Source organism: Ruegeria sp. CDSA021, from assembly GCF_059612325.1.
Genome location: NZ_JBXWQJ010000009.1, coordinates 115,344 through 173,014 on the forward strand (window position 1 = coordinate 115,344; position 57,671 = coordinate 173,014).

Consider the following 57,671-nt stretch of genomic DNA (forward strand, 5'->3'; position numbering starts at 1 on the left):
CGCATCGGTTCAGCCAAGGCCGGCAGCAGCAGACCTGCGACCAGACCACTGATCAGTACATACGGACCTTGACGCGCCGCCAGATGAAGCGGGTTCAAAGCTTATCTACCCTCCAGGGGTTTGTCGCAGGTTCTCGGGCAACCAAGTCGCGAGATCGGGGAACCAGATCAGGATAAAGACCATCAGAACCATGATCAGGAACATCGGAATGGCCGCCCGTGCGATGTAGCTCATCTCGTGGTTGGTCATGCCTTGCATGACGAACAGATTGAACCCGATCGGGGGCGTGATCTGTGCCATCTCAACAACGACAACGATGAAGATACCGAACCAGATCAGGTCGATCCCGGCGTCACGGATCATGGGTTCGACCACGGCCATGGTCAGCACGACCGAAGAAATGCCGTCCAGAAAACAGCCCAGAATGATGTAGAAGACCAGCAGCACCATGAGCAGTTCAAACCGGGTCAACTCCCATCCGGCAATCAGATCGGCCAGGCCACGCGGCAGGCCGGTAAAGCCCATGGACAGCGACAGGAAGGCTGCGCCCGCCAGAATGAGGGCAATCATCGCGCTGGTGCGCGTGGCTCCCATCAGGCTTTCAGTAAAGGTTTTCCAAGTCAGCGATCCCTGACCCGCCGCCAATAGCAGCCCGCCGATGACCCCAAATGCTGCGGCCTCGGTCGCGGTGGCGTACCCCAGATACATTGACCCAATGACCACCATGATCAGCAGTATTACAGGCAGCAGAAAACGCGAATTTTTGATTTTCTCGGAAAAGCTCAGTTTGGTTTCGGTATCGGGGCTCCAATCCTTACCGAGCTTGGAATAGATAGCTACGTAGCCCATGAACATCGACGCCAGTACCAGGCCCGGTAGAATTCCGGCGAAGAACAGCTTGGTTATGGATTCATTGATCGTCACGCCGTATACGATCAGGGTCAGTGAGGGCGGGATCATCAGCCCAAGTGTGGCGGCCCCGGTCAATGTCCCGATGATCATCCGCTCGGGATAATTGCGCTTACGCAGCTCAGGGATCGACATCTTTCCAACCGTTGTCAGCGTGGCCGCTGAGGAGCCCGAGACGGCCGCGAAAACCGTACATCCAACGATATTGGTGTGTACCAGCCCGCCAGGCAAAGGGGCCATCCATGGGGATAAGCCCTTGAACATGTCTTCGGATAATCGCGTTCGGTACAGGATTTCGCCCATCCAGATGAACATGGGCAGTGCGGTCAGGGTCCATGACGACGATGCCGACCAGATGGTGGTGATCATAACATCCCCGACGGGGCGGGTCGTGAACAGCTCCATCCCGACCCAGGCAACACCCATCAGGGCCAAACCAACCCAGACGCCGGTGCCCAGCAAGGTGAAGAGAACAAACAGAAAGAGGATAATGACAGAGAGGTTTTCCATAGGCTTACTCTCCGTGGCTCTGGTCGGCCAGATCGCGGGTGATGCGGTGGTCGCCCTTGAACAGCACGTGGATCAGGTGGTCGGTCAGGGCGATGGCAAGGATGATAGCACCGATCAACATTGCAGATTGCGGGATCCAAAGGGCAGTTTTGTCCTGTCCCTGGCTGATGTCGTTGAACTTCCAGCTCCAATAGACAAAGCGGTAAGCGTACCAGCAAAAATACCACATGACGGCTGAGGCGATTGCAAAACACCAGACTTCCAATATGCGACGGACACTGTCGGGCACCGCGTTCAGAAGGATTGAAACGCGAATGTGGCTGCCTCGGTTCAGCGCATTGGCAAAGGCCAGAAAGGACGCGGCGGCCATGGCATAACCTGCATAGTCGGGCGCTCCGGGGAACACCTCACCGGTCCAGCGGGCGAGCATCTGCACGACGATCAACAGCAGGATTGCAATGAGGCTGAGAGCCGCAAGTACCCCCGCCGCCTGATAGATAAAGTCCAGTACGGACCGAAGCCCTCGCAATACCGCCATGCTGTCCCCGCTGTGTTTTGATTGGATGCGAAAAAGGCGGCAGGATGAACCGCCGCCCAATTCGAAAGGTTACTGAGACGCGTTGAACGTTTCGACGATGGCCTTGCCTTCGTCACCGGCTGCTTCCAGCCATTCATTGGTCATGGTCACGCCGATCTCTTTTAATTCCTGCACCATTTGGTCAGATGCCGGACCAACTGTCATACCGCCATCCCGCAAACCCTGCAGAGTGAAACCAGTATATTCCTTGGCGCGCCAGTTCCCCGCATACTCGGCTAACTCGGCACACCCCTTTATGACGTTTTTGTTGGCGTCTGAAGCGCCCGACCAGACGTCCGAGTTCACCATCACGTAGTTGCGCGGAAGCCAGGCATCGACCTCATAGAAGTACTTCAGGCTTTCCCAGACCTTGCGGTCGTAGCCGGTCGAACCCGAAGAAATCATCGAATCCGCAACACCGGTGGCAAAAGCCTGACTGATTTCCGCAGCCTCGATGGTCACGGGCAGCATCCCGGTCAATTCAGCCAACCGCGATGTGGCGTTGTTATACGAGCGGAACTTGATGCCCTTCATATCGGCGACAGAAGTCACTTCGTCCTTGAAATACAGGCCCTGAGGCGGCCACGGCACCGCATACAGCAACGTCAGGTTCTGTTCGGCCAGCACTTTTTCGATAGATGGCTTGGCAGCTTCCCAAAGTTTGGCGCTGTCGTCGAACGACGTTGCCAGGAACGGGATGGAGTCAAACCCGAACAGAGCATTTTCGTTCTGGTGACCGGATAACAGGCGCTCACCAATCGGGGCCTGCCCGGTCTGGATTGCGCGTTTGATATCAGCACCTTTGAACAACGAGCCGGAAGGGTGCGTAACGATTTCGATCTCGCCACCTGTACCGGTGGTCACGCATTTTGCGAACTCAGCGCCTGTTGCCGAATGGAAGTTCGACGCCGAATAGGCCATTGGCATGTCCCATTTTTCGGCCATGGCCGGTGCTGCTGCAGCTGTGGTCAAAGCTGTCGCTGCCAGAAGATTTGTCAGTTTTTTCATCGTTTTCTCCCTATTGAGTTTCAAAATACCGATGTTTTTCATCAGCTTGTTCTTATGTCGTGTAGCGCGACGGCGCGTAAACGCTCACATCCGCGTTCGGGGTTCTGCCTGCGATCATCTGCGCCAGAAGACGTCCGGTTTTTGGCCCGCCTGTCAGGCCAATGTGATGGTGTCCGAAGCCCATGTAAGCACCTTGGATACCGGGCACGTCGCCAATGATCGGGATCGAGTCAGCCGGGGCGGGCCTGTGCCCCATCCATTCCACTTCCTCCTTCCATGTTATGCCCGGAAAAGCCGCCCGGGCATTTTTGCGCATCAATTCAAACGGTGCGCGTGAGGGCGGTGCATCCAACCCTCCGAACTCTACAATTCCCGCCAAGCGTATGCGCCCATCCATGGGTGTGGCAACAAACTTACCTGAGGCGACCATGACCGGGCTGCGTGGCATTGCGGAAGGTTCCACCAATTCAAGATGATACCCACGTTCGCTTTCAAGAGGAACAGAAACCCCCAATCGTTTTGCCAATGGTCCCGACCAAACGCCAGCCGTTACAATGGCTGTGTCGCACGCAATGGTCTCACCTTCCGCGCGCACGCCTGTGACGCTGCCATTTTCGCGCGTGACATCCTCGACATTGGCACGGATGATCCGACCTCCCTGATCTTCAACATGCGCAGCTAGATCTTTCACATACCGCCCCGGATCGGTGATATGGCCATGGTCTGATAGCTTGGCCGCAAATCCGATGTCCGGGCTGAATACGGGGTCGTAATCGTGGAACGCCTTGCCTTCCAATTCTTCCCACGCAAAACCTTGCTTGCGCCGAATGCTCCAACCAAAGGCATCGCTTTCGAAATGGGCGCGGTTTTCATAAAGGAACAGATAGTCGCTGGGGACGATCCATTTCTCGGCGCCGGTTCCTGCAGTCAAAGCCTTGTGGTCGTTCAGGCTGTCGCCCACGATGGGCGTCAGGGCCGCAGCGATCCGTTCAACATCTGCGGCATTTGCGTGGCTCAAGTATTGTCTGAGCCACGGCAGCAGCTTTGGCAGGTATCCCCACTTCAGGAACAGTGGCTGAGAAGGGCTTAAAAGCATCTTGGGTGCTTTGCCGAGCAACCCCGGAACCGTCACGGGTATGATAGAGCAAGACGCCAAAACTCCGCCATTGCCGTGCGAAGTTCCTTCGCCCGGCCCGGCCTTATCGATCAGAATCACGTTATGGCCATCGCGCTGTAGCCAGACTGCAGCGGATACACCGACAATTCCGGCCCCGATGATGGCTATGGTCTTCTTCTCGCTCACGCGGCCACCGCCTTGGATACTGCGTAGTGGTCCAGTTTGCTCAAGTCGGGCTTGCCGCCAAGCCCGGGGCCGTCGGGAACGCAGACCTGTCCATTGCTGACCTGGAACGGTTCTTCCAAAATGTCTTCTTTCAGAAAATACGACGCCTGATAGAACTCGCAGCCCAGAGTGATTTCCGGTGTCGCGGCAATCATGTGCGTGCCCGCCAAATGGGCAAGCCCAGCCTCGAACATATCGCCGCCATAGGCGGTCAGACCGTGTGCAGCCGCAATGCGCGCTACGGTCTGACCGCGCGTCAGGCTTCCGGACTTCATGATCTTGACGGAAACACCGTCGCAAATCCCCTCGCGTGCCGCGCGCTCCATGTCTTCAGGGCCAAACACGCTCTCGTCTGCCAATAGCGGAACATCTGTCATTTGCCTCAGCTTGGACATCATGCCGTAGTGGTGGGCGCGCACGGGCTGCTCGATGAAATCGGGATCGAACCGGGCGACGTCTCGGACCTGTGCCGGGGCATCTTCGATGTTAAGTCCCTGATTATAATCCACGCGCACCGAAAACTCGGGGCAGTTCTGAGCGAGGTATTCCAGCCGCATGATGTCAAAGGCGTGATCCTTGAACCCGGTTTTGAGTTTCAAGATCCGGACACCATCGTCGTGCAACCTTGCCAACAGGTCGATATCCTGCGCGAAGTCCGGGTTGGCGATGGAGCAACTGAGCGGGATTGCATCCCGGAACTTGCCGCCCAGCAAAGACCAGACTGGAACCTTACTGATCCGGCCCGCAAGATCCAACAGCGCGGATTCCAGCGCCGCTTTGGCTTCTGTACAATGCGCCACGGCGTAAGCCGCGCGCGCCATGATCGCGGACCTGTCACCGACACGCGCATTCAAAACAATTGGGCGCAGATATCGATCCAATGCGGCAAAGGTCGCCTCTGGGGTGCCGGTGAACACCGACCACGGTGATGCTTCGCCAAATCCTTGCGTGCCGTCCTCGGATGTCAGCCGCAAGATGACAACCTCACAAACGCCTTCCACAGATCCAATACCGTGATCCCGCCGGGAGGTTACCGGCAGCTTTAGGTGCCATAGGTCATAGCCCGTGATTTTCTGTGACAGATCGCTCATTCGGTCCCCTGTAGATAAGCGGAAGCCTGCCTTGACCAGCATATCATTTCAAATACTATATCTTCGACAGTTCATCATAAGAAATGATACATTGCCGATGTCATTGCGTTTTCGCCAGCTTCAAGCCTTTCACGCCATCATGGAAACCGGAACCGTGACGGGGGCGGCGTCGGTTCTTGGTATCTCGCAACCCGGCATCAGCAACCTTTTGGCACAGTTGGAACGAGAGGCGCGATTGCCTCTGTTTGAGCGCAACAAAGGCCGTTTGCTGCCCACCCCGGAAGCCGAACTGTTGTACCATGAGGTCGACACCGTAGTGCGTGGGTTGGATCACGTTGCCCAAGCGGTGACGGATTTACAGAACAAGCATCCCGGTCAGTTACAGGTTGCTGCCCCGCACCTGTTGTCTTTTGGTTTCATGCCTCGAGAGATCGCGCGGTTTGCCGAAAGCCGCCCGAACCTGTCCGTCAGCTTTCAGTCGCAATATTCGTCAAAGATTCAGGAGTGGGTGACGTCTGGCCTATTTGAGATCGGCATCGTTGAGATGCCGATCCTGCACGACACGCTGAACTACCAGGTGTTTCAGTTCGAAACGCTGGCGACCTTCCCTGAAAACAGCCCGTTGGCGGCGTATGACGTTCTGACGCCGGAAACTATGGAAAACGAGCCTTTTATCGTCATGGGGCCGGAGCATCAGACGCACCGAAAAACCCGAGACATTTTCCAGCGTGCCGGGCGCGTATGGCGTACGCAGATTCACACGCACTTGTCTGAAAACCTGCTTAGCTTCGTGAAGCAAGGCATGGGGGTCGCCATGATCGACCCCTTTACCGTTACCTTCGATGAAGAGAGCGGATATCAGACCCGCCCTTTCAAACCAGCGGTCATGCTGGAGCTTGCAATCATCACGGCCAAAAGTCGCCCCCTGTCCAGGATCGCTCAGGAGTTTCTGGACCAACTGACCCCGTCAATAGCCTCTTACGCAACCCACTCGGAAACGGGCGCGGCCGCGTCGTGAAGCTGTTGCGAATGGATGTCGACCAAGGTGGGACCGTCATGTTCGATGGCCTGCTTCAAGACTTTTGGCAGGTCTTCGGGGTCTTTGACCGTCCATGATTTCACACCAAAGGCAGACGCTACGGCGGCATGGTCTGTGCGGTTGAAGTCAACGTTGTAGAATCTTTGGCCAAAGCCCGCATCCTGACCCGCCTTGATCCAGCCGAAGACCGAGTTCGAAAAGACGATCGAGGTGATCGGCATCTTGTGCCGCACCATCGTTTCGAACTCACCGCAGGTGAAACCAAACGAACCGTCACCCATGACAGCGAGGGTCTTGACCGACGGGCGCCCGACATGCGCACCCATCGCCGCACCTAACGAATAGCCAAGCGCGCCGTGGGCTCGATTGGTGATGAAATGCCGCCCCGGTTTCTGCCAACGGTAGTGTGCACTGAAATAGGGGCAGGGGGTGCCGGGATCAGCAACAACTATCGCGTCGTCATCCAGAATATCCATTAACGCAGCCATGACAGTTTCGGGCCGGATCGGCATTTCGCGGCTTGCGGCCAAGGGCGCAAAGGCCGCCAGTTTGGCATCCCACGCGGCGCGGGCCTTTTCCACCCCACCTTGAAGGTTCAGGTCCGGCCGACCTTCCAGTGCACGGGCCAGAGCTTCCAGCGCCAGACGGGCGTCTGCACAGATTGCCACTTCGGTCTGGTAGTTTGCACCAATCACCATGGGATCGCTGTCGATGTGAATGATCGTTGCGTCGCGCCCGGGGCTTCTCCACCGTTCGGTTGTGACCGAACCGGCGCGGCATCCAATGAACAGGACAACATCTGCTTGATCGACAACGGCGCGTGTCGCGGGGACGCCGCCGTTCGACCCGACAACGCCCAAAGACAGCGGGTCGATTTCAGCGACAGAACCCTGACCGGATACGGTTGTGGCAATGGGCATATCCAACAGACCGGCGACTTGCCTCAAGGCGTCAAAAGCTCCGGACAGGACCGGCCCGCCACCGCAGACCGCAACAGCGGATTTGGCCCGTGCCAGAATGTCCGCCGCCGCTTCGATCGCATCCATGTCCGGTGCAGCGCGCTCGGCAGGATAACTGCGATGCCTTTCATCCGCCCAGATTTCAGCCTCGTCTACCGGTGCTTTCTGCGTATCGAAGGGCAAAGCCAGATGCGTGGCGCCCGGCGTGCCTGTTGTCATTGCCCGGAAGGCGGCCCGCACCATGGCCGGAAGCCGCGCGGCGTCGTCCAGAGAGGCGTTCCACTTGGCCAAAGGTTTGAACAGGGCGGGCTGGTCCAACTCGGTCAAAGGGTATTTGCCCCGGCTGGTTGTCGCGACGTCCGAGGTAATCGCCAGTATCGGAACCGAGCTTTCGTTGGCTTCAACAACGCCAGGCAGGATGTAAGTCGCGCCACCGCCCGAGGGGCCCTCGCAGACACCAGGCTTTCCTGTCACGCGCGCATAGCCATCCGCCATATAGGCTGCGTGCCGTTCGTCCCGGGTCAGAAAGTGCTGAATACCGTGATCCATGCGCGCCAGAGCGTCATAGAACGGCAATGTTGTGTCGCCGCACAGACCGAACATGTGTTTCACGCCATGTGCTTCGAGCATACGCACCATTGCCTCTGCTCCGGTCAGATAATTCGTCCCTGTCATGATCCGCGAGTCCCTTGATTCCAATCTGTACGCAGCTCTGTATACAGTTTTGTATATTGATTTCAAGTTCTGCGTGTGGCACCTGTGACTCGTAAGAGGAAAGGCAGGGTTTATGGCGGGTCCACGCGTCGATGACATTTATGATCAGGTTAAGGCGATGGCGGTCTCGTTCCGGCTGCGGCCCGGGGATCGTCTGAACGAAGTTGCCCTGTCCAAGGATCTGGGCGTCAGCCGGACCCCATTGCGCGAGGCGTTGAACCGCCTCGTCGCCGAACGGCTGTTTGATTTCCGCCCGGGACAGGGATTTTTTTGCCGTCCGTTGGATGCACAAATCGTGTTTGACCTGTTCGAACTGCGCCAGATTATCGAAACTGCTGCCGCTCGTGCGGCCTGCGCCAAAGCGTCGGATGAAGACCTGCAGATGCTGAAGGATGAGCTCTATTCAACGGGCATCGACATCAGCGGCCTGACCGTCGAGGAAGCCGTCAGCCGGGACGAGGCGTTTCACCTTGGGATTGCAAATCTGTCGGGCAACATGGAGCTCTTGCAGACCCTGACGCGGATCAACGAGCGGATCCGCTATATCCGTTGGATTTCAATGAGTATGGACCGGGTGCACCGTTCAAAGGATGAACATAAGCGCGTTATGCAGGCGTTGATCGAACGGAACGCGGATGAGGCCGCGCGAGTTCTGGGTGTTCATATCGCCAAGCGCATGGATCAGGTGCAGGACGCCGTGCGTCATGGGATCACCAGCATCTATATGGAAGGGTCCGAAGACGTCTCGGCGCGAATAATCGAGGAGGTCAAGGCATGATCACGCAGGGCGGAAAATCCATCTATGGCGCATCCGTCGGTATTTTGATGCTGGATGCCCGGTTCCCGAGAATCCCCGGCGATATGGGCAATGCGCTGACCTGGCCGTTTCCGGTTCTCTATCGCATTGTCCGTGATGCTTCGCCGGATCGAGTGGTTCGGCACCGGGCCGAGGGAATGCTTGATGCCTTTATTGATGCGGCGCGGGATCTGGTGCGGGATGGTGTGGACGGAATAACCACCAATTGCGGCTTTCTGTCCTTGTTCCAGAAAGAACTGGCCGAAGCCGTCCCGGTTCCGGTGGCCACGTCGTCCTTGATGCAGGTCGAGATGGTGAACCGCATTCTGCCTGCGGGAAAGCGCGCCGGTGTTTTGACCATTTCCGCCTCTACCCTGACCAAAGACCATCTGCTGGCTGCTAACGTGCCATTGGATACACCTATTGGAACAACCGAAGGCGGGCAGGAGTTCACTCGCGTGATCCTTGGAAACGAGCTAAGCTTGGATGTTGGGAAAGCGCGCGAAGACAATGTTCAGGCTGCGTTGGCGTTGGTTGCGGACAATCCTGACTTGGGTGCGATCGTGCTGGAATGCACGAATATGTGTCCTTATGCGTCCGATATTCAGCAGGCGACCGGGTTGCCGGTGTTCTCGATCGTTTCATTCATCAAGTGGTTTCAGGCGGGTCTGAACCCACCGCCTTACTGAGCACGAAACACCTGGCGCAGTGAGTATACTGCAGGTTAAGCGCCAATTGAAAACGCCCGGTCTTTTGGACCGAACGTTGAATTGCAAGTGGTGTCTGAAACCTGTCAGAGGCCCCATTTCTCGCGGTTCGCTTCAAAGAAACCCTGCGCTTCTTTCACTTCGATCCAGTTGTTCACGTAATTGATCCAGACCTGATCGCCCTGCGGCAGGATCATTGCAATAGGCGACGGCGACCGAGGACCGGCATTCTTGACACGGACCACTGGGAATTTCACCTCTAGGGTCGATCCTTCGATATTCGACGTGATGAACACATCTGCGCGTCCGGCGATCACCTCTTGAAAACCGCGGGCCGGGGCTTCGACCACTTTGATCTCGGCATTTGGAAACCATTCACGAACGCGCTTTTCAAACGTGGTGCCCAACGTGGTGGCAACTGTGACGCCCGGTTGGTTGATGGAGTCGTAGCCGTCGAATTTGTCCGCTTTGTCTTTGGTCGTATAGGGGAACAGTTCCACCGCGATGTAGCTGTCTGAGAAACCGGCAACCTTCATGCGCGGCGGAGAGATCGAGGCCGAACCGGTCAGGTGGTACTTGCCAGCCACCACGCCATTGACCAGCGTTTTCCAGTCGGTGGGTACATATTCGACCTCAACCCCCAGATCGGTGGCCAGTTCGTTCATGATGTCGATGTCATAGCCTTTATAGCTGTTGGTGGCGGGGTCGCGCAGCGACATGGGGTTCCAGTCACCGGTGGTGCCCACCTTGAGCACGCCGGAATCCAGAATCTCGTTGAGCGCGGATTGCGCATGTGCGGCACTCGACAGTACCAGCCCAAGCGCAGCTGCAGCCGCTGCTTTCAAAAAAGTGTTCATTGGTTTCTCCTGTTGGTGGTGTTTCTGTCTTGTCGCCGTGTTCATCATTGATTTAACCCGAAAGAGAAAGATAACCTCAAGAAAATATTACAACTTGACCAAAACAGGGACAGACCAGCTTATGCCAGACGCCGCAATCGAACTTGTGGGTGTGAACAAGTGGTTCGACACGTTTCACGTACTCAAGGATATAAACCTGACGGTCAACAGCGGCGAAAAGGTGGTGATCTGTGGCCCTTCGGGGTCAGGTAAGTCCACTGTTGTTCGGTGTATCAACCAGTTGGAAAAACACCAGAAAGGCACCATCCGCGTAGACGGGGTCGAGCTGACGAATGACGCAAAATCTGCCGCGACCATACGGTCCGAAGTTGGAATGGTGTTTCAACAATTCAACCTGTTCCCGCATTTGACCGTGCTGGAAAATCTGACGTTGGGCCCGATCAAGGCGCGGGGTCTGAGCCGTAAAGAGGCCGAGGAAAAAGCACGTCATTATCTGGAACGCGTGCATATTCCCGATCAGGCAGACAAAAAGCCCGTTCAGCTGTCTGGCGGCCAACAACAACGCGTTGCCATTGCGCGATCCCTGTGCATGGAGCCGCGTGTTCTGTTGTTCGACGAGCCGACCTCGGCACTGGACCCCGAGATGATCTCGGAAGTGTTGGACGTGATGGTCGCGCTGGCCAATGAGGGCATGACCATGGTGGTCGTCACGCATGAGATGGGTTTTGCCCGAAAGGTAGCTGATAAGATGATTTTCATGGACGCCGGTGAGATCGTCGAAGAGGGCAAGCCCGAACATTTCTTCACCAACCCGCAATCCGAGCGGTGTCGCAAATTCCTGTCGCAGATTCTGCAGCACTGAGAGGGGCCGATGAAAAAACTTCTTCTGATATCGCCCCTACTTTTGCTGGCGGGTTGTTCGTCTTCCCAGACTTGGGGCTGGTATGTGATCGATCCGACCACGGCATCGGGCTGGATCAATGTGAAATTCCTGATCTCGGGCATGTGGGCGACGATTCAGATCTCGCTGATTGCGGCGGTTCTGTCGATTGTCGTGGGGTTGATGGTGGCATTGCCGGGGCTGTCCGAGAAACGCGGCTGGAGGCTGGTCAACCGGGTTTATGTGGAATTTGTCCGGGCCATTCCACTGCTACCTATGCTGTTCTGGGTCTTTTACGGTTTGCCCATCGTGTTCCAGTCTATGGGAATGAGTGTCCCGATTGACCCATTCTGGGGCGCAATCATCACGCTGGCGATTTCGGACAGTGCGTTCACCGCCGAGATATACCGGGCAGGCATTCAATCCATCGCACGCGGTCAGCGCGAAGCGGCGCAGACCATCGGGCTGAACTATGTGCAGACCATGCGCTATGTGATCCTGCCACAGGCGATCCGGCGTATTCTGCCGCCCTTGGCAAACCAGTTCATTTACATCGTCAAGATGAGCGCCTTTGCCAGCGTCATCGGGATGCAGGAACTGACTCGCCGTGCAAACGAATTGGTGGTGACGGAATACCGCCCGCTGGAAATATACACCTTGCTGATTTTCGAATATCTGATCCTGGTTTTGATCATCAGCGCTGGGGTGCGCTGGCTTGAGCGACGCATGGGCGCGGACGAACGCGGATAAGGAGCAGACAAATGGACTGGAAAGATTTCATGGCCGAGACTGAGGCCAATATCGGAACATTCTCGAAGGAAGTACCGGAAACCGTTCGCGGTTTTGGCGTCATGGGCAAGGCCGCTAAAACGGATGGTGTGTTGAGCGAAAAGACCAAGGAATTTATGGCCCTGGGCATAGCCATTGCCACCCAATGCGACAGCTGCATCGGGTTTCACGTGCGCTCTCTGGTTCGGCTGGGCGCCACACGAGAAGAAATGTGCGAGGCGCTGGCCATGGCGACGTACATGGGCGGCGGCCCGTCTTATGCCTACAGCGCCAAAGCGCTTAAGGCTTTTGACGTGTTTTCCGAGTGAGAGTGAATTGTAATGATCCGGCAACGCCAGCTGCATTGGGTGTGATCGCGGTTCAATAGACTGCCGTCTGATCGCCGTGCCCCGCGTTCAGATTGTTCTCTTCCGCGGTTTTACGGATGATCGCGCCGATCTTGAGTAAGTTTTCACTCAGCGGGTTGGTCTTTCGCCAGATCAGGCCAATCGTTCGTGTCGGCGGGGTGTCCTGAAAGCGGGCGATTGTGACGTCGGCGGATCGGGTTTCCAATCCGACCGCCATCTCGGGGATCAGTGTGACGCCAATCCCGGCCCCAACCATCTGCACGAGGGTAGAGAGCGAGCTGCCCTCCATAATATGCTGCGGTTCGATATTGCGGATCGAACAGAAAGACAGGGCCTGATCCCGGAAACAGTGGCCTTCTTCCAGCAACAACAACCGCATTGTTCTGAGTTGCGACGAACTTGGCATCGGCAGGCCGGCATCCCGCGCTGGTCGTACCAGCAAGAAGTCTTCGTTAAACAGCGAAAACTCCCGAAGACTGGGTTCCGAGACGGGCAGAGCGACGACACCGACATCCAGCCGTGCCTCAAGGATTTCTCGGATCACGGATTCGGTGATGGTCTCTTTGGGTTCTATTGTCAGCTGCGGAAACCGCTGGGTCATCGCCTTGATAATCGAGGGCAGTAGATAAGGTGCTACTGTGGGAATCACACCGATCCTTAAGCGGCCTGACAAGGGCCCGGAGGGGGACTGCACCAGATTTCCCAGATCCTCGACCCGCGTCAGGATTTCGCGGCTGTGTTTCAACACATCTTCGCCAAGGGCGGTCAGGCGTGTTTCACGTGCCGCGCGTTCGACCAGTGGGCCGCCCATGATGGCTTCCAGCTCTTTGATTTGAATGGAAAGTGCCGGTTGCGAAATTGCGCTTGCCGCTGCGGCCTTACCAAAGTGACCATGGGTGGCAAGGGCTTCGAAGTAACGCAAGTGTCTTAGGGTCAGTGCTTTCATATGAAAAACTAATCGCAATGATAGTAATTACAAATTTCCATTTATCGATTGGGTCGGGTACGAGTCAAGGCATCTGAACCCCTAGGTAAATACTCAGGAGATTTACAATGGACGGTAACCCCCACAATCATCAATCCGGCGGCTGCCCTGTCATGCATGGTGGCAATACAGGAACGGGCAATTCTGTCACCAAATGGTGGCCCGATGCGCTGAACCTGGACATTCTGAGCCAACACGACACACGCACCAACCCGATGGATGCGGATTACAAACATCGTGAAGCGGTCAAGGGACTGGATTTCAAAGCCGTCCGCGCCGATGTCGAAGCACTGTTGACCGACAGCCAGGACTGGTGGCCAGCTGACTGGGGTCACTATGGTGGCCTGATGATCCGTCTGGCGTGGCACTCGGCCGGGTCTTACCGCTTGGGCGATGGTCGTGGTGGCGCAGGTTCGGGCAATATCCGGTTTGCTCCGCTTAACTCCTGGCCAGACAATGCCAGCCTGGATAAAGCCCGCCGTCTGTTGTGGCCGGTGAAAAAGAAATATGGCAACGCGCTGTCCTGGGCGGACCTGATCGTTCTGTCAGGGACTGTTGCCTATGAGTCCATGGGTCTGAAAACCTTTGGCTTCGGCTTTGGTCGCGAAGATATCTGGGGGCCGGAGAAAGACGTTTACTGGGGTTCGGAAAACCAGTGGCTGGCCCCGTCCGAAAACCGGTATGGCGATCTGGAAACTCCGGGTACGCTGGAAAACCCGCTGGGTGCGGTGCATATGGGTCTGATCTATGTGAACCCCGAAGGTGTGAACGGCAACCCAGATCCGGCAAGGACCGCGCTGCATATACGCGAAACATTTGCCCGCATGGCGATGAACGACGAAGAGACTGCGGCACTGACCTGCGGTGGTCACACGGTCGGCAAAGCACATGGTGCGATGGCAGGCGACCATATCGGCGCTGAGCCCGAAGCCTGCCCGGTGACCGGTCAAGGTCTGGGATGGGACAACCCCGACCAAGACGGCAAAGCGACCAATGCCTTTACTTCTGGTATCGAAGGCGCTTGGACGAAGCACCCGACCAAGTTCGATATGGGCTTCTTCGACTATCTCTTCGGTTATGAATGGGAGTTGGGCAAGTCACCCGCGGGTGCCAATCAGTGGCAACCTGTCGATATGCCGGGAGATGAAAAGCCGGTCGATCCGACTGATCCTTCGGTTCGTCGTATGCCGCTCATGACAGATGCGGACATGGCAATGAAGATCGATCCGACATACAACGCGATCTGTCAGAAGTTCATGGCTGACCCAGACTATTTCGCCGATACCTTTGCCCGCGCATGGTTCAAGCTTACCCACCGCGACATGGGTCCGCGCGTCAACTACTATGGCCCGGATGTTCCTGCGGAAGAGTTGGTCTGGCAGGATCCGATCCCGGCAGGTTCAACTGGCTATAAGGTCGAGGCCGTCAAAGCAAAGATCGCAGAGAGCGGCCTTACCGCCGTCGAGATGATCAACACCGCTTGGGACAGTGCCCGCACTTTCCGTGGTTCGGACAAACGCGGTGGCGCAAATGGCGGGCGCATCCGTCTGGCACCTCAGAAGGACTGGGCGGGGAATGAACCCGAGCGTCTGGCAAAAGTACTGGGCGTGCTGGAGCCGATTGCAGCAGAAACCGGTGCCTCTGTTGCCGACGTGATTGTTTTGGCGGGTAACGTTGGACTGGAGCAGTCGATCAAAGCCGCAGGTTATGACGTGGCGATTCCGTTCTCGGCCGGTCGTGGTGATGCGACTGACGAGCAGACCGACGTCGACAGCTTCTCGGTCCTTGAGCCGCTGGCCGATGGGTTCCGCAACTGGCAGCTGAAGGAATACGCCGTATCGCCGGAAGCGATGATGCTGGACCGCGCGCAACTGCTGGGGCTGACCGCCTCTGAGATGACCGTTCTGGTCGGTGGCCTGCGTGTGCTGGGTGCCAACCACGGCGGATCGGCACATGGTGTCTTCACTGACCGCGTGGGTCATCTGACCACCGACTTCTTCGTCAATCTGACGGATATGTCGCTGAGCTGGCATCCGGTTGACGGCGGCACTTACGAGCTGCGTGACCGCGCCTCGGGTGAGGTCAAGTTCACCGCGACCAGCGCTGATCTGGTCTTCGGCTCGAACTCGATCCTGCGTGGTTACGCTGAGGTATACGCACAGGATGACAATGCCGAAAAGTTTGTGCGCGACTTTGTGGCGGCCTGGACCAAGATCATGAACAACGACCGGTTCGATCTGGCTGCCTGAGGCAAAAAAGATACCAGGCGAGGGTGCCCTCGCCTGGTTTCGCAGTTCTGGGTTCGGGGCGTGAGCCGACACGCGTTCCAACACATTTCAATTTGCTGAAACCGACACCGGTCAAGTCAGGTCATTGGTTTTCCTTTTCGCGCAAATCCTGATGTTGGGCGAATACCTGTCAGATCTGACAAACAGTTCTCAGAACATGACCACCAAAAGGCTTGTTTGGTTCCGTTTTCCGATTTCGGAGCAACCAACCATTGTCATCAGGCATCAGGCATCAGGCATCAGGAAAAGATCGAGTGCTTTTGCCGCGATGCAAGTCCATCCAAATATGTACAGACCACCACAGTGCTGGCCCGCAGGCAGGGCAATCCGACCCAATCACTATTGTCGGATAAATTGCCAAAGGTTCGGGTACTGCATACTTGGTCAAACAGAGTAAGCCAGCGAATTGAAGTCGCGGTTATCCCGCGACTTCAGATGTAGGAGCGTGGTGCTTGAACTGTTGATCGAACAGGGCGCGGAAGCTTCCGCTTTTCTTCATCAACTCGTCCAGATTACCCTGTTCCACGATTGCGCCATCCTGAACCACGATAATCTTGTCGGCCTCCAATACCGTCGACAAACGGTGAGCAATGACGATGACGGTTACGTTCTGAGTCAAGGCATCCAGAGCTTTTTTGACGAGCGATTCCGATTCCGCATCCAGCGCGCTTGTCGCTTCGTCCAACAGCAGGATCTCAGCATTGCGCAGAATGGCGCGGGCAATTGCAATCCTCTGTTTTTGACCGCCGGACAGGAAGGTACCGTTTTCGCCAACCGGTGTGTCGTAGCCTTTGGGCAAGCCCATTATGAAGTCATGTGCATGAGCCGCTTTGGCCGCGTCAATAATTTCTTCTTCGGTTGCGTCCGGGGCCGAGCATCGCAGGTTGTCTAGGATCGAGGCCGAGAACAGGAATGTGTCCTGACCAACAAACGATATTTTCCGACGAAGTGAAGAAAAACTCACTTCGCGCAGATCTTGACCGTCGATCTCGACGACGCCCTCATCAGGATCGTAGAACCGCATGATCAACCCAAACAAGGTGGACTTGCCGCCGCCGGACTGTCCGACCAGCGCCGTGGTTTTGCCCGCTTCGAACGAGACATTCATGTCTTCGATCACCGGTACGGCACCTTGATATCCAAAGGTAACGTTGCGCAGGGCAATGTGACCCGGTCCGTCAGTCAGGTCACGGGCGTCGGGGGATTCCACCATGGTGTCTTTCTGATCCAGCAGGCTAAACAACATGCCGACACCAACCATATTTGATTCAATCTGGACACGCATTCGCGACAGGCGCTTCGCCGGTTCATAAGCCATCAACAGGGCGGTGATAAAGGACATCAGTTGCCCGGCGGTGGGTTGTTCCGTGCCCGCGATGCCCATCGTGCTGACAATTAGGACGCCAGCAACGGCCAGACCTGCCAGGAATTCCATCAACGGGCTGGCGATAGCCTGAAGTCTGGCGATATCGTTCGAGCGTTGCTCGACCTTTCTGATGGCGGTTTCCATCCGGTCGATCATCCGGTCTTCGAGCGAAAAGACCTTGATGACCTTGATACCGGCCGAGGTTTCCTGCAGCACGCGAATGATCTCGGCCAACGATTTGAACTCGGCCTGCATGATCGAGCGTACACTCTTGAGCAGATATCGCACCCCCAGCAAGGCAATGGGACCGACGATAAAGAACATCACCGACAAAACAGGCTGTTGATAAAGCATGACCGCAACCAGCCCGACCAACGTCAGCGCGTCGCGGACAAAGCCGGTAACCAGAACATCGATCAGGTTGCGGGCTGCTTGCGCGCCGTTGGTTGTGCGCATCAACAGATCGGAAGATTCATTGGCAGAAAAGAAAGAAACACCGTGCCGAAGCAGTTTTCGGTAAACCTTTTCCTGCTGCTGTGCCACGATCCGGTTGCCTGCGCGCGCAAGATAGTTAGCCTGAATGTAAGAAGCAATCGCCTTGGTCAGAAACAGCAGCACAACCGCCAGCGCTATCACATGCGCCCATCCGCGAAGCTCGGGGCTGGTCATGGCATCGACGATGAATTCCATCATATAGGCGGACCCGGCGGTGGTTACGGCCACCATGATCATCGCCAACATCGCAACGGCGTATAAGGGGCCTTGTGCATAAAAGCTTTCGCCCACAAGGCGGCCCATATAGCCAGATCGCCATTTTTTCCAGGCGCGCGTTATCATTGCGTACTCCAAATCGTGAAACGGTGCGCACGTTCAGATACCCTAATTTTTGCCGGGCCTAAAGAGCAGATGCCGGGATGCGGCAGAGCGGCTCATGCCAACGGTCTTACGTGCGACGCCGTAGATAGGGAATGGAATGGGATTGGACAAGTGCAATGCGCGTCAAAGCGCCGAAAAGAAGCTGGTTCAGGCGGCGCGGTTTTACTTTATTGTTGCGAAAGATACGGCAGATAACTCAATCATCAGTGCGCGGTGATCCGCGCGACTGAGATCAAGTGGGAATTCGGAACAGTTTAGCTTGCGTCCTGCAAATACGCGAGCAGGTTCACAATGTCGTCTTCCTTTTTCAACCCCGGGAATTGCATACGATTACCCGGAAGAAACCCTTTGGGGTCGGCCAGAAATGTGGCCAGGTTTTCCTGCGTCCAGACGACGTCTATTTCCTGGAGGGCAGAAGAAAACCTGAACCCTTCGGCCTGACCAGCGGATTTGCCAATAATGGCGTGCAAAGACGGGCCGACACCGTTGCGACCTTGGTCAAGCTTGTGGCAGGCGCTGCATTTTCTGAAAACCTTTTTGCCTGCTTTGGCGTCCCCTTGCACTGCTGCCGCTACGATCTCTGGTGTCGCTGAGGCAGGCGTTGCGGCGGCCTGTTTGCCGTCAGAATGAAAGATCAATCTGGCCGTTATCGGCACTGTCCGGGTAATGCCTGACAGGTCTGCCAGTTCCTTCAGCGTGTCCACGCCCGCATTGACACCGGCGTCTTCCGCATTGAGGAACACCATATCGTTGGTTGAGACCATTACCGCAGTTTCGGACAGGCGCGCAACAAACAGTTCGGCGTCGAAAGCAACATCGGTGCCAGCCAGCGAAAGAACGGATTCTGCATCTATCGTGGTGGTTTCTCCGACTGACAGCCCGGACACCTCGGACATGTCGAAGTCAGCCGTCAGCTTTGCCGAACCTACTTTGCGAAAGACAAACTCGATCATCCGCTCATTTCGGATATCGATATTGGTCTCGACAGAGGACAGGTCGATGTCGATTTCGGCTTTACCGTCAGGGGTCACATGTCCGCTGAGATTGGTGAAACCGTTGACCTCGCCCACAGTGTTTTTCTTGATGGTACCATAGGCCAGATGCGAGCTGTCGCTGTCGCTGTCGCTGTCCAGTGTCCAGTTGTCCGCAAGTGCAGGCGTTGCAACAATTGCCGACGCAATCGTGACAGCTTTCAACAGAAGATTCATTTCAATTCTCCTAAGATTATGACATTCGTGCCCCTGCGGGCCCGGTCCGTGACAGACAAACACACACAGGTCGCGATTTATTCGATGAGAGCCGAAATGACTTCCGAACAGGCCGTGCGCGATGCGGTGCAGACGCATTCGAAACGCGTCTGGCGGTTTGCTCTGGCTTTGTCAGGGGCATCTGATGTGGCTGATGATCTTCTGCAGGCGACATGTCTTCGCGCGCTGGAGCGTCATCATCAGGTCACATCGCATAATCGTTTGGACAGCTGGCTGATGACGATCTGCCGCTCGATCTGGCTGAACGAGGTGCGCTCACGCTCGGTCCGGCGGGCGCAGGCGCTATCGGTGACACCAGAAGCAGACCTGGTGGCACCAGGAGCAGATTCAGAAACGAATATTTTCGCCACTGAGGTGTTTACACAAGTGATGCAGCTGCCAGAAGCGCAGCGGGAAACGGTAATGCTTGTGTTCGTCGAAGGGTACAGCTATCGCGAAGCCGCTGCCATGCTGGAAGTGCCCATCGGTACAATCATGAGCCGGTTATCGAATGCCCGGCAGAAACTGAAAACCGTGATGCAGCTTGATGCGGCAGACACCGCGCGACGGAGTGGTAAATGACGTTTTCCGACGAGACGCTATCAGCGTATCTGGAAGGCTCACTGGATGAAGCTCAGAGCCGCGCCATTGAGGCGGCGGTCGAGCATGATGTCGAGCTTGAACACCGCCTGATGGCGCTGGATCCTCTCGCGCCGGTCATTCAGGACGTTTTTGAGACAATTCCCACCGAGGTGCCGAAATTCGATCTGCCCGAGCCTGATGCGCAACACTCAAGTGGCGGTGTCCTGCACGTTGTCGCTGTGGCAGCAAGCACCGCGATTGCCGCTTTTGCCGTAACGTTCTGGGCAACCCGCCCCGCAGAACTGGGATGGGCGCAGCAGGCGGCGATCTATCAGTCACTTTATGTGCCCGAGACTATCGCCCCGCTGGACGATTCCGAGGCGTCGCTGGATAAGCAGTTTGAAATGGCAGAAGCCGAACTTGGCCGATCCCTGAACCGTGAAACGTTGGAAGCGCTCCCAGGGTTGGAGCTTAAACGGGCTCAGGTTCTGTCCTTCAAAGGCAAGCCTTTGATTCAGATTGTTTTTGCGGATGATCAAGGGCGACCCTTTGCATTCTGTGTCATCCGTCAGGGCCCCGACGCACCTCCTGCTGAGATCAAGCAAGCGGTACTGAGCGGATTGGCGACCGCCACATGGGCGCAGGATGGCTATGGGTATATGCTGTTGGGCAACTCTCCGCAGACCGATTTGAACAGCGAATTGGATGTTTTGACCCAAACCTTTGCGGGCTGACGGAAAACCCCTTGTGAACCGGTACGAATGTCCGAAGAATACCGGGCATGATTGCGAAGAAACCAATACCCGTTTCACAGGACGAGGCTGAAGATCTTGGACCCGCCAGTATTTACGATGGGGACTCTTCGGAAGAAGAGGATTTGTGGTTTCTGCCGCCGGACGAGGTCGTGGAGGAAGATTTCTTTCTACCCGGCCCTCGATCCGATCAGCGCCTATTGTTCGATCCGCGCGACTGGCGTGCGGCTCAGTCCGAACTTTCTGCTGAGCTTGCCGATCTTGCCTTGACCTTTGGTGCGCTGGACGAACGGTTGCGGGCTGGCCCCAAGGGGTGGACGCATCGTCTGGCCCTGATGGAAACTTCTGATCTGGGCTGGTGGACAGGCGATCGGGTCAGTGTGGACCGTCTGGCCTTGTGGACGGGCCTACGCATCGGCGCGACCCATGATGACGTACAGGCGCTGTTCCGTGCTGGCTGGGCGGTACGCCGCCTGAGTTCGGGCGCGGCCCCTTCCGAGGGGGGCTGGGAAAGCGGTTTGACCGCGTTTCTTGACCGATTGGCACAAGGGTCTGAAGCTGCACCCGAGGCGGTCATTGATCTGGCCGAAGTCATGCAAAATGTCGAAGGTTTGCATCCGGTTACCCAATCAGCAATTGCGTTTCACGCGTGGCGGGCGTTGGCACAGGAAATTGGACAAGACACCGAAGCAGCAGTTATCGCAGCGCGGCACGCGGCATCAATGGGGCGCGGGGGTGCTCTTTTCATGCCTTTGGCCTTGTCGGGGCCTGGGGCACTTCGCGGGGTGGGGACGCCAACTGAAAAGCTGAGCGCCTGGATACATGGGGCGGGGCAGGCGGCCCTTGCCGGGTTGTTGCATCTTGATCGGGTCAACACGTGGGAGAACCAGGCCCGGGACGCCACGCAAGATCTGAGTGGACGCACCCCGCCACGACTGATTGAGGTCTTGGCCTCATGGCCGATGGTCTCTGCCCCTTTGGCGGAAGACCTGACCAAATCGTCGCGTGCAGCGGTACAGCGCAATTTTGATCTGTTTACCCGTCGCGGTCTGGTGCGTGAGGTCACTGGACAGGGGCGTTACCGCGTCTGGACTGCCGCGCTGTAGTCCAGCACCCAATCCCGGAAAGCACGGGCCGCAGGGCGCAGTGTGGTTCTGGAAGGGTAAACCAGATGATACGCCTCTTGTCCCGGACAGGAGCAGTCGGGCAGGCAGGCGACAAGACCCGAGAGATCCATTATCCGGTCAGACGCTGGGGCGCGGGCCAACGCAATACCCGAACCAGCAGCAGAAAGCTCTGCGGCCATCAAGGAATTGTCGGCAAAGAAATAGCGTGCCTGCCCTGTTGGCAGTTGCAGGCTTTCAAACCAATGCGGCCAGCTTGCGCGATGGGTCGAGACCTCAATCAGCGTAAACTGAAACAGGTCCTGCGGGGTTTCGATCTGTGCCGCAATGTCAGGCGGGGCGACGGGATACAGGCTTTCGCGCATCACCTCATCGTTTTCGGTACCGAAAAGGGCGGGATTCCCGAATACGATCTGCAGATCCGTAAATCGGTTGGCGAAATCGGAAACGACATTCCCAGTGGTCAGGGACATGTTGATCTGGGGATGCGCGGTTTGAAACGTGGGAACACCGCTGGCTAAAATGCCGTGTGCAAAAAGCAGTACGGATTGTACATAAAGCCGTTGTGCGCGGGTTTCACCAAACAACCCGGTGGTTGCGGTTTCGAGCATGAGCAACGATTGCTGCACCGAGGGCAGATACGCGCGCCCGGTTTCGGTCAGGGTTACAGCATGGGCGTGGCGATGAAACAAGGGCGTGCCCAATTGGGTCTCAAGCGCTTTAACCTGCTGGCTGACGGCAGCGGGTGTCATGTTGAGCTGACTTGCCGCTCGGGCAAAGCTTTCGGTTCGGGCAGCAGCTTCGAATACACGAAGCCAGTTGAGAGAGGGGACTCGGGTGCTCATCTTCATAGGCTAAGCAAAACTTAGCCTCACCGGCAAGACAATAAGGTCTGAGGTTTCGGCCTCCCGTTTTAGACTTGTGACCAGCGAACAAATAAAAACGAGCCCGATATGTCAGACCCTGCCTTGCCTCCACGCCCCAGGCGCAAGATTTGGAACTTCACACCACAATTGCCGATCCAAACTTCGCCTTATTGGGATTGGCCTATGAAGCCCTTGGCGGCGCTGCGTTACCTGCTGCAAAGCTGGAATCCGCTAGCACTGCGCGCTTTGCTGCTGGTTTTTGCAATCATCACCTGGAATTTCCTGACCCCATCGCTGGCACGGATCGAGACTTTCAGCTGGGATTGGGTAGCCGAGATCTGGTTCCGCAACTTCTGTATTCTGATGGTTGTGGCCGGTGGCCTGCATCTGGCTTTGTGGAAGTTCCGCACGCAACAGGATGAATACCGCTATGACATGCGCCCGATGATGAAGGGTGCGAAGGTCTTTACCTTCAAAAACCAGGTCTGGGACAACATGTTCTGGACCCTCGGGCCGGCGCTGACCTTCTGGACTTTCTGGGAGTGTCTGATCCTGTATTCCTATGCCAACGGCTGGATCACGATGATCACATTTGACAGCAATCCGACCTGGTTCATCGCGGTTGTGATCTTTGTCCCAATCTGGGCAGGCTTTCATTTCTACTGGCTACACCGTTTGCTGCATGTTGGCCCGCTCTATACCAAAGTGCATGCTTGGCATCATCGCAACATCAACACTGGCCCGTGGTCCGGTCTGGCCATGCATCCGGTTGAAAGCTTCTTTCTGATGTTCGACACGATGATCTTTTTCCTCCTGCCTTCGCATCCGATCCATGCTATTTTCCTGCTGTTTCATCACGGTATTGGCGCGCCGACCTCTCATGCTGGGTTCGAACATGTGAAGCTTGGCAACAAAGCCAAGTTTCAGGTCGGGGATTTCTTTCACCAGCTGCATCACAGGTTCTTCGACTGCAATTACGGTACGTGGGAAACCCCGTGGGATGAGTGGTTCAACACCTTCCACGACGGCACAGACGAGGGCAACGAAATGGTCAAGGAACGCCGTCGCAAGATCTGGGCCGCTGAGTAGAGTTTGAAACGTGATGTACCGGGCCTTTTGCGGGCCCGGTTCTCTGAGTCCTGACTGTTTAGAACGCATGCAGCGTAAAGAGTTCAGCGCCCGACGCCAACATAGGTTTCAAACCCCGACTTGAGCGCCGCCGATCTCGAATAAATGTTGCGCAGGTCGACCATGCGGGCCGTGTTCATCGACTTGGCCATTTCAGTCAGGTTCAGCGCCCGAAACTCGTTCCACTCAGTCAACAGCACGACGACATCCGCTTCTTGAGTTGCCGCATAGGGGTCATCACACCACTCGACCCCTGGCAAAAGCGCCTCACCCTCTGATCTGCCCTGAGGGTCGACAACGCGTACCTTTGCGCCTCCGCCGATCAAAGCGGGGACAATGGACAACGAAGGCGCGTCGCGCATATCGTCTGTGTTGGGTTTGAACGTGACGCCTAGAACCGCCACGGTTTTTCCATTGAAACGGTCGTCACAGACCTCGCGGATTTTCTCGATCATACGTTTCTTGATCTCGTCATTCACACGAATGACGGTTTCGGTAATCTGCATCGGATGCGCATGATCCTGACCGATCCGGGCCAGCGCTGCAGTATCTTTAGGAAAGCACGACCCACCATAGCCAGGGCCAGCATGTAGGAACTTGTTGCCGATCCGTCCATCCAGACCGATGCCGCGCGACACTTCTTTGACATCTGCGCCGACCTTTTCGCAAAGGCCCGCAATTTCGTTGATGAAGGTAATCTTGGTCGCAAGAAACGCGTTTGCGGCGTATTTGATCATCTCAGCGCTTTCCAGATCCGTGGAAAGGATCGGAAAATCACGCAGGTAAAGCGGGCGGTAGATCTCGGCCATCACTTCGGCGGCGCGATCGTTTTCCACACCCACCACAACGCGATCCGGGCGCATGAAGTCATCAATCGCCGCACCTTCACGCAGGAATTCAGGGTTCGAAGCGACGTCAAATTCAGCTTTGGGATTAGAGGCCGAGACAACCTCATGCACTCGTCTGTTGGTGCCCACGGGTACAGTCGATTTGGTGACAATGACCGTATAGCCAGTGACAGCCCCCGCAATTTCTTCTGCAGCGGCCATAACGTAGGTCAGATCTGCGTGGCCATCACCCCGCCGCGTTGGGGTGCCGACTGCAATGAAGACAGCATCAGCGCCATCTACGGCAGCGGCCAAATCAGTCGTAAAGCTCAAACGACCGGCAGCCACATTTTTGGCCATCAACACATCAAGGCCTGGCTCGTAAATTGGGACGTCCCCGGCTTTGAGCATGTCGATTTTCTGATCTGCCTTGTCGACGCAAATCACGTCATGACCGAAATCCGAGAAGCACACGCCAGACACAAGGCCCACATATCCGGTGCCGATCATTGCAATACGCATCTGTTAAAATCCTTCTTACTAATACCTGTCGACAACGCGCGAACAATTGAAGAAACCAACACCGAATTCAATGGTTCACAATAGCTGTGGGTTACATCCCATAGATTCTTGCTGTTTTTGAGGCAATAAGAGCGCAGAGAAAAAACTTGCGATGCACGTTAAAGTCCAAACTGCTTTTAATCGCCTGAATACACAGCAGATGCAGACGAGAAAGGCACCTTACGACTACTTAGAGCTATTCGGTTTCAGGGTTCGGCTAGGGGACCCGGTCTATACAAGGGTCTGCGGCGGCGCTCGGTCTTTCGCTTGCGCATGGTGGGGAAGATTCACACGAGGCTGTAACTGTGAAAGCCGGGGCGGCTCTCCAGAAATGAGCTTTGAAGCCGTGTTTGTTAAACCCATGCCTGGATTCTAGAATTGGTCATCTTTGATCTTCGAGAAATTTAGCCGCCCGAGACATACGCCGTCGGACGGCCATTTGAATTAGTACCAGCGCCCGATTGCTGTAACGGTTGGAGGCAGTGTCGAGGAATCCGACAGGGCCGACAGCACTTTGCAATTAACTTGTGTCGTGTTGGGTGTGTCCATTCCAATGAAACGGTCGGTTGCCCCTCCGCTACCACTGACACTTGGTGCCGCAGTAAAGGTTGCGGGAAAGTCCCACACTATTGCAGAGCTTACGAAAAAAGCACCTTCAACATTGGTGCAGTCAACTGCGGATAAAGTAGCGGTGCAGATTCGGGTGCCATCGGCGAACCGCACAAACTCTCCGTTTGCGTTACTTCCGCGCTCGATAACAGCGCCGGTCGGGGTGCCCGAGTTTTCCGAGACAGATCCCAAAAGATTAGCGGGTCCGTAACCGAAATCCGCTCTCATAAGGCGGCCAGGGGTTGTATCGGTTGCATCGCTTTGGACAGCCGCGCCTGTTGCCGTGCCGGTGGCTGGATCAAACCTCAACGCATCGGTCCAGCTGCCGCCATCGAGTGAGACCTTGATGGAAAAACCAGTATTGCCCGACAGGCCCATCTCAGCGTGGCCTGTCCAGTTCGATTGGAACAGCAATGACGCGGTGTCGCCCGCACTGGCTTTGTTGATCTTCAGTTGATGTCCACCACCTTCGTGGGTCAGCAATGTGGCCGGGCTGCGCACAGTCAGGCGGTTCGTCGTGTCTGAGGTGGCCGCCACCCCGACACCATCCAGGTTTTGCGTGTCCACGGGTAGAGGCACCCAGGTTGTTCCGTCCCAGAATTTGAGATCACCAGAGTTTTCGTCCCAAGCGCGCCAACCAACGGCTGGGGCCACGAAATGCCAGGCATTGTCCAGCCAAGCTGCAAGTTCCCCGGCGTGCCCCACCCAATCGCCGGTTGGGGATGTGCCCACCGCATGAACCTCGCCCTGTTGGGGAACAACCGGGGGGGTGCTGGCGTCGATTGAGCGGACTGTCAGCTGCACGATCAAATCAAGCTGACGCAGAGCTTCGTTGTGGGTGACGTGCTTTTGCGCCTGCGAGGGTTGCAAAAAAGGCAAGTTCAGTCGGGGTGAGATTTGTGACACGAAGGTCCTCCTGTAGCTGTCGGTCCGAAACACCGGTTGCGCGCTACACTGCCGCAAAGCGCGTCAATCCTCTGTGATCGGGCCGACCGCCCAAGAAACCTTTTGCTAACTTTTAAACGGAGAAAAAGCCCCACTTTATCCATGCCCTGCGTTCGTGGACCTGATCACATCAGACTTTTCACGGGCATTTGGAAACAGACCACAACATTTTCCTGATGCTCTGCAAGAACACAGGATGAATTGTGTCTACGTCGGGTCTGTTGCTGAATCTCTACCCATCAAAAGTGCGGTTTAACGCGCACGTGAAACATCGACTCTTGGTTACTGGGCCGCTTTTCCCGTCGCTACAATGTCATTGAGATACTGACTCAGGTCGTCCCGCAGATCGTCACGTGCAAGCGCAAAGGCAACGGTGGCTTGCAGGAAGCCCGATTTCGACCCGCAATCAAAGCGTTGTCCGTCGAACTTGTACCCAAACACGGGTACACCTTGCGCGATGTCTTCGGCGATTGCATCCGTCAGCTGAATTTCGCCACCACTCCCGGCTTTCTTTGCGTTCAGGTTGTTCAGGACAGATGGGCGCAGAACATAGCGCCCGATAACCGCAAGATTGGAGGGCGCTTCCGCGGGTTCGGGTTTTTCGACCATGCCACGGGCAGGGATAACAGGACCGATACTGTCGCCTACATCCAGCACACCGTACGAGCTTGTCTTTTCCTGCGGAACTTCCATGGCGGCTACCATGTTGCCACCGGTCTCTTCATAGGCTTCGATCATTTGTTGCAGGCAAGGCTTGCCCGCCGCGATCACATCGTCCGGCAGCATGACGGCAAAGGGCTCATCGCCGATCAGGCGGCGTGCGCACCAAACAGCGTGCCCGAGGCCCAGTGCTTTGTGCTGACGGATGTAGGCAATCGCGCCGCTTTCCATATTGGTCTTGTTCAAGATCTCAAGCAGCTTGACTTTCTTCTTGGCCTTCAACTCTTGTTCCAGCACGAGGTTGTGGTCAAAATAATCTTCCAGCGCAGACTTCCCGCGTGATGTGACAAAGATAAATTCCTTGATCCCGGCGGCGCGAGCTTCGTCGATCGCGTACTGCACCAAAGGGCGGTCTACCAGTGTCATAATTTCTTTTGGAACAGACTTCGTTGCGGGTAAAAAACGCGTTCCCATGCCTGCAACAGGAAAAATCGCTTTGGTGACCTTGCGTGTCATGGTGCCTCTCAAATTCAATAGTCGGTCGGAAGAATGAATAGCGTCCGATGTGTTCTAATAGGCTGCGCGCCCCGATCAATCAACGATGCCCAATAGTCCGGGTGGCAATTGGTCAAATCGTGCCATTTTCTAGGGACGTGGTCAAAAGAATGTGCTGATGTCATGCTATCCGGAACAATACAGAAAAGTGCTGTGGTTCAGGGTATTTCTACTTTTGATCCGTGTCTGATTTATGTTGATTGATCACGTAGTGTTTACCCACGTTCTCAATAGGCCTTTCTCCTTCGCCGATTGAACGGGACCGTTTCGCAGCGTCAGATGAATGCACTTAGGTAGGCTATCTGGCCCATAACACTGTTCTTTTCTGCTGAGTTTCTGGGGGTGATTTCAATCTCACGAGCCGAGGCAGACGTGCAACCGAAAGGCTTTTTCGTTGGTTAGCGCTGAATAACCAAAGACAGGAAGCAAGTAGAGTTGCAGTGTTTCTTCCAACAAAGGGAGGGTAAGATTTGAAGTGAGAAAGCTGTAGCGCTGTTCTGAAATTGGCAACAATGAGGCAAATTTCCCCTCAGTGAACGCAGGGCGGGCCTGGGATTCGAGCACATGGGCGCGACACGGGTCTGTAAGTTGGAGGCAGACCTTTGCCAAATTCGCTGTTTTTCGGAATCACACGACCGTTAAGGAACCAGATCGGCTTTCATCCCGGCATCTGGAAAGCAAGTTGGCGCGAGTCCCAAAGATTGTTGCCATCGACCGATTGAGCGGCGCGTTTTGAACCCAGGCAACCCATCTGCACCACCAACATCATGGCCCAATTCTTCGAGGGCGCGCTGCATTATCGCAACGTCGGATCGATACAGCCCTCCGACCTTTCCCCATTGCCCAGCAAAATCACCGACGCCGTATTGAATGCGGTCGCCGACATGGCCAACGAACAGAGCATAAAGGTCGCTTTTGTTGTATTCCTTGAGGACATAGAAATTTGGTGTGACCAGAAAAGCAGGCCCATGTCGGCCTGCTGGCATCATCAGAAATCCTTCGCCATCACGTTCATGGGCCGGGAATGGCCTGCCCGAGACCCGGCGTATCCCCATCTCTTCCCATTTGTGAAAGGGCCGTCCCTGATCGGGCCCTTCCAGAGAGCAGGATACGTTTGCGGGAACGGACACCTCGAAACCCCAGTCTCGATTGCTGACCCAGCCATGTTGGTCCAGATAATGGCCAATGGATGCAATAGTGTCAGCGGGCGACCCCCAGATGTCAGCCCGCCCATCTCCGTCGCCGTCTTTTGCATAGGTCAAAAAATTGGACGGCATGAATTGTGGCTGACCTAATGCGCCTGCCCAGCTGCTTTTCATGCCCCGAGCAGGCAAATATCCGGATTCAGCAATTTGCAGGGCTGCGATCAGTTCGCCTGTAAAATACTCGGCGCGCGTGCTCATGAACGCTTTGGTTGACAGAACACGAAACGCGTCGTGGCGGATCGGCACTTGTCCGTACCCGCTCTCTCTGCCCCAGATTGCCAGGATTATGCGGCCGGGTACTCCGGTTTCTCGTTCGACCGAGGCAAGTGTCGCTGAGTGCCGTGTCGCCATTTTGCGGCCAACGGCGGTGGCACCCAGAGCGGATCCCGCGTTGAAATACCGCCCGGGTGAACCGAACTCGGCCTGTTTCTGGGCTTTCGGGGTTTTGGGTTTTTGTCCGGGCGGAACCAGATCCGGCAGCTTCCAGTTCAGGGTCACTCCAGCAAACGCTTGTTCCATCGTTTTGCGCGAAACCCCTTTGGCTTGTGCTTTTGGCCAAATTACGTCCTGCAACCACGCCTGAAACTGACGTTCGACCTCGGCATGATCCTGAGCTGATGCGGCGTGCGACAGCAGGTTAAAGCACATGACTGCAAGTATTGTGCGCATCAAAGTAAACATGCGTCCCTGCTCTGGTAAGGTGTCAACGACGGGTGTTTCCCGTTGGTGCCCAAGGTTGAATAAAACAGTACCTCGGCAATCTGCAGTTTGGAAAGGTCTTGAGAAAACTTTTGCATTTGCCGATAGTTGGGTGGAATTTGGATCACGAGAGGGCTGTGCGTTATGGCCAAAGGCAGAATGTCCAACCCGTCCTCGCTCGTGATGGCTGCTTTGGTCTTTCTTGCGGTGACACCATCGATGGCGTTGGCCAGCGACAGTTTCATGGATCCGCAAGGTCCGATTGCCGCCATCCAGAAAACCCACCTGTTGCGGGCGACCGCGCTGATCATGGTGGCGGTTATTCCCGTTCTCGTTCTGGTTCCCTGGATCGCGCTTCGATACCGACGTCGAAAGGGCGGAACCGCTGCCTACAGGCCGGACTGGGATTTTTCAGCTAAACTTGAATTTGTCATGTGGGGCGTGCCTGTATTGATCGTGGCGCTTCTGTCTTTCTATCTTTGGAAGGCGACACACAGGCTCGACCCGTATTCGGCAAGTTTTGGTGAGGAACCGACGGTGCAAGTTCAGGTGGTGGGCCTGGATTGGAAATGGCTGTTTCTCTATCCCGAACTGGGTATTGCCAGCGTGGGTGAGTTTGGAATTCCCACCAAACGGCAGGTCGCCATGACATTGACGACCGATACGGTGATGCAGTCTTTCATGATCCCCGCCCTTGCCGGTCAGATTTACGCGATGCCGGGTATGACAACGCAACTTCACCTGGTTGCAGATACCCCGGAGGTCATGCAGGGCGAAAACACGCAGTATAACGGGCGCGGGTTTACCAAACAAAAGTTCCGCACAGTTGCAATGGACCAAGACGCATTCGAGGCATGGGTGGACAAAGTGCGTGCTGGCGGCATCCCTTTGGATGCGACGACTTATCAGACGCTTGCAAAGCGGTCCGACAGGGATGAGGTTCAAGCCGCCCTGGGCACTGCACAGATGCCGGACGATGCACTGTACTTCACGCTGGAGGAAGACGTGTTCTACAACATTCTGCACCGATATCACAGCGGCAAGGCCCTGCCAGTTGATCAGCAACCCGGCACAGCATCCTTCGGGCGGGAGGCGCAGAAATGACCTCACCCGAAACAGGCTTCTTCGGCCGCCTAAGTTGGGATGCGCTTCCGATTGCCGGCTTGCTTGAAAATCCAAACACGAATGAGATCGTGGCAAATGCAGCCGCTGGTATCGTGATTGTTGGCGTCGTGGTTGTGGTCGGTTTGCTTAGCTGGTTTCGACTGTGGACACCGCTGTGGCGCGATTGGCTGACCAGCGTCGATCACAAGAAGATTGGCATCATGTATGTCGTCTTTGCCATCGTGATGCTTGCACGCGGCGTGTTGGAAGGCGTCGTCATGCGCGCTCAGCAGGCTGCAGGGCCCGGAGATGGGTTTCTGGAAGCTGAACACTTTGCCGAGCTTTTCAGCACCCACGGCACGATCATGATTTTCTTTGTTGCTGTGCCCTTTGTCTTTGGGATCGCCAACTATGTTGTGCCGTTGATGATAGGTGCGCGGGATGTCGCGTTTCCCAGACTGAACCAAATTAGTCTGGGTCTGACGGTGTCCGCTGGCATGATGTTGATGGTGTCGCTGGTGGTGGGGCGTTTCTCGACTGGCGGCTGGACGGCGTATCCTCCATATACGGGTGCTGCGTTTAATCCGGGCGTGGGGCCGGATTACTGGATCTGGGCCATCGTTGTGTCGGGTGTTGGTACCACGCTCACAGGTATCAACTTTGCCGTCACGATCTACAAGATGCGCGCGCCGGGTATGACCTTTATGCGACTGCCGATGTATTGCTGGACGATCATCTGCAGTTCGATCCTGATCATCTTTGCCATGCCGCCCTTGGGCGTTGCCGCGCTGATGCTGGCCGCAGACCGATATCTGGATTTCCACTTCTTCACCAACGATCTCGGCGGCAACATGATGAACTATGCCAACCTGTTCTGGCTGTTCGGCCACCCCGAGGTCTATCTTCTGGTCCTGCCTGCCTACGGTATCTATTCCGAGGTGTTCGCGACGTTCTCGGCCAAGCGGCTGTATGGCTACAACTCACTTGTCATTGCGACGATGTCGATTGCGGTGCTGTCCTTCACGGTCTGGTTGCACCACTTTTTCACCATGGGTCAGAGCGCACTGATCAACGCCGTCTTTGGCATCGCAACCATGCTCATTGCTATTCCAACCGGTGTGAAAGTCTATGACTGGATGGCCACCTTGTGGCGGGGACGTATCCGGTTTTCGGTGCCGATGCTGTATGGTTTGGCGTTTCTGATGCTGTTTGTGATTGGTGGCCTCAGCGGAGTGATCCTGGCCAATCCGACGGTGGACTATCAGGTGCACAACACGCTGTTCCTGGTGGCGCATTTCCACAACGTGCTGTTGCCAGGGGTGCTGTTCGGTTTGTTGGCAGCCTATAACTATTGGTTCCCCAAGGCCTTCGGCTTCCGCCTGAACGAGTTCTGGGGGCGTGTTACGGTGGCTCTTTGGACCGGAGGGTTTTTGTTGACCTTCATGCCGCTCTACTTTGTCGGACTCATGGGGATGCCGCGCCGTTCCTTCAGCTATGACGATCCGTCCTTCCAACCTTTTATGATCGTCGCCATCATCGGGGCGCTGGTGATTACTTGCGCTTTGTTCTCGGTTCTTATCCAATTGTGGGTCAGCATCCGCGACCGCGAAAAAACACACGTTCCAGTGGGGGATCCATGGGATGGCCGCACCTTGGAATGGTCGATCCCGTCGCCACCGCCACCTTACAATTTTGCGATCATCCCAAAGGTTACAGATCGTGATGATTTCGCCGCAGCCAAAGAACGTGGCGTCGCGTATCCTACGCCGGACGCCTATGAAGATATCGAATTGCCGCGCAATACCGGCATCGGTTTTATCCTCTGTGTTTTCAGCGGCATCTGGATGTTTGCTTTGGTTTGGTGGATCTGGTGGTTGGCGGCCCTGATGACGGTGCTGATAATCCTTGCCGTGATCATCTGGACCTTTGATGACAGCACCGAGCTCACCATCGCGGCTGAAGAGGTTCGCAGAGACCATGAAGCCTGGCTATCCCTGGTGCATAACGAAACAGCAGTGGATCGTGATTACGAAACCTCCTCAGAAAACCGCGGCCTCGCCCGCCCTGATCTGGAGGCAGTCACATGAAGCGTGCACCGACCCACAGCTATCCCGGCATCAATCTGGGGGAACGCCACGCCAGTGCGGATAAGGCGGCTGAGGTTGTCACCTTTGGGTTCTGGGTCTTCCTAATGAGCGATCTGGTCTATTTCGGCCTGATGTTCGCGATCTACATCACCATGATTGACGCGCAGGCGGGTGGACCCGGTCCGCATGAGTTGTTCGACCTAAAAAGTGTCTTTGCTCAAACCCTGATCCTGTTGACCAGCAGCCTGACGGTCGGTCTTGCAATGCTGGCATTGAAATACAACCTGCCACGCGGGCGCATCATTCTGTGGTTTGGCGTCACGCTCTTGTTAGGGCTCAGTTTTCTTGTGCTCGAAATTCGCGATTTCATGGCCATGGCGGAAAAAGGCGGTATCCCGCAACGCAGTGGGTTCCTGTCAGCTTTTTTTGGTCTTGTTCCACTGCACGGTTTGCACGTCGCGGCGGGCTGTTTGTGGCTGATCGTTCTGGGCGTCCAACTGCGGGTCAAGGGGATGACAGATGTGATCATCTCACGCGTTGTCCGTTTGGCGCTGTTCTGGCACTTCCTGGACCTAATTTGGATCGGGATTATCACAATCGTCTATTTCGGAGGTCTGACCTATGGATAACCGCTCCGAAATGCACCGGCGCGAGCGACGGCGTTATGTGATTGGATATGGCGGATCACTGATTTTGACCCTCGCCATGTTCGGAGTGGCCTATTTGTTTGGGATCGAAACGGTTGGGGTATATCTGACCATCGGGTTGCTTGGTCTGGCGCAACTTATTCTACAACTCGTTTATTTCCTGCATATCGACCGTCGGCGCAGCAGCCGGGAAGACCTGCATCTGGTCCTGTTTTCCACCATGGTCCTGCTGATCATGATCCTTGGCACCGTTTGGGTCTTGGGCAATTTGGCGATACGGATGCACATGCATACGATGTAAGCAGTCAGGGTGAAGCGACAATGAAATCTCTCAAAACAGCAGCAATTGCTGCAATGTTGGCAGCTATTGGAGTTGGTTTACTGCTGTTCTGGCGACATGAGGAACGGTATCCGTCCACCAAGGATGCCTATATCGGAGCCAATATCATCTATGTGGCGCCTCAAGTGACCGGTCAGGTCGCTGAAGTTCATATCTCGGACAATCTACCTGTTAAAGCTGGCGATCTTCTGTTCACTATTGACGATACGCAGTTCAAAGCGTTGGTCGATGCGGCCAAAGCCGATTTAGACAGTGCGGTTCAACAGGCCAAATCCTATTCCACTCAGATAACCGCTGCTGAAGCAGCCGTCGAAAGCGCGCAATCCGCATATGACACTGCAAACAAAAGCCTCGAAAGAGCAAAGGCGCTGTTTGCAGCCGGGGATGTCGCGCAGGCTTCGCTGGATCAAACCACGTCAGAGTTCGCTCAAGCCTCGGCACGGTTGACGACCAGCCAATCCAGCTTGTTGGCATTGCAAAGCGGGTTGGAAGCAAAACAGGACGACATCCTGTCTTCGCAGGCACAGCTTGAGATCTCGGAAACGAACCTGGCTTGGACCAAGGTCTATGCGGCAGCAGACGGCTGGATCGCCAATCTGACACTGCGCCCCGGTTCTTCGGTCTCTGCTAACGCACCGCAGTTTTCGATTGTCGAGTCATCGGACTGGTGGGTTGACGCCAACTTCAAAGAAACGTCTTTGCCGCGCATCCGCGCCGGTCAGTTGGTCACGGTTCAAGTCGATATGCTGCCGGGGGTGAAACTGACCGGCAAAGTGGCCTCGATCGGGCGCGGATCAGGCGACACGTTTTCCTTGTTGCCATCCGAGAATGCGAGCGGAAACTGGGTCAAGGTCACACGTCGTTTTCCAGTGAGGGTCGAATTGGACCCGACAGATGCGCCTTTGCGTGTCGGCGGCAGCAGTAAAGTCGTTGTGGACACAACAGGCCCGGCGGACGACAAATGACCTCGGCGGCGTCCGGTCATGTAAACCGGGTGATCGTGGTTGCTGTTGTTCTCAGCGCCATACTGGAAGTGTTGGACAGTACAATCGTCAATGTCGCCTTGCCGCATATTCAGGCGGCGTTTGGGGCGACAACTGATCAAGCAACATGGATTTTGACCAGCTATATCGTGTCGGCGGTGGTCATAATGCCACTGACTGGCTTCGTGGCCCGTCGTGTTGGGCGGCGACGGCTGATCCTGACAGCAGTGACCGGTTTCGCCGTTATGTCGGTGATGTGCGGCCTGTCCTGGAGTCTGGAAGTCATTGTGGCCTTTCGGCTGGCCCAAGGCATGTTCGGGGCTTTCCTTATCCCACTATCGCAATCGATCCTGTTCGATGCTTTCCCCCGGGAGGAACGTGGTAAAGCGATGGCGGTCTTTGGCTTGGGGGTCGTGGTGGCACCGGTACTTGGGCCGACGGTTGGCGCGATTCTGACCGAGTATTTCTCGTGGCGGATGGTATTTTTCGTCAATCTGCCTGTGGCTGCCCTTGCCCTGCTCTTGCTGGCCGGGGAATTGCCCGAAGACAAAACCGAAGATGTGCAGATAGATTGGAAAGGTCTGGCTCTGCTTGCGCTGGGTATCGGGTGCCTGCAATTTGTCCTGGATCAGGGCGAAACCATGGACTGGATGTCTTCCCGCGTTATTCAGGTGGCTGTGATTGCGTCGATTCTGGGGGCGCTGGGGTTTGTCGTTCACACCCTGACAGCGCGAAATTCGGTTGTGGATCTGCGACTGTTTGCGGATCGGAACTTTGCCCTGTGCAACCTGATTATTGCTGGCTTCGCTGTCTCACTGTTCGGCGGCATCGCAATTCTACCAACGCTTGTGCAAAGCTTGCTGGATTTTCCTGTCATCGCTTCGGGCCACTTGTTCATTCCGCGAGGGCTGACGGCAGGGTTGTCGATGGTTTTGACGGGCGCGGTGCTGGTCCATCATTTCGACCCACGTATGTTGGCAGGCGTTGGCCTGTTGTTGACCGCGCTTGGAAATTTCATGATGGGGGCTATAAACCTCAACGCCGGATTTTGGGAACTGGCCTGGCCCGGAGCCATCAGTGGGTTAGGCATGGGTTTGGTTTTTGTCCCCATGTCTATTCTCGCGTTTGAGAGCATCACCCAAAACAGGCAAGACGAAGCCTCGGGTCTGTTCAACGTGACACGGCAATTGGGATCATCGGTTGGAATCTCTCTGGTCGGGACATGGATCGTACGAGGGCTACAGACGAACACAGCGGTCCTCAGCCAGAATGTGACACCGTACAATCCTGCGGCCCAAGCTTATCTGAATCCACTCGGTCTTGCGCCTGATAGTGCGCAAGGTGCCGCGATATTGGGGCAGGAAATCATGAGACAAGCCGAAATGATTTCTTATCTGACCGTGTTCAACAATCTGGGCCTGCTGGCATTGGGCGCAATTCCTTTGCTTTTCTTTTGCCGTGCCCCCAAACCGGGCACCCAGACCGCTGCCCATGTGCATTGATTCACTGGTGTCATGTCGAAAACAAAGCTCGGTGGTCGCACGCTACATCAAACAACGCGCCATACTCGCCAACCGTAACAAGGCTGCTGTAATGTCATCCTGAGGGGCTAGCTGGGGTCCGACCTTGGGTTATTCGCCACATGTGTGTTGATCCTGCGAATGCTCCATTCAACGGCATCTCGCATTGCACGCCCCAAGGCTAAATCAAAGGCTTTGACCAAATCCGGGGTCTGGTCGCTAGCGGCCACCACGTTTTCCTGAAACGAACTGGATGCGATGATCTTGTCTTCGTATTCGTCGATCACCTTGATATTCATGCGGACTTCAATGCGGACCTTTTTCCCGGCTTCAGAGTCCGCGACCACAATGCCCTGAAACTCGCGCAGGTCCGGCGCAATCACATAGTCAGCGCGCAGACCAACCGTAGAACGACCAACCGCGGCTACTTTGCCTGAGTTCTCATAGCTTTCCACCAACAGCGTTTGAACGATCAAAGGCGCGCGGTCCACCCAGCGTGCGCGTGGTAGGTATTGCACCTGCAAAGGGGTCGGCTGAATGGCGATCTGATCAGTGTTCACCGCGGCGGTGGCTGTTGGTTCCTCGACAACGATCTGTTTCTGTATTCTGGGCAACGCGGAAGAGAACGTGCTTTTCGGCGTCAGCAGATACAGGTCATTGGGTTTGGCTGCTTGTTTCAACGTACCCAAACCGGCGCACCCACCGATTATGGCAACAGCCAGCAAAGCGAGAGCAGGCTTGATCATTGACGGAACTCCGATGCTTGGGTGCCCAGAAGGAAACGTGCAGGGTCACGTTCGACCTTGTCCACCAGACGATCCAAGCTGATGACAAGGCGTTGGGATTCTTCAATAAAACGAATAAATTGCGGTAGACCTACACGCAGAAAATCGGAAACCTGACGGCGATTGGTCTGAACGATGCCGTCGATGGTGCCCAAAAGCTCGGACGCGGAATTGGACGCGCTGAGAACATCGTCCGAGATCTGGTCGATCTTTTCGGTGATATTCGAGACGGTCTCGGTTACTTGATTGGCAGCCTTGCGAATGTCTGCGGCAACAGGCGCAACCTCGTCCTCCATAACCCGATTGGCAGAGTTGAATGCGGTCTCTGCTGACGACAGCGCCCCTTTGGCGGTGTCCATCGCCGATGTGATCGAGCCCAGCGTCGTATTTGCGTTCAGAACGGTTTCGTTGACAATTTCCAGCGTGACGCTGCCTTCGTCGGACAGTAACGTCAGGCGTTCAGCCAGTTGCGAGCCGCGCTCGATGAAGGGCTGAATGTCCTGCTGCAGGATTCGGTCCGCCGTCTGGATAGTGGTTTTTGCTTCGTCCAACGCGGCTTTTGCGGATTCAGATGCGGTTTTGACCGAGTTGAGCGTATCGGTTCCGGTTTTCAGCGTTGTCTCTGCGGTATCGATCAAAGGGTCCAAACGTTTGGAGAACTCGCCAATATCCTGGGCTGCCTTGCCGATATTGCTGGCGACGGAATCGAAACTTGTCAGGGTTTTGTCCAATCGACCTGTGGCTGATGCAAGATTGTCCAAAATGCTGCTGACGGCGTCGCGGTTCTTGTCGTCAACGACTTTGTTCAGGCTTTCCAAAAGAGTGACGGCTTCATCCAGCACTTTCGGTGCGCCCTCAAAAAGGGATTGTATCGTACTGCGCTTGCTTTTGATCACACTGTCTTGCGGCAAACGCTGGGAGGTTGGTGTGCCGCCGGTCAGCTCGACATAGCCCACACCAGTCACGCCCAACGACTGCAATTGCGCGACTGTTTCTTCCGTGATCGGAATTTCTGCGTCAACTTCTATACGCACCCTGACTTTCGAAGGATCGTTTTCATCCAGATTCAGCGAGATCACCTGACCAACGGGCAAACCGTTGAAGTTCACCCCGCCTGCCGCAGAAAGCCCCGAAACATTGTCGAAAAGAACGTCGTAATATGCGTACTGGCGCGTGACCTCGAACTTGGCAAGCCACAGGAAAAAACCAAACGCGCCCAAAAGCCCCGCAAGGGTAAACGCGCCGATCAGGATATAATTTGCTCGGGTCTCCATTGCCTCTACCTGTCCTGGCCCTTTTGTTGTGCTGCGCGGGCGCGGGGGCCTGTGAAGTATTCCTGCACCCAAGGATGATCAACCTTGGTCATGTCTTCTATCGGACCTTCGACCAGTACGCGCTTTTCTGCAAGTACGGCAATCCGGTCGCAGATGGCATACAAGCTGTCCAGATCATGGGTGACCATGAACACCGTCAACCCAAGTGCCTGCTGCAACTCGCCAATCAGCTCATCATATGCCGCTGCACCAATCGGGTCCAACCCGGCGGTTGGCTCGTCCAGGAACACGATCTCAGGGTCCAAGGCCAACGCCCGGGCCAGCGCTGCGCGTTTGCGCATGCCGCCTGACAGCTCGGATGGAAATTTGCCGCAACTCAACTGCGGCAACCCCACCAGGCTGATTTTCAGTGCGCCCAGCGACTCCATCAGTTTTTCGCTGAGACCCGTATGCTCGCGCAGTGGGGCCATCACGTTTTGCAACACCGTCAGAGAGGAAAACAGCGCACCGTCCTGAAAGGCCACACCCCAATGGCGCTCGATCCTGCGGCGGTCTTGCTCGGGGCCGTTCACAACATCGACGCCCAGAACTTCGATACTGCCGGCAGCGGGTTTGTTCAGCCCGACAATTGTTCTGAGCAAAACGGATTTGCCCGTACCCGATCCGCCGACAACGCCAAGAACCTCACCACGCCAGACGTCAAGATCCAGGTTCTCATGCACGACCTGCGTGCCAAATTGGTTTCTGAGCCCGCGTACGCGGATCACTGCGTCTCGTTGCGTCTTGGTAGAGGCTGGTACGTGCTGCACATCGTCCATCATGTCAGATTCCGATCTCTGAAAAGAAAATCGAAAACAGGGCATCGATTGCGATCACCATGAAGATGGATTGCACAACGGATGCCGTCGTGCGCTGCCCCACACTTTGCGCTGACCCTTTGACTTGCATGGCCTGCCAACAAGAGATCACGCCGATGACCAGAGCAAAGAACGGAGCCTTGATCAGACCTACGGCCAGTTGCCAGACATCTGTGTTCTCTTTCAACCGCGTGAGAAACATCCCCGGGCTCACGCCCAAATCGATCCAACTCATCAAGGCACCGCCAAACAGGCCGGCAATGTCGGCGACAAATCCCAGAATGGGCAGCATGATCAGCAAGGCCAAGACACGGGGAATGACCAGAACTTCAATCGGGTCCAACCCCAGCGTGCGCATGGCGTCGATCTCTTCCTGCACTTTCATCGAACCGATAGAGGCCGTGAAGGCGGAACCCGATCGCCCCGCGACGATGATGGCGGTCAGCAAAATTCCCAACTCACGCAGTACCGAGATCGAGATCAATTCAACCACAAAGATCTCTGCGCCAAACTGCTTGAGCTGCGTGGCCCCCTGAAAGGCCAGCACAACACCGATCAGAAACCCCATCAGCGCCACGATGGGAAGGGCCTTGACCCCGGTTTCCTCCATATGCGTGACCAGGGCCGCCTTGCGCAGCCGCCACGGCATGATGAAAGTGCGAAACAGCCGGTGCAGGGTAAGGCCCAGAAACTCCAATATCGAAAGCGTATCTTTCCACGCCCCGAACGTTCCGCGCCCAACATTGGCGACCCAGTCTATAAAGCTGAGGGGTTCTTCAAGCTTCCCAGGTTTGTCCGGGATATTGTGAGTTACAGTATCGATAAGCGTGGCGTGCGCGGGCTTTGCCCCCTGAATTTCAATCTCTGCACCGTTCGTGGTGAAACGGCGACCAAGATTTGCGATCAGCCACGCCCCGCCGGTATCAAGCGCTTCAACTTTGGACAAATCAAAAACCACCCGATCCGCCGAGGGTTGGATGGCAGCAAAATCCGCTTCAACTGATTGCAACGATTGGGTAAGCAACTTGCCCGAGATACGGACATGTATGCCGTCGGGGTCGTGCTCGGTTGAAATCGCTGGCTGCGTCATACCGACATGTGAAGTAAAACCTTCGGAACCTGCAAGTCTTTGTTCCCAAAGGCCGGGTTTTTACTTTGCAGGATGGCGCTCGCGTCACGCATAAGGCCGATTCTACGCAAATTTGTCTGCTATTGTCAGCCCGCGAAAGAAAGTTACGGAGCGCTTCTTAAATAAGTTGCGTGAGCGCAAGAAGAAAGACACATTTCGCCGCGGAAACTCAGGTTTGGAGTCGGAGAAGCCAGATGCCTCAAGCCAAGAATGTCTTGTTCATCATCATCGATCAGCTTCGGGCGGATTGCCTCAGCGGCGCTTTGGCGGATCACGTGAAGCTTCCAAACCTTCGGACATTCATGGAAGAAGCGGTGACATTCACGCGGCATTATTCTGTCACTAATCCCTGTGGCCCTTCGCGAGCGTCGCTTTTGACCGGACAATATGCGATGAACCACCGGTCGGTTCGAAATGGAACGCCGCTGCGTCACGATACCCCGAACATCGCCACTGAAATGCGTAAAGCGGGATTCATGCCGATGCTTTTCGGCTATACGGACACCTCAGCCGATCCGCGCGTTCATGACGCCAACGATCCGGTGCTCAAATCATATGAACAATCCATGACCGGATTCCTTGAGGTTGTCGAAATGCGCCTTGAAGAGTCATATCCTTGGCAAGGGCACTTGTTGAAGAAAGGGTACGAGTTCGATCAGTACTGGGACGTCTACAAACCTGTCTCTGGGGATGGTCAACCTCCCAAATTGAACGACCCGGCGCTGTATCGGGCGGAAGACAGCGACACTGCGTTCCTGACGGATGCGTTCCTGGATGGGATCGCACCTCATTGTGGCGAGGGGTGGTTTGCCCATCTGACCTATATCCGCCCCCATCCGCCTTTGGTCGCGCCCGCGCCGTATAATGACATGTACAACCCGGCGGACATCCCGCTGCCGCAACGGTTGCACAGCGCAGAAGCTGAGAAAGAACAGCACCCATTTTTCGGGCCAAAGCTGGATGTCTATACAGCCAAAGAGTTTGTTCATGGCTTTGACGAAGTTGAGCCGACGGATGAGAATATTCGTACTTTGCGCGCTGTCTATCTGGGGTTGGCAACAGAGGTCGATCACCACATCGGCCGTGTGGTGAAGTACCTCAAGGACAGTGGGCAATACGACGACACGATGCTTGTGATCACCGCAGACCATGGTGAAATGCTGGGGGATCGTCACAGCTGGGGCAAGATGACGGTCTACGACGCGGCCTATCATACGCCGCTGATCATCCGTCTGCCTGACAACGAGGTCCAAGCGGGCACCCAGATCACCGTACCAACTGAGTCGATAGATGTAACGCCGACAATCCTTGACTGGATCGGGCAAACAGCTCCGAACGCGATGGATGGTCGGTCATTGTTGCCATTGTTGCATGGTGACATTCCCGAAGACTGGCGCAGCTATTCCTTCAGTGAACTGGATTTCTCGGAACCTGAAAACCCAACGTTGTGGCAACAAAGACTTGGAACCGGCAACAGCGACTCGTGCCTAGGCATACTGCGAGATGACCGGTTTACCTTGATCGAGTTCGCAGCCGACCTGCCGCCGATTTTGTTTGACCATCAGGGCCAGGGTGAATTCGAAAATGTAGCTGACAAGCCCGAGTTTGCAGCCGACCTGGTCCGATTGAGTCGTCAGATGCTGCGGCACCGGATGCGAAACATGGACCACACTTTGTCCCTGCACTCGATTACGTCCGAAGGCGCAAAATCCCGCTCACGATACTAGGCTTCCCGTTAGTGACCCGACTCCGTTTGGGAAAACTGTAGACAAATTCGCATCTTACGATATCGTCGCAGAAAAATACGCTTTTGTTTGCGCTCTGACGGCCTGCGGTGCCGGTGATTTGTGTTTCCGGTTTTGAGTGAATTGTCCAGATCGGCTTGTCAGCGATTTTGAAGTTCCAAACACATCCATGTTCACACTGGGTGTTTTCGGGAGGACAGTGATGGGCGATTGGTTTGTGAATGTGCTGCGCAGCTATCCTGAACTGGCGGTTTTTCTGTCGATAGGGATTGGGTTTTGGATCGGTCCCAAAAAACTCTTTGGCTTCAGCCTCGGGACTGTCACGGCAACTTTGCTTGCGGCTGTGATCATCGGGCAAACGCACATCCAAATAGACTCGGCAGTCAAATCGACATTTTTCATCATGTTCATCTTCGCGGTAGGATATGGTGTCGGGCCGCAATTTATTCGTGGCCTCAAGGCAGACGGTGCACGTGAGGTGTTGTTCGCACTCAGTGTATTGGCTTTGTGTCTGATTGTGCCGGTTATTTCTGCCAAGGTCGCAGGATTGGAACTGGGTTTTGCGGCTGGCTTGTATGCCGGGTCACAGACCATTTCTGCCGCGATTGGTGTGGCGACGGATCAGATCAATCAATTGGGTCTGTCGTCAGAACAGGCGCAGACCTACGCCAATCAGATTCCGATCGCATATGCTGTCACCTATATCTATGGCACTATTGGCTCTGCCATTATTTTGGCCAAGATTGGCCCGCGCCTGATCGGTGTGGATCTGGTTGCGGCCTGCAAGGAATACGAAGCCCAGTTGGGGGGCGGAACGGCAATCGAATCCGGCAACGGTATCGTTTCGGCCTACCGAACGATCGAGGCTCGGGCGTTTGAAATCCCTAATGACAGTGACCTGCTGGGCCAGCCGGTCAAAGACCTGTTGCCTGGTGTGCGGGTCTATGCCGAACGGATCAAGCGTGGTGACGCTATTGTCGAGGTTGAAGACAGCACGGAGCTTCAAGCGGGCGACATCGTTATGTTCTCGGGTCGCCGGTCGGAGTTGGTCGGCCTGCTGGAAGGTCGCCTGAAAGAGGCCGACGCGCTTGAACTGCTGAACACGCCAACCGAGAAGCTGGATGTTCTGATCACCAGCAAAGAGGTGCACGGCAAATCTCTGGAAGAGTTGAGCAAGCTCTCGCTGGCCCGTGGCGTCTATGTATCAAAACTTATGCGCAACATGGTTGAACTGCCGCTGCTGCCAGGAACTGTCGTGCACCGTGGCGACATCCTGACTGTTCTAGGCGCAAAGCGTCATGTCGAAGTGGCAATCGCCAAGATTGGATATGCGGACCGTCCGGTGGACACGACAGATCTTGCTTTTGTCGGGTGGGGGATCTTCATCGGTGGTCTCGTCGGAACCCTGGCAATTACCATGGGCGGTTTCCCGATCAGCCTGTCCACAACAGGTGGAGCCCTTTTGTCAGGTCTGTTGCTGGGTTGGTTACGTACCGTGCACCCGACATTCGGGCGCATTCCTGGCCCGTCTTTGTGGTTGATGAACACTCTTGGCCTTAACGTTTTTATCGCGGTGATCGGCATCAGCGCCGGCCCCGGTTTTGTCGCGGGCCTGCAACAGGCCGGTATCGCACTGCTGCTTTGGGGGATCGTCGCCACCTCTCTGCCGATGATCTTTTCAGTCTACGTTGGCCACTATGTGTTCAAGTTCCACCCGGCCATACTGTTTGGGGCCTGCGCCGGTGCGCGAACAACCACAGCGGCGCTTGGGATGATCCAGGAAGCCGCGCAAAGCCGGATACCCGCGCTGGGGTACGGGATGCCTTATGCGATCGGGAATACGTTGCTGACCATCTTTGGCATGGTCGTTGTTTTGATCCTCAGTTGATTTGGAAAGGTATGTGTTATGGACCGTCTGAAACTGCACGATTACGAAGCGCTCAGCCCTTTTCAGATCAAGGATGAGCTGATCAATCTGGCCTCGGATGAAGCGCGAAAATCCAACAGTGCGTTTCTGAATGCGGGGCGAGGAAACCCCAACTGGATCGCGACCCGCCCGCGTGAAGCGTTCTTTGCTCTGGGTCAGTTTGCCATCACCGAAGCCAAACGCGTCATGGATCATCCGGCGGGTTTGGGCGGAATGCCAGCTATCAAGGGGTGCTATGATCGATTGGTAGGCTGGGCTGAGGCCAACGCAGACATGCCCGGCACAGAAACCTTGATGACCGTTGTCAAACACGCCATTCGCGCATTTGATTTCGATGCGGATGCATTTGTTCACGAACTGACTGACTCGATCATTGGCGACAATTACCCGGTGCCGGACCGCATTCTGCACCACAATCAGATCATCGCGCACGAATATCTGATGTGGGCCATGTGTTCCGGTCGACAGCCCGACGCGCGATTTGATCTGTTTGCGGTCGAAGGCGGCACGGCGGCGATGTGCTATATTTTCAAGTCACTCAAGGCCAACCGCCTGTTGAACCCTGGGGATACGATTGCGCTGTGTACCCCGATCTTCACTCCTTATCTGGAAATGCCTGAACTTGAGGATTACAGCCTCGAATCCGTGCATGTGGAAACGGATGAAGAAGATGGATTCCAATTGACCGATGCGGCGGTCGAGACACTGAAAGACCCCAAGGTAAAAGCGTTCTTTCTGGTCAACCCGGGCAACCCTTCGTCAGTTGCCCTGAACAAGGCATCCCTGGAAAAACTAGCGGATGTTGTCGAGAACCACCGTCCCGATCTGATCGTTCTGACAGATGATGTATATGGGACCTTCGTACATGATTTTACTTCGGTCATGGGGTACATGCCGCGCAACACGATCGGCGTGTATTCGTATTCAAAATACTTCGGCTGCACGGGCTGGCGTTTGGGTGTCATCGCAGTGGCGCAAGACAACATCTTTGACCTCAAACTGGCTGGGCACAGTGAAGAGATCAAACAGACCCTGGACAAACGCTATGGCACGCTCAGCCTGACTCCTCGTGAGATCAGGTTTATTGATCGTCTGGTTGCGGACAGCCGGGATGTTGCCCTGAACCACACCGCTGGTCTGTCCCTGCCGCAACAAGTCATGATAAGCCTGTTTTCGCTCGTCGAACTGGCAGACACCAAGAAAGACTATCAAACCGCCTGCATGGAGCTTGTACATCGACGTTTCCAACTGTTGACCGAAGCGATGGGTATCGAGGTTAATGCAGGCGAAAACTACGATGCCTATTACGGGATCATCGATTTCGAATACTGGTTGCGCAAATATGTAGGCGATGATGTTGTTGCATGGATCAAGAAGAATGTGCACCCGCTCGACATCGCGTTCAAACTGGCCGAGGATCACGGGATTGTTTTGTTGAACGGCAGCGGATTCGATGCGCCAGGGTGGTCTGCACGCGTGTCCTTTGCCAACCTGCCAGACGAAGCCTATACCCAGATCGGCCGCGCCGTGCGGTCCGTCGCCAGAGGTTATGTCGAGGCTTATCATGCCGCCAACAAAATGCCGCTGCATGGCGAGTCATAAAGTAGCAATGTCCAAGAATGAAACCCACTATCCGTACCTGAAATCAGGTGCTACGCAGGGGCTGTGGAAAAGGCAAACTTGGACATAACGGAAAAGCGCATCAAGGCGATGACAACCGCCGGACTGAACCTGATTGGTCAGGCGCTTTCCATTTATGACAGCAAGTTGCAGCTGGTGCTCAGCAATCGCCGGTTTCAGGAAATGTTCGACTTGCCGGATGAGCTTGTCCAACGCGGCGCTTTGTTCCGAGACACAATCTACTTTCTTGCCAGCCGAGGAGAATACGGCCACGACGAAAGTGTGGAAGACATGGTCAATCTGCGCATCGAGCAAGCTTTGACCTTTGAATCCCATTACATGGAACGCGTGCGACCCAACGGACAGGTTGTTTCAATCGAAGGTGCACCGTTGCCTCAGGGGGGGTGGGTTGCGGTCTATACCGATATCACAGGCACTCGGCGGGCCGAAAACCTGTTGCGGGCGCGGTCAGAGGAATTGTCTGAACAATTGCTGGGTCACGCCGAAGAACTTTCGGCCACCAATCGCAAGCTTGCAGCCACAATAGCTGCCTTGGAAGAAGCCAAACGGGAACTGACCGAAATTGAAGCCCGCACGCGCCTTGTGACTGAGATGATGCCAGCGCATATCGCGCATTTGGACAGTGACGGTTTGTATGACTTTTCCAACCGGCGCCTGAGCGCGGTTATGCCTGGGCGTCCGTCCGATATTCTGGGCCTACATATCTCCGACGCGCTTGGCGAAGCAGCATTTGAGCGCGTGGAAAGCCACCTGCGAAAGGCTTATGATGGTGAACCTTCGGTTTTTGAATTCACCGAAGACCAGGATTCTCGCCGGATCCGTGTTTCATTCACTCCAGATGGGGCAGGGGGCGTCTATGTCATGTCCGTGGACATTACCGAAGAAACCCAGGCGCGGGTCGCCCTACAACAAACCCGTCGCCGAGAGATGGCGGCGCAGATGACCAGCGGACTGGCGCATGACTTGTCCAACCTGCTAACGATTATCCTTGGGATGCAGTCCAGACTGGACAAGATGGGCTTGCCGGAGGAAGCGCAAGAACTTGTCGCAGCCACTCAACAAACGGCGCGTCGGGGCGGGCAATTGCTGAACCGCATCGCAGATATGACAGGTAACCGAACGCCGCGGCCACAAGCTACAGATATGCGCGGTTTGCTGGAAGACCTGCGTATCCTGGCCACCCCGTCCCTGCCGCGCGGTATGGGGTTTTCTGTCGTTAACACTTTGCCGGATCAGACATTAATGCTGGATCCGGGGATGGTGCAGGATGCGTTGCTGAACCTTGTTCTGAATGCGCGGGATGCGTGCGGAAGCTCAGGTCAGATCACCATCAGCGCACATGCGATCGGTAAGATATGGGTCGAAATCACGGTGTCGGACACCGGTTCAGGATTTTCACCCGAAGCGCTGGAGAAGGCGCTGAACCCCTTTTTTACAACCAAGGGCAGTGACGGGTCCGGTTTGGGTTTGTCAATGGTTTACGACACAGTGAAACTTGCGGGCGGCGATCTGAACCTCAGAAATACTCCATCCGGCGCATCGGTCGTGTTGCGATTGCCGTATCGCTCTGCACCACCCGCTCAGGATGGCTTGGTATTGCTGGTGGAAGACAGTGACGAGTTACGGGGCCAGTTCAGGGACATGCTGGTAGAGCTCGGTTTTACAGTTATCGAGGCCAATTCGGCGGATGAAGCTCTGACGCTGCTTTCTAGTGTTGAAGACATCTCGATGGTTTTGTCCGATATCCGCTTAAAAGGCGGGGGAACAGGTCTGGATCTTCTGCGGAAAGTAAACTCTGGATTGCCGTGCATCCTCATGACTTCGTTGCCGAATTCTGATCCTCTGTACCAACAGGCGCTTTCTGCGGCGCCGGTGTTGCGTAAACCGTTTTCACAGGCTCAATTGGCCGCACTGATCCAAGCCGAGGCCGCCTGATGACGCAACCGTTGGTGACTATTCTCGATGACGAACCCGAGATACGACGTATTCTAACCGACGCTTTGGAAGAAGCCGGGTTCCGAACACAAAGTTTTTCCCGCGCGCGGGAATTTGAGGCGGCACTGAACCGCGTGACACCAGATGTCTGTCTGGTCGATCTTTCATTGCCGGATACCGACGGGTTGGCTTTGGTTCATCGCCTTGCATTGGAACAGGGCGCGGCGGTAATCATCATTTCCGGACGGGCACAGGTGCAGGATCGGGTGACAGGACTGGAACTTGGAGCCGACGACTACATAACGAAACCGTTCGACCCGGCAGAGGTGGTAGCCCGGATTCGTGCCAGATTGCGGACACCGCGCGGTCAAACCTCACATTCGGATACAGCTGTGTTCCATGGCTGGACAGCGCATTTTGACCGTTATGTTCTTGAGGATGGGGCCGGTGCTGAAACGCCTTTCAGCCATGCTGAAGGGGAAGTCCTCCGGTTGTTTTTGGAAAGTCCCAAGCGTCTGATCAGCAGGGCGCAAATGCAGGAGTCCTTGGGCGGCGCGGCCGGTGACAGTTTCGACCGTGCCATGGATGTTCGAATTTCGAGATTGCGCACAAAACTTGGGGAAGACCCAAAAAATCCGCGCCTGATCAAAACGATATACGGCGCAGGATACATTTTTTTAGGCGACGTAGCCTGGAGCTAAGTGCGGCATTATCGCACGAGTTTTTGGTCACGTGTTGGCAATCAAACGATGTCGAACGCGCTGAGAAAACCCTGTTGCTGAGGTCTACTCGCGCAAAGCCTGGTCCTTGATCTTCACGACGGGTTGCAAAATGTAATCCAGAACAGATTTACGACCAGATAAGATATCCACTTCAGCAATCATGCCGGGTATGATTTCAACCGCAACACCGTTCCCGTCCAGCATTGTGTTATTGGTGCGAATTTCCACGACGAACACCTCTTCTTCATTGCGTTCCGAGCGCGTGATCGTATCTGCACCAATGCGTATGATTTCACCATCCAGCGCGCCATAGCGGGCGAAGTCATAAGCTGTGATCTTGACCTTCACGGGCTGACCAGCGTGCAGAAACGCGATATCCTCGGGTTTCACATAGGCTTCGACCAGCAATGTGTCATCCAGCGGCACGATTTCGACGAGTTCCTCGCCGCTTCTCGCTAAACCTCCGATGGTCGTTTGATGAATGCGATTGACAATGCCCCGCACCGGAGAGCGGACTTGGGCCCTTGATGCCCGGTCGCGCAAAGCTGACAGGGTCGGTTGCAAAGTGGCCAATTCAGCCGTGGCGATCGCCAGGTCCGTCAGTGCCGCACTGCGAAACCGACTATGGGCAGCCCGGATGCTATCGTCGATTTCATCCAATCCTGTTTGTAATCTGTTGGTTGCGGCTTCGGCACGCACCTTCCGACCGCGCCACTCGGCCTCACTCCGCCGCAACGCTAGCAGAGTTGTCGCAGGTTCCATCTGTTGTTTAACCAAAGGAGCAATGATGGCGCGCTCGTCCGCAAGAACTTTGAGCGTTTCGTCGGCCGTCACTTGATCTACCAAGCCTTCTTCATATTCCCGGTACTTCTGTTGCCGTTGGCGCTCTAGGATGGCGATCTCTGCTTGCAACTCTGCTTGCCGCCCTTGATACTAAGCGGTTTCCGAACGTACGACGCTTGGTGCTCCTTCGATCAAATTCGCATCAAATTCCAAATGCGTTCCGTCTATTTCTGCTTGAAGCCGTTGAGCGCGTGCCATCAGGCCATAGGCGCGCTGTTGCTCTTGGCTGAGTTTGCTATCGATCTGGGTGGTGTCCAGCTCCATCAGCAATGCGCCTTTATCCACTAGCTGCCCCTCGCGCACTTGAAGCGTGCGAAGAACACCCGGCTCGGTTGCGTCGATCACCTGGATGTCCCCCGAGGGTACGATGCGCCCGTCCACACGGGTGACATCGTCAAGTTCGGTGAGATAGGCCCACAATCCGGCAGAGATCAGGCAGGACAAGATCACAAACAACAGCAACGACCCCCGAATTGGAGAGCGCTCTTGCATTTCTCGCGCCAATACGGCCAGTTCAGGATGCAGCGACATTCAGATGCCTCCCGGTTCGGCGAACATGTTGGGTTAGCAGGCTTTTTGGCCCGTCGGCGGCGATCTTCCCGTTTTCAAGTATGATCACCCGATCAACCAACTCCAGCAGGCTGGTTCTGTGGGTTACGATGACCATAGTGGTATCTGACGCGGCCTCTTTCAGGCGCTGAATCACCTGGGCTTCGGTTTTGACATCCATCGCGCTGGTTGGTTCATCCAGCAGAAGAACCGGAGGACGTCCGATAAGGGCTCGGGCCAGAGCAATAGCTTGCCGTTGCCCCCTGGAAAGCCCCTCGCCACGTTCTGCCAGTTGCAGATCGTATCCTCCCGGATGATTGGCGACGAAATCCTCCACACCTGCTATTCGGCCTGCCTCGATGAGGTCTTTGTCTTTTGGTCTAATCGCGCCGCTTGCAATATTGTCCCGAACCGACCCTGAAAACAGCCAGATGTCTTGCAACACTGACCCGATGTTGCGGCGCAGATCGCCTGGGTCGATTTGGCGAATGTCCAAACCATCCAGTGTAACAGACCCAACGCGCGGGGGGTAAAGCCCTAGCAACAAACGGGCTATCGTGCTTTTCCCACATCCGATTTGTCCTAGAATCGCCACCTTCTCACCCGGCTTGACCGTGAAAGAGATGCCCTGAAGTGTATCCTCCGTTTGATCGGGGTATGAGAAATGCACATTGTTCAATGCGATCGCTCCTGTGAAACCGGACCGGTTCACCCATATGCGACCTTCTGGGCGTTCGCTTTCCGCCATCATGAGCGAATTGAGATTTCGATAGGCGCTGCGGGCTTGGTTCAATCGGGTCAGTGTTTGCGCCAATTGACCCAGCGGGGCCAACGCGCGTCCCGTCAGCATAACGGATGCTACAAGTGCGCCCATGCTGGCCTGACCGTCTGTAATCAGAAAAACACCATAAAACACGATAAGCACCTGGGCGGCCTGTTGCGTGAACCCTGTCAGATTCCAGGCAAACTGAGTAACAGCCCGGCTTTGCGCTCCGTGCGCCGACTGACGTTCAATGGCCTGCTCCCATCTGGAGCGCATTTTTCGGCCTGCCGCCGTCGTTTTGATGGTTTCCAGACCAGACACAGCCTCAACCAGAACGGACTGTTTGGATCGCCCGTCAGCAAGGCTTTTTTCCGCCACCCGTGACAGTATCGGTTGCACCGCCAACCCTGTCAAAAGCACCACCGGTACAGCTAGGGCAGGAACAACTGCCAATGGCCCGCCGACCAAGTAAATCACAAAGATAAACAACCCGATAAAGGGCAGATCGACTACGGCGACAAGGGTCGCAGACGTGAAGAACTCGCGCAGTGTTTCAAACTCGCGAATGGTGCTTGTCATTGCTCCGGTAGAGCCTGTGCGCGATGTCATCTGAATGTTCAACAGTTGGTCAAAGATGCGCCGTCCTACAAGGAGATCAGCTTTTTGCCCGGCTCTGTCGATGAAACTTGCCCGGAGCAGTTTCAGCATAAAATCGAAAAGCAAAGCCAGGGCAACGCCTGCCGTTAACGCGATCAGCGACTCGGTCGCCTCGTTCGGAAGGACCCGGTCATAAACAACCATGATGAAAATAGACGTGGTGAGACCCAGCAATTTGGCCAGGGCGGCTGCCAAGGCCACCTGAATGTAAGCCCATCTGTTTGCTGTAAGAGCTGTTCGAAACCAATGGCCGTTTCGCGATCTCGTTGCTTCGACTACCTCATTACTGTAGTGCCGCCGAAACAGGATCGCGTACCCGGTGTAGGTTTTGATTAAGCTGTCTTCGGAAACTTCGCCAATCCCTTCACCTAAGTCAGGGTCAAAGACCAACATCGTGCCATTGCTTGTGCGGCCATGGTAAACGACCGCCCGATTTCCTTGCATGAGCAACACTGCGGGTGCGAGTTTTTCACCAAACTCCGCAAGGTGACGCTTACCATATCCCGCTTGCAGTCCTGAACTTTGCGCCACGGAGACAATATCGCGTATCGTCAAATCCCCATCCGATCCGGTTTGCGCCGCGTGTAGAGTGGCCAGAGTTATTGGCCGTTCAAGCGTGTCAGCGACATTCAGCAGGCAAGCTTCATAGGATGTTAGCTGTGGATCCATGCGCATAGTGTCGACCATTGTCATTCCAGACTGACCCAAGGCCCTAGCGAAATTCCAAGCAGATCAAGAATATCGCCGGTAAGACTTAGGGCTGCATAATTGGTGAGGAAAAAGCTCTGTTCTGCCAGAATGAGGCGTTCTTGCGCGTTCACATAGTCGCGTTGAGCGTCAAGGATTTCGATCAGGCAACGCCGCCCGATCGAGAACTGAGAGCGTGATGCTGTCACGTTTTCGGCATTGGCTGCAACTGCAGCCCGAGCTGCCTGCAGGCGCTCGGCACCTGCCTTTTGATCTGATCGAATAAAGCCCAGCTCCCGCGTGATTTCTCGAACCAATTGCGCGCGCGCGAATTCTCTTTCTTTTACTTGAGCTTCCGCCGCCGCAATCGCAGCGCGACGTTGACCGGTGCTGTCCAGTTCGTAGTTGATCGAAAGGTCGACCCCCAAATTTGCGTCGCGACTTGCATCTTGATTGGCAAAGGCAGCCACCCGAACATCCGGCCTGCGGCGGGCTTGCGCTGCCGACCATTCTGCCTTGGCGGCCAGTAGGCCAGCATCCGCCGTACGGATCTGAGGGCTGGCCAATACGATTTCACTGTCACTTCTTTCCAGAACGGGCGCTGGCACGGGTGGAGGCAAATCGCCGGGGGCGACCCCAAAAACCTCGCGAAAACGCGCCTCTGCCCGGTCGGTCCGTGCCCGGGCATCTGCAAATCTCGTACGCGCATCCGCCATGCGGGATTCAGCCGTGAGAACATCCGCATTTGAACCGGCCCCACTTGCCGCACGATCCGAAATTTGACGTACAAGTTCGACATGAACGGAGACATTTTCGGCCGAGATATCCAGGATTTTTCGTTGATCGAGAACCAGAACATATGTCTCGATCGCTGCCAGCGCAGTTGCTGACGCTGTTCGCAGTTGAGCGCCCCGGCTCTCAAGGACTCGTGCACGGGCAGCAGCCAAATCCCCTGCGGCGGCACCGCCGTCATACACCAGTTGTGACACCCTCAGATAAGGCGAGACATCTGCAATGTCAGAATTAATTCTCTCTGACCGAGCGTTTATTCCCAATGAAACCTGAGGCAGAAAAGCGCCTTCGGCCGCGTCTTGGTTGGCCGCTGCAATGTCCATTCTGGTGCTGCTTTGCGCCAGATTAGGGCTGGTTTCAACGGCTGTTCGAACTCTTTGCCCGAATGCGCTTTGACTGAGAGACTTAGAAGGTTTTGCTGCTCCCGCTCCGCTGGTTCCTACTGCAAATGACCGAGCTACCGGTGCTAAATCAGGCGATGCAGTGCACGCGGAAGTCAGAGTCAAAAGCAGTGTAAATGTCAGTTTTTTAGCCGAATTTTCAAAGAATGGCATATTCACCCCCGCGCCTGCCTTGACCTAAACGGTTTTCTTGTTCTTGCGCCGTGACGAGGGCGTCCAAAAATCCGGTAAGATCTGAGGTCGTCTTGTCTGTTGCCAAACCCTGGAAGCTATCAGAACGTTTCTGAGCTTGTGACAACCACGAGATATGTGTCAGTGAAATCTGATGCGCGTGTATCAGGCGTAGGGCTCCGTTTATGGCGAGCAAGGACATGTGCGCTGCAGGGACTCTTCTGAGCGCGCCCATATCGACACCAAAACAACCTTTCGGAAGCGCGGTGTTCTGGTATGAGTCCAGAGGTGAGAAAAGCTTCATCTCAGCAAGGATGTGACACAGATGAAACGTCTCCTGCATTGATTTGGTCAGAGCTTGAAAGAACGCCCTTACCTTTTTCAGCTCCGGGCCCAACTCCCCGGATTGGTCAAAGAAGACTTCGTCTTCTGGATTATCTGTCACAAGGCCGGAGCTCTCGTCGATCAGTAGTTCGGAGCAGGCGGCTAGGGAGTCGCCCAGAGATGTGAGCGACTGGCATTGGAACGGAAAGCAGCGAAGAGCGGATGGAACATAGGCGGCCTGCCATCGACCATGCACGGAAACAAAAGGTGTTGGGGCGCCTGATACCATGGAAAGGGTGGCGACGGGGTAGTAGCCACGATCTGACACGCGAAAAACGATGGGGAACGTAGCTGCTGTCTGCAGCAGTTCTGCGTTCACCACCGGGCAATCGGTCAATCCGCATACAAACTTAAAGGACGTGAAACGTCTCCAAAAACGGTTCCCATGCCGTGCACGGCTGACGGGAGTTAAGCCATTCTGTGCCAAACCTACCTCATGATGTTTGTATGTTTCCGCTGCGAGTTGCGTCGGGATTAGGCCGACGCACCAGTGGGGTCCGTGTGCAGAATATTGTCGGCATTCAAACCGCTGAGATCATCCAGTCCCTCAAAGGAAGCCACGGTTTGAATGTTGGCATCGTCAGGGGCTGCAAAATCAGCTTTAACCAGAACACTGTCTGTTCCGTCTGTGACCATGACGTAGAGCTCGTCTCCGGTAAGGGTTCCAGAAAGACTCTCGACAGCACCTTCAATTGTGCTTGCATTTAGGTCGGTCAAAACTGTGTCGATCCCGGCAAACCCGGTATTTGCACCGAGAACGTCACCGGTCGACAGCAACTCGAACCCTGTACCGTCGCCGCGAAGCGTGCTGACGTCCAAACCACCGAACATCAGTGCATCCGTCACGTCCGCAGCGGGACCAATCGTGAAGCCAGTAACGGTGTCTGTTCCGTTGTTGGCCGGATCTGCCTCGAACACAACGATGTCACGCCCAGAAGCTGAGGTATCGATCGCATCGTCACCATCACCTCCGCGAAGCAACGTGTCGGTTTTCGTTGCCGTCAGGCTGTCACCGTTATCGGTGCCAATTTGTATGGTTGAAGGACCGCCATCTGATGTTCTTATCGTTAGTTCAATGGGTTGATTTGGGTCCTGGACCGTCATTGTAAAGGTGACAAGTGGCTGAGACAGGTCGGTAAAGACCGTCGCTGCACCGGCAAAGTTAATGACGTCGCCCGCTCCGGGACTGGCCAGGAACAAATCGAATGCCCCGTTTTCTGAAGCTGACCCAGTGTCGAATGTGACAACTGAGGAGTCGAATTCCAGTTCGGCCGTAAGGGCCAGCCCACTTGAGATGTCACGATCCGCATCGGCATAGATCTCAAAAGTGACTGTCGAGCCATTGCGCGCAGCTTCGGTGATCAGGTACGCGGCCGGTTTATGCGCAACTGCCTGATCCGAAACCGGCAACGGGTTTGGCCCACCAGACACAGTCGCCTGTGCCGAGAACACAAGATCATCCCCCGCATTGACAGAGGAAAAATTTGATGAAGCGACAGCCAGAGACCAGGACCCGTTCGCGGCCACTGTGGTCGTTCCAACCGGGTTGCCATTGAGAGTGACACCTACTGTTTGCCCGTTCGACAGCCCCACAGAAGAACCACTGACGGTGAACCCGGACGTTTGAGCATCGCTCAAGGTGACAGCGCTGTTCACGCCGATGTCGTTCATGGTCAGAATGGGACGAAAATCGGTTGATACAGAAGTGCTCGCGGATGCTGAACTGTTTCCGGCAATGTCATCGACGGATGCTGATATGGTATAATTTGAACTGTCCGAAAGGGCGCTTAGATCGCCAGTAGGTACGTTGACTGCCCATGCTCCGCCCGAAACGGTTCCGGTATAGGTTTGCCCCCCAAATGTAACAGAGACCGTTTGACCGTTTTCGGCTGTTGTAGTGCCCGAGATCGCGAGATCGGCTGTTTGCTCTGTTACATCCAGGACTGGCCCAACTGGAAGGCTGTCGATTGTAATCGTGGGGGCCGTAAAGTCAGTGGTAAAACTGGTCGTGGCCTGATTGCTATTCCCAGTGACATCCGTGATCGATGCATTGATATCGTAGGTTTCGGCGTCTTGAAGAGACGAAAGTTGGCCACTTGTTGCCGTGTAGGTCCACACGCCACCAGTCACAGTTGCTGTACCGCTTACATCTACGGTTCCGTTACTACGAGCGAGGTCGATCGTTACAACGGTTCCGTCGGGCGCGTCCGAAGTTCCCGTTACTTTCAAGTCCGTGTTTTGTTCGGCCGCGTTCATGACGGTCCCGTCCGACACATTTGTGATTGCCAGTGTAGGTGGGGTGAAATTGGTGTCAAAGCTGTTGGTGGCCTGCGTGGCAGGGTTCCCAGCCACATCCGAAACATCGGCCGTTACGGTCACGGTAGTGGCGTCCGACACAGTTGAGAGGTCTGCGGCTGGGATTGTGACGGTCCAAGCGCCGGCAGATACGGTGCCGGTATACGACTGCCCGTTCATGTCGACAATTACGGTTTGGCCGTCTTCCGCAGTTGTCGAACCCGAGATATTCAGATCTGATACCTGCTCTGCCGCGTTCATGATGGCGCCGTCCGAAAAGCTGTCAATTGCGAGCGTCGGGGCTGTGACATCCGTTGACAACGTTACATCGGCCTGAGGGGCAGCCAGACCATTGGCGTCGCTGACATCGGCAGTGATCGTATAACTGCTGCTGTCGGACAAGGCTGCCAGATTGGCGGTGGGAATGGTGACGCTCCAAGCGCTGCCGGTCACTGTGCCTGTATATGTTTGACCGTCGAGGGTCACACTTACCTGCTGCCCGTCTTCGACATTCCCTGTCGCCCCGCTGACAGTCAAATCGGTTCCCGCCTCGGCGGCGTTCAGGACGGCACCAACTGAAAGGGGAGAGACAGAGATTGAAGGGCCTGTCAAATCCACTGGAACGGATAGGATAACCGGTGCGGCCGAGTTTCCTGCAGCGTCCTGTGTCGTTTTGGCCTGATCTCTCTTGCTCGATCTGCGTTGTTGAGGATCTATGTCGCTCGTTCTTTTATCTGAGTGGGTGATCGCCGCCTTTTGACCCAGCAAGCGCGGGTGGGAAGATATTTCCAACCGCGCTGAGGGGTCATGCTTTCAGTTTAGCAAAAGCAAAATGGAGGCTCAGGAACTATCACCGTTTGTACGAATTAGTCCAACAACTGTTTCAGATAAGGGCCATATGTGGACTTGGCGAAAAGTTGCGCCCGTTCTTCCAGTGCGGCATTGTCGATCCAGCCATTTGCCCACGCGATTTCGTCGAGGCTGCCAGTCTGCATTCCCTGACGGTCTTCGAGGGTCCGTACAAAGTTGCCTGCATCCAGCAAGGACCCGTGCGTGCCGGTATCCAGCCAGGCAAAGCCGCGCCCCATGGTTTGGACCTCCAGCAAGCCTTCGCGCAGGTACATTTCCAACAACGAGGTGATTTCCAGTTCGCCGCGCGCTGATGGCTGAACCTCATGCGCTCGGGCCGGGGCGTCGCCATCCAGAAAATATAGCCCGGTCACTGCATAGTTCGATGGTGGAACCTCAGGCTTTTCGATAATCGCCCGGGCTTTGTTTCCTTCAAAATCCACCACGCCATAACGTTGAGGGTCGGCAACGCGATAAGCGAAAACGGTCCCGCCGCGCTGTTGTTGGTCCGCTTCAACAAGTAGTTCCGGCAGACCATGTCCAAAGAAAATATTGTCGCCCAATATCAGCGCCGAAGGGGCACCGGCCAGAAAATCCTCTGCCAGTGTATAAGCCTGTGCCAGACCGTCAGGAGAGGGCTGCACGATCCACGTGAGAGACAGCCCATACTGACTGCCATCACCCAGCATACGTTGAAATTGCTCCTGATCCTGGGGGGTGGTGATGATTGCAATCTCACGGATTTTTGCAAGCATCAGAACGCTCAGGGGGTAAAAGATCATAG

General features: G+C 55.5%; 48 protein-coding genes and 1 pseudogene (2 of these 49 cut by a window edge). 22 read left to right on the plus strand and 27 right to left on the minus strand.

Features of this window, described 5'->3' with window-relative positions; all coding sequences use genetic code 11:
* The 6 genes from AC2FLD_RS13595 to AC2FLD_RS13620 form a co-directional block, all read right to left on the minus strand.
* Positions 1-98, minus strand: partial view of a hypothetical protein gene (locus AC2FLD_RS13595; protein WP_496671646.1) — the 5' end (the start) only. It extends 841 nt beyond the left edge of the window; the window shows 98 of its 939 coding nt (coding positions 1-98); it begins with the start codon at positions 96-98; its stop codon lies beyond the left edge, outside the window.
* Positions 99-105: 7 nt separating this feature from the next.
* A complete protein-coding gene (locus AC2FLD_RS13600; RefSeq protein ID WP_496671649.1) occupies positions 106-1,419 on the minus strand; it encodes a TRAP transporter large permease in 1,314 nt (437 codons plus the stop codon).
* A gap of 4 nt (positions 1,420-1,423) precedes the next feature.
* Complete coding sequence (locus AC2FLD_RS13605) at positions 1,424-1,957, minus strand: TRAP transporter small permease (RefSeq protein WP_496671652.1); 534 nt, start codon at positions 1,955-1,957, stop codon at positions 1,424-1,426.
* 69 nt (positions 1,958-2,026) lie between these two features.
* Positions 2,027-3,004 (minus strand): TRAP transporter substrate-binding protein, encoded by a 978-nt coding sequence (locus AC2FLD_RS13610; protein WP_496671655.1) that lies wholly within the window; start codon positions 3,002-3,004, stop codon positions 2,027-2,029.
* A gap of 52 nt (positions 3,005-3,056) precedes the next feature.
* Complete coding sequence (locus tag AC2FLD_RS13615; protein ID WP_496671657.1) at positions 3,057-4,307, minus strand: NAD(P)/FAD-dependent oxidoreductase; 1,251 nt, start codon at positions 4,305-4,307, stop codon at positions 3,057-3,059.
* Positions 4,304-5,437, minus strand: coding sequence for an enolase C-terminal domain-like protein (locus AC2FLD_RS13620; RefSeq protein WP_496671658.1), 1,134 nt, complete (start codon positions 5,435-5,437; stop codon positions 4,304-4,306). The genes AC2FLD_RS13615 and AC2FLD_RS13620 overlap by 4 nt, the downstream gene beginning before the upstream one ends.
* Positions 5,438-5,534: 97 nt before the next feature.
* Between AC2FLD_RS13620 and AC2FLD_RS13625 the strand changes: the two genes are divergently transcribed.
* The gene (locus AC2FLD_RS13625; protein ID WP_496726670.1) at positions 5,535-6,455 is read left to right on the plus strand and encodes a LysR family transcriptional regulator; all 921 of its coding nucleotides are present in this window, start codon (positions 5,535-5,537) and stop codon (positions 6,453-6,455) included.
* On the opposite strand, the gene AC2FLD_RS13630 is transcribed toward AC2FLD_RS13625, so the two are convergent.
* Positions 6,416-8,110, minus strand: a complete 1,695-nt coding sequence (locus AC2FLD_RS13630; RefSeq protein ID WP_496673812.1) for a thiamine pyrophosphate-binding protein — start codon at positions 8,108-8,110, stop codon at positions 6,416-6,418. The genes AC2FLD_RS13625 and AC2FLD_RS13630 overlap by 40 nt on opposite strands.
* A 112-nt stretch (positions 8,111-8,222) precedes the next feature.
* Here AC2FLD_RS13630 and AC2FLD_RS13635 point away from each other — a divergent pair, with 112 nt between their 5' ends.
* Positions 8,223-8,927, plus strand: a complete 705-nt coding sequence (locus AC2FLD_RS13635; RefSeq protein ID WP_496673814.1) for a GntR family transcriptional regulator — start codon at positions 8,223-8,225, stop codon at positions 8,925-8,927.
* The gene (locus tag AC2FLD_RS13640; protein WP_496673816.1) at positions 8,924-9,634 is read left to right on the plus strand and encodes an aspartate/glutamate racemase family protein; all 711 of its coding nucleotides are present in this window, start codon (positions 8,924-8,926) and stop codon (positions 9,632-9,634) included. The genes AC2FLD_RS13635 and AC2FLD_RS13640 overlap by 4 nt, the downstream gene beginning before the upstream one ends.
* 104 nt (positions 9,635-9,738) lie before the next feature.
* Here the strand turns inward: AC2FLD_RS13640 and AC2FLD_RS13645 are convergent, their stop codons facing one another.
* Positions 9,739-10,509: a transporter substrate-binding domain-containing protein gene (locus AC2FLD_RS13645; RefSeq protein WP_496673819.1), complete on the minus strand. Its 771-nt coding sequence runs from the start codon at positions 10,507-10,509 to the stop codon at positions 9,739-9,741.
* Between the two features lie 121 nt (positions 10,510-10,630).
* Between AC2FLD_RS13645 and AC2FLD_RS13650 the strand changes: the two genes are divergently transcribed.
* Genes AC2FLD_RS13650 through AC2FLD_RS13660 form a run of 3 tightly spaced genes read left to right on the plus strand, consistent with a single transcriptional unit; the run spans position 10,631 to position 12,486 of the window.
* Positions 10,631-11,371, plus strand: a complete 741-nt coding sequence (locus AC2FLD_RS13650; protein ID WP_050604285.1) for an amino acid ABC transporter ATP-binding protein — start codon at positions 10,631-10,633, stop codon at positions 11,369-11,371.
* 9 nt (positions 11,372-11,380) lie between these two features.
* Entirely contained in the window at positions 11,381-12,139 is a 759-nt protein-coding gene (locus AC2FLD_RS13655; protein ID WP_496673822.1) for an amino acid ABC transporter permease, read from the plus strand.
* Positions 12,140-12,150: 11 nt separating this feature from the next.
* A complete protein-coding gene (locus AC2FLD_RS13660; protein WP_496673825.1) occupies positions 12,151-12,486 on the plus strand; it encodes a carboxymuconolactone decarboxylase family protein in 336 nt (111 codons plus the stop codon).
* Between the two features lie 52 nt (positions 12,487-12,538).
* Here the strand turns inward: AC2FLD_RS13660 and AC2FLD_RS13665 are convergent, their stop codons facing one another.
* Positions 12,539-13,471: a hydrogen peroxide-inducible genes activator gene (locus AC2FLD_RS13665; protein WP_496673828.1), complete on the minus strand. Its 933-nt coding sequence runs from the start codon at positions 13,469-13,471 to the stop codon at positions 12,539-12,541.
* 107 nt (positions 13,472-13,578) lie between these two features.
* Here AC2FLD_RS13665 and katG point away from each other — a divergent pair, with 107 nt between their 5' ends.
* Positions 13,579-15,759, plus strand: a complete 2,181-nt coding sequence (gene katG / locus AC2FLD_RS13670; protein ID WP_496673831.1) for a catalase/peroxidase HPI — start codon at positions 13,579-13,581, stop codon at positions 15,757-15,759.
* Positions 15,760-16,216: 457 nt separating this feature from the next.
* On the opposite strand, the gene AC2FLD_RS13675 is transcribed toward katG, so the two are convergent.
* Both AC2FLD_RS13675 and AC2FLD_RS13680 read right to left on the minus strand, forming a co-directional pair.
* Positions 16,217-18,001, minus strand: a complete 1,785-nt coding sequence (locus tag AC2FLD_RS13675; RefSeq protein ID WP_496673833.1) for an ABC transporter ATP-binding protein — start codon at positions 17,999-18,001, stop codon at positions 16,217-16,219.
* A 293-nt stretch (positions 18,002-18,294) separates the two neighbouring features.
* The gene (locus AC2FLD_RS13680; protein ID WP_496673836.1) at positions 18,295-19,248 is read right to left on the minus strand and encodes a c-type cytochrome; all 954 of its coding nucleotides are present in this window, start codon (positions 19,246-19,248) and stop codon (positions 18,295-18,297) included.
* 96 nt (positions 19,249-19,344) lie between these two features.
* On the opposite strand from AC2FLD_RS13680, the gene AC2FLD_RS13685 reads away from it, so the two are divergent.
* The 3 genes from AC2FLD_RS13685 to AC2FLD_RS13695 are packed head-to-tail and all read left to right on the plus strand — an operon-like array spanning position 19,345 to position 21,727.
* Positions 19,345-19,869, plus strand: coding sequence for an RNA polymerase sigma factor (locus AC2FLD_RS13685; protein ID WP_253276870.1), 525 nt, complete (start codon positions 19,345-19,347; stop codon positions 19,867-19,869).
* Entirely contained in the window at positions 19,866-20,603 is a 738-nt protein-coding gene (locus tag AC2FLD_RS13690; protein WP_496673839.1) for a hypothetical protein, read from the plus strand. The genes AC2FLD_RS13685 and AC2FLD_RS13690 overlap by 4 nt, the downstream gene beginning before the upstream one ends.
* 47 nt (positions 20,604-20,650) lie before the next feature.
* Positions 20,651-21,727: a helix-turn-helix domain-containing protein gene (locus AC2FLD_RS13695; RefSeq protein WP_496673842.1), complete on the plus strand. Its 1,077-nt coding sequence runs from the start codon at positions 20,651-20,653 to the stop codon at positions 21,725-21,727.
* Here AC2FLD_RS13695 and AC2FLD_RS13700 read toward each other — a convergent pair.
* On the minus strand, positions 21,700-22,590 hold the full coding sequence (locus AC2FLD_RS13700; protein ID WP_496673845.1) for a LysR substrate-binding domain-containing protein: 891 nt from the start codon (positions 22,588-22,590) through the stop codon (positions 21,700-21,702). The two genes, AC2FLD_RS13695 and AC2FLD_RS13700, sit on opposite strands and share 28 nt — an antisense overlap.
* A gap of 108 nt (positions 22,591-22,698) precedes the next feature.
* On the opposite strand from AC2FLD_RS13700, the gene AC2FLD_RS13705 reads away from it, so the two are divergent.
* On the plus strand, positions 22,699-23,700 hold the full coding sequence (locus AC2FLD_RS13705; protein WP_496803720.1) for a sterol desaturase family protein: 1,002 nt from the start codon (positions 22,699-22,701) through the stop codon (positions 23,698-23,700).
* Between the two features lie 83 nt (positions 23,701-23,783).
* On the opposite strand, the gene AC2FLD_RS13710 is transcribed toward AC2FLD_RS13705, so the two are convergent.
* The 4 genes from AC2FLD_RS13710 to AC2FLD_RS13725 all read right to left on the minus strand — a co-directional run bounded on the left by AC2FLD_RS13710 (position 23,784) and on the right by AC2FLD_RS13725 (position 29,782).
* The gene (locus AC2FLD_RS13710; protein WP_496673850.1) at positions 23,784-25,088 is read right to left on the minus strand and encodes a UDP-glucose dehydrogenase family protein; all 1,305 of its coding nucleotides are present in this window, start codon (positions 25,086-25,088) and stop codon (positions 23,784-23,786) included.
* 483 nt (positions 25,089-25,571) lie between these two features.
* Positions 25,572-26,642: a DUF2793 domain-containing protein gene (locus AC2FLD_RS13715; protein ID WP_496673853.1), complete on the minus strand. Its 1,071-nt coding sequence runs from the start codon at positions 26,640-26,642 to the stop codon at positions 25,572-25,574.
* 321 nt (positions 26,643-26,963) lie between these two features.
* Positions 26,964-27,857: a UTP--glucose-1-phosphate uridylyltransferase GalU gene (gene galU, locus AC2FLD_RS13720; RefSeq protein WP_496673856.1), complete on the minus strand. Its 894-nt coding sequence runs from the start codon at positions 27,855-27,857 to the stop codon at positions 26,964-26,966.
* 677 nt (positions 27,858-28,534) lie between these two features.
* The gene (locus AC2FLD_RS13725) at positions 28,535-29,782 is read right to left on the minus strand and encodes a lytic murein transglycosylase (protein WP_496673859.1); all 1,248 of its coding nucleotides are present in this window, start codon (positions 29,780-29,782) and stop codon (positions 28,535-28,537) included.
* 162 nt (positions 29,783-29,944) lie between these two features.
* Here AC2FLD_RS13725 and AC2FLD_RS13730 point away from each other — a divergent pair, with 162 nt between their 5' ends.
* Genes AC2FLD_RS13730 through AC2FLD_RS13755 form a run of 6 tightly spaced genes read left to right on the plus strand, consistent with a single transcriptional unit; the run spans position 29,945 to position 36,463 of the window.
* Positions 29,945-30,904: a ubiquinol oxidase subunit II gene (locus AC2FLD_RS13730; RefSeq protein WP_496673862.1), complete on the plus strand. Its 960-nt coding sequence runs from the start codon at positions 29,945-29,947 to the stop codon at positions 30,902-30,904.
* Positions 30,901-32,991, plus strand: a complete 2,091-nt coding sequence (locus AC2FLD_RS13735) for a cbb3-type cytochrome c oxidase subunit I (RefSeq protein WP_496673864.1) — start codon at positions 30,901-30,903, stop codon at positions 32,989-32,991. Before AC2FLD_RS13730 ends, AC2FLD_RS13735 begins: the two co-directional genes overlap by 4 nt.
* Complete coding sequence (locus AC2FLD_RS13740) at positions 32,988-33,620, plus strand: cytochrome c oxidase subunit 3 (RefSeq protein WP_050604270.1); 633 nt, start codon at positions 32,988-32,990, stop codon at positions 33,618-33,620. Before AC2FLD_RS13735 ends, AC2FLD_RS13740 begins: the two co-directional genes overlap by 4 nt.
* Positions 33,613-33,939 carry a cytochrome o ubiquinol oxidase subunit IV gene (locus AC2FLD_RS13745; RefSeq protein WP_050604269.1) on the plus strand — a complete coding sequence of 109 codons (327 nt, stop codon included), beginning with the start codon at positions 33,613-33,615 and terminating at the stop codon, positions 33,937-33,939. The genes AC2FLD_RS13740 and AC2FLD_RS13745 overlap by 8 nt, the downstream gene beginning before the upstream one ends.
* Before the next feature lie 20 nt (positions 33,940-33,959).
* Entirely contained in the window at positions 33,960-34,943 is a 984-nt protein-coding gene (locus AC2FLD_RS13750) for an HlyD family secretion protein (protein ID WP_496673867.1), read from the plus strand.
* Positions 34,940-36,463, plus strand: a complete 1,524-nt coding sequence (locus AC2FLD_RS13755) for a DHA2 family efflux MFS transporter permease subunit (protein WP_496673870.1) — start codon at positions 34,940-34,942, stop codon at positions 36,461-36,463. The genes AC2FLD_RS13750 and AC2FLD_RS13755 overlap by 4 nt, the downstream gene beginning before the upstream one ends.
* Positions 36,464-36,570: 107 nt before the next feature.
* On the opposite strand, the gene AC2FLD_RS13760 is transcribed toward AC2FLD_RS13755, so the two are convergent.
* The 4 genes from AC2FLD_RS13760 to AC2FLD_RS13775 are packed head-to-tail and all read right to left on the minus strand — an operon-like array spanning position 36,571 to position 40,487.
* Positions 36,571-37,227, minus strand: a complete 657-nt coding sequence (locus tag AC2FLD_RS13760) for an ABC-type transport auxiliary lipoprotein family protein (RefSeq protein ID WP_496673873.1) — start codon at positions 37,225-37,227, stop codon at positions 36,571-36,573.
* Entirely contained in the window at positions 37,224-38,540 is a 1,317-nt protein-coding gene (locus AC2FLD_RS13765) for an MlaD family protein (protein WP_496673876.1), read from the minus strand. The genes AC2FLD_RS13760 and AC2FLD_RS13765 overlap by 4 nt, the downstream gene beginning before the upstream one ends.
* Before the next feature lie 5 nt (positions 38,541-38,545).
* A complete protein-coding gene (locus AC2FLD_RS13770) occupies positions 38,546-39,361 on the minus strand; it encodes an ABC transporter ATP-binding protein (protein ID WP_496673879.1) in 816 nt (271 codons plus the stop codon).
* A 1-nt stretch (position 39,362) separates the two neighbouring features.
* Entirely contained in the window at positions 39,363-40,487 is a 1,125-nt protein-coding gene (locus AC2FLD_RS13775) for an MlaE family lipid ABC transporter permease subunit (RefSeq protein ID WP_496673882.1), read from the minus strand.
* Between the two features lie 233 nt (positions 40,488-40,720).
* Between AC2FLD_RS13775 and AC2FLD_RS13780 the strand changes: the two genes are divergently transcribed.
* The 5 genes from AC2FLD_RS13780 to AC2FLD_RS13800 all read left to right on the plus strand — a co-directional run bounded on the left by AC2FLD_RS13780 (position 40,721) and on the right by AC2FLD_RS13800 (position 48,475).
* Positions 40,721-42,253 (plus strand): alkaline phosphatase family protein, encoded by a 1,533-nt coding sequence (locus tag AC2FLD_RS13780; RefSeq protein ID WP_496673885.1) that lies wholly within the window; start codon positions 40,721-40,723, stop codon positions 42,251-42,253.
* Positions 42,254-42,473: 220 nt separating this feature from the next.
* On the plus strand, positions 42,474-44,159 hold the full coding sequence (gene aspT / locus AC2FLD_RS13785; protein ID WP_496673888.1) for an aspartate-alanine antiporter: 1,686 nt from the start codon (positions 42,474-42,476) through the stop codon (positions 44,157-44,159).
* 18 nt (positions 44,160-44,177) lie between these two features.
* Complete coding sequence (locus AC2FLD_RS13790) at positions 44,178-45,800, plus strand: bifunctional aspartate transaminase/aspartate 4-decarboxylase (RefSeq protein ID WP_496673891.1); 1,623 nt, start codon at positions 44,178-44,180, stop codon at positions 45,798-45,800.
* 108 nt (positions 45,801-45,908) lie between these two features.
* A complete protein-coding gene (locus tag AC2FLD_RS13795) occupies positions 45,909-47,774 on the plus strand; it encodes a PAS-domain containing protein (RefSeq protein WP_496673893.1) in 1,866 nt (621 codons plus the stop codon).
* Positions 47,774-48,475 carry a response regulator transcription factor gene (locus tag AC2FLD_RS13800; RefSeq protein ID WP_496726658.1) on the plus strand — a complete coding sequence of 234 codons (702 nt, stop codon included), beginning with the start codon at positions 47,774-47,776 and terminating at the stop codon, positions 48,473-48,475. The genes AC2FLD_RS13795 and AC2FLD_RS13800 overlap by 1 nt, the downstream gene beginning before the upstream one ends.
* Positions 48,476-48,559: 84 nt before the next feature.
* On the opposite strand, the pseudogene AC2FLD_RS13805 reads toward AC2FLD_RS13800, so the two are convergent.
* The 7 genes and pseudogenes from AC2FLD_RS13805 to rfbA form a co-directional block, all read right to left on the minus strand.
* Positions 48,560-49,417 (minus strand): annotated as a pseudogene (locus tag AC2FLD_RS13805) (HlyD family type I secretion periplasmic adaptor subunit); the annotation flags it as partial.
* A 12-nt stretch (positions 49,418-49,429) separates the two neighbouring features.
* Positions 49,430-49,870, minus strand: a complete 441-nt coding sequence (locus AC2FLD_RS13810; protein ID WP_496674105.1) for a hypothetical protein — start codon at positions 49,868-49,870, stop codon at positions 49,430-49,432.
* Positions 49,854-52,001 (minus strand): type I secretion system permease/ATPase, encoded by a 2,148-nt coding sequence (locus tag AC2FLD_RS13815; RefSeq protein WP_496726656.1) that lies wholly within the window; start codon positions 51,999-52,001, stop codon positions 49,854-49,856. Before AC2FLD_RS13815 ends, AC2FLD_RS13810 begins: the two co-directional genes overlap by 17 nt.
* On the minus strand, positions 51,998-53,341 hold the full coding sequence (locus AC2FLD_RS13820) for a TolC family protein (RefSeq protein WP_496674099.1): 1,344 nt from the start codon (positions 53,339-53,341) through the stop codon (positions 51,998-52,000). Before AC2FLD_RS13820 ends, AC2FLD_RS13815 begins: the two co-directional genes overlap by 4 nt.
* Positions 53,328-54,170, minus strand: coding sequence for a SapC family protein (locus AC2FLD_RS13825; RefSeq protein WP_496674096.1), 843 nt, complete (start codon positions 54,168-54,170; stop codon positions 53,328-53,330). The genes AC2FLD_RS13820 and AC2FLD_RS13825 overlap by 14 nt, the downstream gene beginning before the upstream one ends.
* Before the next feature lie 47 nt (positions 54,171-54,217).
* Positions 54,218-56,656, minus strand: a complete 2,439-nt coding sequence (locus tag AC2FLD_RS13830; RefSeq protein WP_496674093.1) for an Ig-like domain-containing protein — start codon at positions 56,654-56,656, stop codon at positions 54,218-54,220.
* A 248-nt stretch (positions 56,657-56,904) separates the two neighbouring features.
* Positions 56,905-57,671: the 3' portion of a glucose-1-phosphate thymidylyltransferase RfbA gene (rfbA, locus tag AC2FLD_RS13835; protein ID WP_496674091.1), read on the minus strand. It continues 100 nt past the right edge of the window; only the last 767 of its 867 coding nucleotides appear in the window; the start codon falls outside the window, past its right edge — the gene reads right to left on this strand; it ends in the stop codon at positions 56,905-56,907.

What these genes read in the sequence shown, in the direction of transcription:
- AC2FLD_RS13600 (WP_496671649.1), bottom strand. Translation starts at nt 1,419, where the DNA reads ATGGAAAACCTCTCTGTCATTATCCTCTTTCTGTTTGTTCTCTTCACC.
- AC2FLD_RS13605 (WP_496671652.1), bottom strand. Translation starts at nt 1,957, where the DNA reads ATGGCGGTATTGCGAGGGCTTCGGTCCGTACTGGACTTTATCTATCAG.
- AC2FLD_RS13610 (WP_496671655.1), bottom strand. Translation starts at nt 3,004, where the DNA reads ATGAAAAAACTGACAAATCTTCTGGCAGCGACAGCTTTGACCACAGCT.
- AC2FLD_RS13620 (WP_496671658.1), bottom strand. Translation starts at nt 5,437, where the DNA reads ATGAGCGATCTGTCACAGAAAATCACGGGCTATGACCTATGGCACCTA.
- AC2FLD_RS13625 (WP_496726670.1), top strand. Translation starts at nt 5,535, where the DNA reads ATGTCATTGCGTTTTCGCCAGCTTCAAGCCTTTCACGCCATCATGGAA.
- AC2FLD_RS13630 (WP_496673812.1), bottom strand. Translation starts at nt 8,110, where the DNA reads ATGACAGGGACGAATTATCTGACCGGAGCAGAGGCAATGGTGCGTATG.
- AC2FLD_RS13635 (WP_496673814.1), top strand. Translation starts at nt 8,223, where the DNA reads ATGGCGGGTCCACGCGTCGATGACATTTATGATCAGGTTAAGGCGATG.
- AC2FLD_RS13640 (WP_496673816.1), top strand. Translation starts at nt 8,924, where the DNA reads ATGATCACGCAGGGCGGAAAATCCATCTATGGCGCATCCGTCGGTATT.
- AC2FLD_RS13645 (WP_496673819.1), bottom strand. Translation starts at nt 10,509, where the DNA reads ATGAACACTTTTTTGAAAGCAGCGGCTGCAGCTGCGCTTGGGCTGGTA.
- AC2FLD_RS13650 (WP_050604285.1), top strand. Translation starts at nt 10,631, where the DNA reads ATGCCAGACGCCGCAATCGAACTTGTGGGTGTGAACAAGTGGTTCGAC.
- AC2FLD_RS13655 (WP_496673822.1), top strand. Translation starts at nt 11,381, where the DNA reads ATGAAAAAACTTCTTCTGATATCGCCCCTACTTTTGCTGGCGGGTTGT.
- AC2FLD_RS13660 (WP_496673825.1), top strand. Translation starts at nt 12,151, where the DNA reads ATGGACTGGAAAGATTTCATGGCCGAGACTGAGGCCAATATCGGAACA.
- AC2FLD_RS13665 (WP_496673828.1), bottom strand. Translation starts at nt 13,471, where the DNA reads ATGAAAGCACTGACCCTAAGACACTTGCGTTACTTCGAAGCCCTTGCC.
- katG (WP_496673831.1), top strand. Translation starts at nt 13,579, where the DNA reads ATGGACGGTAACCCCCACAATCATCAATCCGGCGGCTGCCCTGTCATG.
- AC2FLD_RS13675 (WP_496673833.1), bottom strand. Translation starts at nt 18,001, where the DNA reads ATGATAACGCGCGCCTGGAAAAAATGGCGATCTGGCTATATGGGCCGC.
- AC2FLD_RS13680 (WP_496673836.1), bottom strand. Translation starts at nt 19,248, where the DNA reads ATGAATCTTCTGTTGAAAGCTGTCACGATTGCGTCGGCAATTGTTGCA.
- AC2FLD_RS13685 (WP_253276870.1), top strand. Translation starts at nt 19,345, where the DNA reads ATGACTTCCGAACAGGCCGTGCGCGATGCGGTGCAGACGCATTCGAAA.
- AC2FLD_RS13690 (WP_496673839.1), top strand. Translation starts at nt 19,866, where the DNA reads ATGACGTTTTCCGACGAGACGCTATCAGCGTATCTGGAAGGCTCACTG.
- AC2FLD_RS13695 (WP_496673842.1), top strand. Translation starts at nt 20,651, where the DNA reads ATGATTGCGAAGAAACCAATACCCGTTTCACAGGACGAGGCTGAAGAT.
- AC2FLD_RS13700 (WP_496673845.1), bottom strand. Translation starts at nt 22,590, where the DNA reads ATGAGCACCCGAGTCCCCTCTCTCAACTGGCTTCGTGTATTCGAAGCT.
- AC2FLD_RS13705 (WP_496803720.1), top strand. Translation starts at nt 22,699, where the DNA reads ATGTCAGACCCTGCCTTGCCTCCACGCCCCAGGCGCAAGATTTGGAAC.
- AC2FLD_RS13710 (WP_496673850.1), bottom strand. Translation starts at nt 25,088, where the DNA reads ATGCGTATTGCAATGATCGGCACCGGATATGTGGGCCTTGTGTCTGGC.
- galU (WP_496673856.1), bottom strand. Translation starts at nt 27,857, where the DNA reads ATGACACGCAAGGTCACCAAAGCGATTTTTCCTGTTGCAGGCATGGGA.
- AC2FLD_RS13725 (WP_496673859.1), bottom strand. Translation starts at nt 29,782, where the DNA reads ATGTTTACTTTGATGCGCACAATACTTGCAGTCATGTGCTTTAACCTG.
- AC2FLD_RS13730 (WP_496673862.1), top strand. Translation starts at nt 29,945, where the DNA reads ATGGCCAAAGGCAGAATGTCCAACCCGTCCTCGCTCGTGATGGCTGCT.
- AC2FLD_RS13735 (WP_496673864.1), top strand. Translation starts at nt 30,901, where the DNA reads ATGACCTCACCCGAAACAGGCTTCTTCGGCCGCCTAAGTTGGGATGCG.
- AC2FLD_RS13740 (WP_050604270.1), top strand. Translation starts at nt 32,988, where the DNA reads ATGAAGCGTGCACCGACCCACAGCTATCCCGGCATCAATCTGGGGGAA.
- AC2FLD_RS13745 (WP_050604269.1), top strand. Translation starts at nt 33,613, where the DNA reads ATGGATAACCGCTCCGAAATGCACCGGCGCGAGCGACGGCGTTATGTG.
- AC2FLD_RS13750 (WP_496673867.1), top strand. Translation starts at nt 33,960, where the DNA reads ATGAAATCTCTCAAAACAGCAGCAATTGCTGCAATGTTGGCAGCTATT.
- AC2FLD_RS13755 (WP_496673870.1), top strand. Translation starts at nt 34,940, where the DNA reads ATGACCTCGGCGGCGTCCGGTCATGTAAACCGGGTGATCGTGGTTGCT.
- AC2FLD_RS13760 (WP_496673873.1), bottom strand. Translation starts at nt 37,227, where the DNA reads ATGATCAAGCCTGCTCTCGCTTTGCTGGCTGTTGCCATAATCGGTGGG.
- AC2FLD_RS13765 (WP_496673876.1), bottom strand. Translation starts at nt 38,540, where the DNA reads ATGGAGACCCGAGCAAATTATATCCTGATCGGCGCGTTTACCCTTGCG.
- AC2FLD_RS13770 (WP_496673879.1), bottom strand. Translation starts at nt 39,361, where the DNA reads ATGATGGACGATGTGCAGCACGTACCAGCCTCTACCAAGACGCAACGA.
- AC2FLD_RS13775 (WP_496673882.1), bottom strand. Translation starts at nt 40,487, where the DNA reads ATGACGCAGCCAGCGATTTCAACCGAGCACGACCCCGACGGCATACAT.
- AC2FLD_RS13780 (WP_496673885.1), top strand. Translation starts at nt 40,721, where the DNA reads ATGCCTCAAGCCAAGAATGTCTTGTTCATCATCATCGATCAGCTTCGG.
- aspT (WP_496673888.1), top strand. Translation starts at nt 42,474, where the DNA reads ATGGGCGATTGGTTTGTGAATGTGCTGCGCAGCTATCCTGAACTGGCG.
- AC2FLD_RS13790 (WP_496673891.1), top strand. Translation starts at nt 44,178, where the DNA reads ATGGACCGTCTGAAACTGCACGATTACGAAGCGCTCAGCCCTTTTCAG.
- AC2FLD_RS13795 (WP_496673893.1), top strand. Translation starts at nt 45,909, where the DNA reads ATGACAACCGCCGGACTGAACCTGATTGGTCAGGCGCTTTCCATTTAT.
- AC2FLD_RS13800 (WP_496726658.1), top strand. Translation starts at nt 47,774, where the DNA reads ATGACGCAACCGTTGGTGACTATTCTCGATGACGAACCCGAGATACGA.
- AC2FLD_RS13810 (WP_496674105.1), bottom strand. Translation starts at nt 49,870, where the DNA reads ATGTCGCTGCATCCTGAACTGGCCGTATTGGCGCGAGAAATGCAAGAG.
- AC2FLD_RS13815 (WP_496726656.1), bottom strand. Translation starts at nt 52,001, where the DNA reads ATGACAATGGTCGACACTATGCGCATGGATCCACAGCTAACATCCTAT.
- AC2FLD_RS13820 (WP_496674099.1), bottom strand. Translation starts at nt 53,341, where the DNA reads ATGCCATTCTTTGAAAATTCGGCTAAAAAACTGACATTTACACTGCTT.